Here is a 45464-nt window from a genome sequence, read left to right as displayed (position 1 = left end):
GAAATGGTCAAGATCGATATTGCGAGCAAGGATACCGATTGGGGTGAAGCCCGTCTATAGGGACACCCTCACCACACAGGGGTGATTGCCAGACAGACAGCACGGCTCACTGCGGTGCGCTCCCGAAAACACTCACCGCTCACCGATCGAAGGTATCTTTTAGCTGTAGTGTCCACGCGGGTAAACGGATTGCGACGGTTTTTCGGCGCCATCCGGGAGCTCAAGCAGTCTCCCGGATAGGCTCACCTTAAAAATTTTTCGGCTCGTTGAACGACGTGTGGCGCGGCAGAGACAGCCAAAAGTCCGTCCTTCTCCGCTTCGGCCGCGCATCGGTGCGGTGCAAAGTTATAACGGGGCGCACTCACTTCAACAGATCGGCATCGACAGGTCCCGAAAAGTCTCACCTCATCGAGTTTTCCTCAACCCGATCGCCCCCGTTCAGCCCCGTTCTACGGGCTTCGCGCCGCCTATGGCCTCCCGAAAACTATCACTTTTTGACCTGCTGCATGTCATATCGCCTGTCCCGCAAAGGCTCACCCTGCTGCGTCCTGCAAAGCCTCACCTTTTCCTGTCATCGCTCAAAAATGGTGCTCTCCCAGGCACTTATCTCGCTTTCGTCACAAAACGTGAAGAAGGCGGCTCCCGTAAACCCTCACCGACGGTTTCTTGGCACTGTCCCGCACCGACGCTCGTAGCTCCCGCATTCCCTCACCATACCGTGTTTCCGCTAAACGCAACGACAGACCATCCTGGTCTATCCAGCTGTTTTTAATATGTTTTTTCATGCGCGCGATTTCTCATCTAGTGCAGCGACAGTTCTCGTACAGCGCGCGTGATCCCGGATTGCCTCACCATGCGAGGCGCATGACAGGGAAGATGGACTGAAAAAAGCAGGCGCAGACACTCCTGGAAAGGCTCACCTTAGACGCTCTCACCGGCCCTGCGAGCCCATCCAAGAAGAGACTACGGCTGCACCGAGACGTGCATCTTCCATTTCGCACCCGGAAAAGCTCACCTCAGGCGTCGGCAGATGAAAATTTCAGCGAAAAGCAGCCTTCGCCCCCGAAAACGCTCACCTTTCTCTCGGGAATTACCCTGAAAACCCTCACCGATCGGTAAGCTTTACCCGAATCGACTCCAAAATAGTGCGATTCGCATGCTCCCGAAAATTCTCACCGAACGAAGCCGACAGACCAGGGGGGCGCCCTCGGAAATCAACGCGTTAGCGTGCGCGTGCCCCCGAATAAACTCACCCATCATTTTGGAGCCTCCCCGAACCCGCTCACGATTCTTCCCGAGAGCCCTCACCGATCATCCCGAAGCCCGTCACCGTTCGCTCCCGCAGAGCTTCACCATAGTTCCCGTACAATCTCACCTGACGTCCGGCAAAGCCTTATCCGATAAGGGTTCTGGCTGGCGTTAACGATGTTAACAAGGTTCAAAGGTGTTTACTTCTAATACTCTCTAGCGGTGCAGTGTTTTGCACGCAGTAATTAGAAAAACGAAAAGCTGCGTGAAACAGACACCCATGGCGCGTATGGGACTAAAATCCGCGACAAATCATCGACTTGCAGGGATATCTTCAGGATGTTTCACGACGGCGGACATGTGTACCATGCCAAGTTGTCGAAAACGGCCTAAATGCTCTGTTATCGACGTTGGTGTGAACGATCGAACGAAAAACATAACGATCAACACGTAAAACGTTATGATCATCATGTTGAACTGCTAGATTTTCACCATGGATCAATCTACTCGCGACACGCTGCGCCAAGAAATCGAAGCGATGCGCGCCACCGGCGCACGGCGGCAAGACCTCTCTCAACACGCCTGCAAGCGACTCTTCTTCGACCTGGGCGTTCGGCCCTCGGTTACGACTGTCCGCGAACTGACTCAAACCGGCAGCGCAAGCGACATCCCCAAGGACATCGAGGCGTTCTGGGCCGGTCTGCGTTCGACGTTGCGCGTTCGCATCGACGCTGGGGCGATGCCGGAATCATTGCAGGAACGTGCCGGCGAACTGCTGGCGGCGTTATATGACGAGGCGCAAACGGCCGCGCGTGCCGCCCTTAACGAGGAAAAGGCCCGTCTGGACATGGCCATCCAGGCCGCGCAAGCCCAGGCTCGCGATGCCGATATTCGTCGCGAGGCGATCGAGCGGGCTCAGCAGCGTGCCGAGGCGCGCGCCGAAGCAGGCGCTGCTCAGATCGCGGCGCTGGAAGCCGAATTGAAGACGCTGCGCAGTCAAGGCACAGACGCTCAGGCGGGCTTGCGCGAAGTCATCGCCCGATGGGAGAAGGAGAACGAGACGCTCTCGGCGCGTCTGCAGCACGAGCAGGACGCTGCGGCACGGCTGCGCGACCGCATCGACGAGCTTCAAAACGAGCTGCGCCACAGCACCGAGCACTACGCTCAGCAGATCAAGGACGCGGTCAAGGAGGCCGAACGGCGCGTGCATCCGATGCTCGTCGAACTCGACTCCCTGCGCGGCATGGCCGCCACCTATCAGACCAGCGCACGCGAAGCGAGTCAGAAAGAATTCGATTTCATTCAACAACTTAGCGCAGCCCGAAGCCGCGCCGACCGGCTCGAGTCGCAAGTGCGGGCGCAGTCCGACGAAATCGATGCGCTAGTTCTCGAGCGCGATGCACGGCGGGTTCAATCCGGTGCGAGCGCGGAAGTCGGCGCGTTGATCGCGTCGCTGGCGGCGCAGGGGCGCCTCACTTCCGCCGAGATCGCCCGCCTCGGCACGCAGATTGACGCGCACGTCGCCGCGCCAACTTCCTGTCCGGCGTGCGAGGCTGGCGAACCGGAACTGCAGCGCCACGAAGACGAATACGAGCTTTCCTGCCCGAACTGCGAGCGCACGTCCGGGGCCACGGCATCGAAGCTTGCGGCCGTCGACGAATTTATCCGGTCGGCGCGTGTCAGCACCTCGTAATCGCGCGTCGAGTGAGCGCCGGCGTCAAAGGTGAGGGTTTTCGGGATCGTCGACGGACATGTGCCGTTCCCCGTCGGCGCGCGCGTGAGCAATGTCACGCTCCCGTATTTGCTCACCCATCCATTCTTGCCAGGCACGATGCAGCCGGTGAACCGAGATCGTCTGCTGGAATCCGAGCCACTGGCCGACGCGATCGGGGTCCGTGCCATCCTCGAACAACTCCGCCGCGTACGTGTTGCGCAAGGTCTGCGGACTTGCGCGCGCGACGCGCGATGCCGCTATCCCGGACGCGGCCACGACGGCGTCGATCGCGCGCAGCATCGTCGCCTTGTGCATGGAGCGTCCCGTCGGTGCTGCCGGGAATAGCAATTCGCCTGCAAGGCCAGCCGTCTTGCGCTCGCTGATCCAGTTGTCGAGCAGTTCGACCGCGAACGGAGCGAGCCGCGCCTGCCGGATCAGCAGCGGATTCGACGCGTCGACGGTCACGTAAGGCGCGCCGGCCGCGTAGCAATCGACGGTCAATTGCGCCGCTTCGCCCGTTTTCACGCCTGCGCCGAGAAAGACGGCGACCAACGCCCGGTCGCGCCGCTCGCGCCAGCGCTGCCCGGCCGGCAAGGCGCCGATCGGAGAAAACAGATGCGCGACGAGCAGCGCGCGCTCATCGTGGGTGAGAAAGCCCGTCGGCTCGTTGTCGCGTGCCTTGCGCCATGCCGCGTCGCCGTCCTGAGCGATGAAGCGCGCCGGATTCGTCGCCGCCGATTCCACTTCCCGAACGTGATCCAGCACGCGCTCGATCAGCCGCAGATACCGCATGCGCTGCGGGCGTCGGATGTCCAGTTGCGCGACGAACTGTTCGATGACCGGACGTTGCACCGTATGCAGCGTCGCGCGTTTGGTGGCCAGCCACTCGAGAAAATTTCCCCATTGCGCGCGATACACATCGGCCGATGACGCCCTGAACGATTGCTGGGCGAGCCATGCATCGAACGCGGCGTGCGGGTCCGCCTGCCAGTCGGCGCGCTGTTGGTCGAAGAGATCGGAAGTGTTCGGCATATTGTTCGAAGGCGCGTTGCGCGCTGTATTGCACTGCGCACAGGGTCGGGCTTCGGGCGCGCGACGTCAAGCGCGTGTGTCCGCCAAAGTGTCGATAACTGTCTTGGCGGGCGTGCGTTTCGTCGACTACTGTCGTCTATACGGCTTCCTTCCATCCACGAACACAAGAGCAAAAAGGAGCGAGCGATGCCCCAGCAATCCTGGCAGGAACGTCGCGCGAATGGACGCGCCAGGCGCGAACGCACACCGCGGGCCGCGCAAGAGGCGATCGGCGATGTCGATCGCGATCCCATCGAGCTTTTGCGGACAAGCAGCAAAGGCCGCGTCGATGCGCTGATTCCCTTGCGTTACGGCCGCATGCTCGTTTCGCCGTTCACGTTTTATCGCGGCAGCGCGATCCTTCAGGCGCACGACCTGGCCGGCACACCGGACAGCGGCATCGCCATTCAGATCTGCGGCGACTGTCATCTTTCCAACTTTGGCGGCTTCGCAACGCCGGAGCGCGCGCTCATTTTCGATCTCAACGACTTCGACGAAACCGCGCCCGGTCCGTGGGAATGGGATTTGAAACGGTTGGTCGCGAGCTTCACGATCGCCGGCCGGCATCTCGGCCACGGCGATCTGGCTGCGGACGAGTTCGCGTTTGTCGCCGCGCGCAGTTATCAGACGCATCTGCGCGAGTACGCTGAAATGAGCGTGCTCGATCTCTGGTACGAGCGCATCACCTTCGATCGCATGTACCAGGCCGTGCAGAGCGAAGACGCGCGGCGGCGCATCAAGCGCGGCATCGAACGGGCTTCGCGCCGCACGCACGAAACGATGCTGCCGAAACTCGCCGACCGAACCGGCGACACGTGGCGCATTCGCGATGCGCCGCCTGCCGTGTTTCACATCCACGGCAAGAGCACGCTGATCGATAAGAACGACGGCTGGATGACGCTCAAAGCCAGTCGTGAAGATGCGCTCGCGACGCTCGTGCGCGATTATGTCGCGACGCTTACGCCGGAGCGCGCGAGATTGCTGTCGCAATTCAGCCGGCAGGATGTCGCGTTCAAGGTGGTCGGCGTGGGCAGCGTCGGCACGCGCTGCCTCGTTTTGCTGCTCACGGATCATCACGACAAGCCGCTTTTCCTGCAGATGAAGGAGGCATCGACGTCGGTCGTCGCGAGATTCACGAAACATGCGAAGCACGCCGACGATATCAAACACGACGGGCACCGCGTCGTTCACGGACAACGTCTGATGCAGGCCGCCACGGACCCGTTTCTCGGCTGGGCGACCGGACCGCTCGGGCGCACGCTCTACATCCGCCAGTTACGCGACATGAAAATCTCCGCAGAACTCGATACTTTCAGCGACGACGTCTTTCGCGAATACGCCGTGCTTTGCGGCTGGGCGCTTGCCCGCGCGCACGCGAAGTCCGGCGGATGCGCGCCGGAAATCTCGGGCTACCTGGGCAACAGCGATCGAATGGCCGAAGTTCTAGTGCGCTACGGTCGCGCCTACGCGGATCAGGTGGAAAAGGACTACGAGGTGTTTCGCGTTGCGTGCCGGGACGGCAAGCTCGAATCGCGTTCGGATGCGGACATCGCGGCGGAGTTCGCGCCGTGAAACGATCCGCTGCGCGATGACATGAACCGGGGCACGCGGGTTCAGTCGCGTGCCGCGGGGATGCGTCAATGCGCGGCGCTGACTGCTCGCGGCCGATCCTGTCGCGATGCGCGCTCGTAGGCGTCTACGGCGAAGGCGAAAACGGCGGGCAAGGCATCCGAGGATGCAACGTCGACGACGTCATCGGTTTCGGGGAAATGAAAGTCATCGGGACGCGCGAACAGCTCGCGCAAGGCGGCTTCGTGTCGTCCCGCGAATCCGAGGTCCGCGACGGCCTCCGCCTCGATGGCATGCAACAGCCGCCAAGTCAGCGGCACTCCTTTATCGATGTAACGCCCCGCGATCTGACGCGTGATGCGCTCGAGGTCATGCACCGCGCGGGCGAACTGCCTTCTGCTCAGGTTTTCACCATTCGACTCCATGATCCACCCCTTCCAGCCGGTCTTATTGTACTGTACAAATATACAGTACTTGTTGCAATGAAAATAGCGTCGCGCGAGTCGAACCGGCTGTATGTGCGATTCCGCCTACGTGCGTTTCAGACATGCGCGGCTATGCGCGCCTGCCGACAAAGCGCATCGTTTAACCGTGCTTGGGAAACTCCTGAGCGGAACGCGCAGGCAGTTTCTGCGTTCGTTCGACGGCACCGCGCGGCCAACAGCGCTGCAAACCACGGGAGAACTGACATGAACAAGGATCAAGCCGAAGGCGTTGGCAAGCAGGTCAAGGGAAAGATCAACGAGGGCGTCGGCAAAATGACGGGGGACACGGCTCAGGAAGCCAAGGGCGACATGCAGCAAGCAGCCGGCAAGGTCCAAAAAGGCGTGGGCGATGCACGCGAGGATCTGAAGGACAGCGTGAAAAAGAACCCGTAAGACGGGCCAACCGGCGCCGCGACTCCGGCGCCGCTTTGAGCGGGACGTGCTCGATGCGCGTCCCGTTTTTATTGGCGGGCGCACGGCGGCGCGCCGACTTTATGCGCAAAAAGTTCCGGACGCTCAGCGCATCAGCCGTGGATGACGACGAGCAACGCCTTGGCCTCCGCGCGCCCGACATTCCGGATCGCGTGCGCCTCGTCCGCGGCATACCGCGCGGTTTCCCCCGCCTTCAGACGACGCGTCGCACCCGACGCATCGACCTCAACGGAACCGTTCAGCACTGTGAGATGCTCGCGCGTTCCCGGTTCGTGCGCGTTCGACGTGAGCGCGGCGCCCGATTGCAGCGTAAGTTCGTACCACTCGAACTTGCCGGCGAGTTCAATCGGTCCCCACACGCGCAACTGATAGCCGCCGTTGTCCCCACTCAGGGTCGGTATTTCATGCAGCCCCGAAACGCGGATCGCTTCGGCGGGCCTTTGCTGCGCGAACAATTGGTCGAGGCTGATGCCGAGCGCATTGGTCAGTCGCCACGCGACGGCGATCGTCGGATTTGCCTTGTCGCGCTCGATCTCCGACAGCATCGACTTTGACACGCCGGCCGCGCGCGACAGATCGTCGAGGGTCAGCTTCCGTTCGCTGCGCAAGCGTTGAATGATCTCTCCGACGCGCGGCGGTGTTGCGCCTGCGCCCGCCAGATCGGCTGCTTTTCCCTCTGAACCCGTGCTTGCCATGAATCGACCAATCCCGTAAAGTGTTCGGCATATCGGAAATGCGTTCGAAATATCGAACATGTCCGATGCGATGGATGCACTATAACAGGGCTAAGGACGGCGCGCGCGAGTCACGAGGCGCGGATTGCATTGGCAGGCCCAGAACAAGGATTGCGATGAAAGACCGATATCTCTCCCATTTGCGTTCGACGCTCGACGAAATTCGCGCTGCGGGGTTCTACAAGACGGAGCGCGTCATCGCGAGTCCGCAGTCGTCGGACATTCGGCTCGCGAACGGCGCGGCGGTGCTGAACTTCTGCGCGAACAACTACCTGGGTCTTGCGGACGATCGCCGGCTCATCGAGGCCGCGAAGGACGGACTGGACGCCGATGGTTTCGGCATGGCGTCCGTGCGTTTCATCTGCGGCACGCAGACCGTGCACAAGGAACTTGAACAGGCGATCGCGCGTTTTCTCGAAACGGACGACGCCATTCTTTATTCGAGTTGCTTCGATGCAAACGGCGGCCTCTTCGAAACGCTGCTGACCGAAGAAGACGCGATCATCAGCGACGAACTGAATCACGCCAGCATCATCGACGGCGTGCGGCTCTCGAAGGCCCGGCGTCTGCGCTATAAAAACAACGACCTCGCCGATCTGGAAGCGCGTCTTCAGGAAGCCGATGCAGCCGGCGCACGCTTCAAGCTGATCGCGACCGACGGGGTTTTTTCGATGGACGGCATCATCGCCAACCTTTCCGGCATCTGCGATCTCGCTGACCGTTACGGTGCGCTCGTCATGGTCGACGATTCCCACGCCGTCGGCTTCATCGGCGAGAACGGGCGCGGAACCCCGGAGCACTGCGGCGTGCTCGATCGCGTCGACATCATTACCGGCACGCTCGGCAAGGCGCTTGGCGGCGCGTCAGGCGGCTATGTCGCCGCGCATAAGGAAGTCATCGATTTGCTGCGTCAGCGCAGCCGGCCGTATCTTTTCTCGAACACGTTGGCACCGAACATCGCCGCGGCATCGCTGAAAGTGCTTGAACTGCTCGCGAGCGACGAAGGCGCGACGTTGCGCCGGCGCGTCCGCGAGAACGGGGCGCACTTCCGCAAGGCGATGTCCGCGCTCGGCTTCGATCTTGTCCCCGGTGAACATCCGATCATTCCGGTCATGCTCGGCGACGCTCAACTCGCGTCCAAGATGGCTGATGCGCTGCTCGACGAAGGCGTCTATGTGATTGGCTTTTCCTATCCTGTGGTGCCGAAAGGACGCGCGCGCATCCGGACGCAGATGAGCGCGGCACACACGCCGGAACAGATCGATCGTGCAGTCGATGCGTTCGCTCGCGTCGGCCGATCCCTCGGCGTCATCGGCTGACTTTATGCGCATAAAGGCCCGCGACCTTCGAAGCAGCATCATCAAGACCAAACGCCAGGATCAAACGCCAGGATCAAACGCAATGAAAGCCCTCGCCAAACTCGAACGCGCACCCGGTCTCACCCTGACGCGCGTGAAGCGACCCGAAGTCGGTCACAACGACGTTCTCATCCGCATCCGCAAGACGGCGATCTGCGGCACCGACATCCACATCTGGAAATGGGACGAATGGGCGCAGAAGACGATTCCGGTGCCGATGCATGTCGGTCACGAGTACGTCGGCGAAATCGTGGAGATGGGACAGGAAGTACGCGGCTTCGCCATCGGCGACCGCGTGTCGGGCGAAGGCCATATCACATGCGGTTTTTGTCGTAACTGCCGCGCGGGCCGTCGTCACCTGTGCCGCAACACGGTCGGCGTGGGCGTGAATCGTGAAGGCGCATTTGCGGAGTTTCTCGTGATCCCGGCGTTCAACGCGTTCAAGATTCCGCCTGACATTTCCGACGATCTCGCTGCGATCTTCGATCCGTTCGGCAACGCGACGCACACTGCCCTCTCGTTCAATCTCGTCGGCGAGGATGTGCTGATTACCGGCGCCGGGCCGATCGGCGTGATGGCTGCGGCGATCGCGCGGCACGTCGGCGCGCGCAACGTCGTCATCACCGACGTGAACGACTATCGGCTCGAACTTGCCCGCAAGATGGGCGCGACGCGCGCGGTCAACGTGGCGAACGAAAACCTGCGCGACGTGATGAGCGAACTCGGCATGACCGAAGGATTCGACGTGGGCCTGGAAATGTCCGGCGTGCCGAGCGCATTCACGGCGATGCTCGAATCGATGAATCACGGCGGCAAGGTCGCACTGCTCGGCATTCCGCCGGCGCAGACCGCCATCGACTGGAATCAGGTGATTTTCAAGGGACTCGAAATCAAGGGCATCTACGGACGCGAGATGTTCGAGACCTGGTACAAGATGGTCGCGATGCTGCAAAGCGGCCTCGATCTCTCCCCGATCCTGACGCACACGTTTCCCGTCGACGACTATCAGCGCGCATTCGACACGATGCTTTCCGGCAACAGCGGCAAGGTCGTGCTCGACTGGACCGCCGTCGCGGCCTGAGCGGCACGCATCACGGCGCGTTGTCCGCAGACGCCTTCGAAAATTCGGCCTGAATGGCGACGTGCACATCGTCGCCGACGGCCGGATACCACGTCGTCAGTCCGAACTGAGCGCGGCTGAAATGTCCGTCGGCGGAGAAGCCCAGCGTTTCCTGCTTCGTGAGCGGATTGACCGCGTGACCGTTGAACGTCACGTTGAGCGTGACCGGCTTCGTCGTGCCGCGTATCGTCAGATCGTCCGTCAATATGCCCTTGTCTTCGCCGGTGCGTTGAAACGCCGTGCTGACGAAAACGATGTCCGGATAACGCGCGCCATCGAACATGTCCGGCCCTTTCAGCATGCGATCGAGCAGCGGCACATTGGTGTTGACGCTGGACGCGTCGATTCGCGCGCGTACCGAGCTTCCGGACATTCCGTCCGCGTTCCAGTCGAGTTGCGCCGTGGTCTTATCGAATCGGATGACGAAGCGCGAGTAGTGGAAATGATCGACGTCGAAACTCACGTTCCAGTGATGCGGATCGAGCTGATAACGTCCTGCCGGCACGCTCGATTCACTCGACGAAACGTGATGCGTCACGACCTGAAGCGGCGTGCACGCCGTCAATGCGATCGCCGCGAGAAAAAGAACGAGACGCTTATAAGCCTTCATCGCGCATTGCCTCGAAAACAAAAATAGAACGTCGACAAGTTTCGCCGAGATCATCCGAACGCGCGCAAGCCGTCACGGACTTTTCGTCAGCACACACGAAAATGTCGCGATCGGGTAGAGTTCGCCTCGACCTACATCTCAAAAAAGCGGCGCCACCGTACGCGCGTTGGCGGATAAAACATGTGCACATGGCTGTCCCGATTCCGAACGTTTCGCGCGCACTTGTCGGCGGTTGCCGCGCTCGTCGCGCTGGGCTGGACGCCCGCCGCGCACGCAAGCTGGTGCGGCGACGGTCTCTGGCTCGACGCGATGGTCGCTTCGCATCACTTTCACCCGGACAAGGACTTCGAGCAATTCAATCCGGGCATCGGCGTGGAATGCTGGGTCACGCCGCAATGGGCGGTGACAGGCGGCTACTTTCGCAATTCGCTGTCGAAGCCGTCGTTCTACGGCGGCGGCGTGTGGGGACCGGACTTCCTTCACTGGAATTACATCAGGCTCGCAGTCATGGCCGGGCTCATCTCCGGCTACGACTACGGCAGCTACGGCCTCGGCCATAACCATACGGTCGGTCCGGTTGCCGCGCCGCTCATCATGCTGGAATACAAGCGCGTCGGCGCGAACATCATCCTGATTCCGCCGATCCCTTCGAGCGATCTTCCATTCACGCTTGGGTTCATGCTCAGAATGCGATTCTGAACATCGTGCGGGCTTTGTGGTTTGTGACGTACTCCCGAGCTCCAGACGACTGAACGAGAATCCAGCTAACGCCTTCGCGGCCGAGGCAAACCGGCGACGCTGTCAGGCGCGCCGCGCATGCGTTCATTACACCAGCGTTGGCGGCCCAACGATTGCTGAGGGGTGCGATGTGACGCATCGTGCACAGCAGACAAGAGAAAAGAATCAGCACGTAGACGAAAGAAAACGCCGCACGCATGGCTCAACGTCATAGGCCCGGCTTGGGCTCGCTACGCGATGTCGGCGTCACTCCGTGCCCGAGTCTCTCTGCGACCCCATCCATGAGCAAGCCAACCCAGATTCGCATGAAGCTCGACGAATATCGGCTGCAATGGCGCGTGCTGACCTTCTACGAGCGCTTCGAGCAGATCATCGCCCACATCCTGAGCGTCGTGATCTCGGTGATCATCGTCGTATCGCTGTGGCAGTTGATTCGGGCGGTCATAGCGCTGACGCTGTCGGGGGCGCTCGATCCGCTGGATCATGCGATCTTTCAGGCGGTTTTCGGCATGGTGATGACGTTGTTGATCGCGATGGAATTCAAGCATTCGATCACTCGCGTCATGTTAAGACGCGATCACATCGTGCAGGTCAAGACAGTGCTTCTCGTGGCGATGCTCGCGATAGCGCGCAAGTTCATCATCCTTGATCCAGCCACGGACCCGGGCCGCATTGCCGCACTGGCGGCCGCGCTGATCGCGCTCGGCAGCGTCTACTGGCTAATGCGGCAACGCGACGATCCCGTCGATGCGGCGATTGCAGAGCGCGCCGCGCGGGATCGCGAAAAGCGCGATTGATATTCTGTTGGCGTGCTGCCGATGCTTTCAGCGTCAATCTGGCAGCACGAACTCGGTACGCATGTCTTCGATCACCTTCTCGACGTGATGTACATAGTCCGCACCGAGGTCGTTGAGCGGCACGATGTTCCAGTTGCGGCCGGATGCGTCGGGCGGATGCCGCTCTGGCAGCGGTATGCGCACGCGCAAGGCTCCCGGCGCGTCAGCGGAGATTTTGGCCATGCGGCTTTGCAGTTCGTCGCGAATCTGCTCAGGGGTTCGAACGATTTTCGGCATGGGTCTGCCTCCTTCGCTTGCACGTCTGGATCGTGACTGTTTGGGCGCAGACGTTGGACGCATGCACCGACGCCTCTTTGGAGTTTAGTCGCTAATTCGGATAGGCATCGACTGATGCAATGATCGTCCAGAAAAAGTGAGTGCATTCCTCCTCACAGCCCCGATTCTCGCTGTCTATTCCACGAATCCGGAATCTTCTTGAAGCGCACCTGCCTCACTGTCCCCGCGCCGCGTGCCGCAAGCACTCCAGCATCAACGTCGCAGCGGGCGTCAGCGGACTGTCCCTGCGCGTCACGATTCGCACCGACACGGCAGGCAACGGATCAACGATAGGAAAGATCGCGAGCCCTTCGCCGACCCATGGATGTTCCAGCAACGCGGCGGGCATCGCGGCGAGCGCATCCGAGCCACGCAACAACCCGTGCGCGATGATGAAGCTCGGACATTCGATCACGCGTTTGGGCACCATCAGACCGCGCTCGGCGTACGAATCGAGCAGCGCCTGCGTCGAACTTTCCGGCGACGGATTCAGCAGCCACTCCGCATCCGACAACTCCGCGAGCGACGTGCAGTGCCGCAACGGATGATCCGCGCGCCCGACGATCGCCGAGCGGCTCTCGTACAGCTCGATGTGATCGAACTCCGGCGCGAGATGTTCGGGCACGACGACCGCCACGACGAAGTCCAGCGAACCATCGCGCAGACGCGGCATCGCGACGCCCGGAAAGCCTTCGATGAAACTCACGCGCGCGTCCGGCATCTGCTTGCGAAACGCCCGATACGCCTGCGGCAATATCGATAGCGCGGCAGTCGGCGTGACGGCCGCGCTCACGCTGCCCGCGCCGGCGCCTTTCATCTGCGCGATGTCGTCTTCCGCGCGGCGCATTTCGCTGACGATCAGATGCGCCCGCACGCGCAACTGCTGCCCGAACGCCGTCAGTTGCACGCCGCGCGCGGTGCGCAACACGAGCGGTACGCCCAGATCCTGTTCCAGTTCCTTGATCGCCTTAGTCAGCGCCGCTTGCGACAAATGAAGGCTGCGCGCGGCCGCGCGAATGCTGCCTTGCTCGGCGGTCGTCAGGAAAGCGCGCAACTGATGATATTTCATGCTCATGGCCGACATCCTAGGGTTATCGCCGACAACTAATAGTCATCACGCAATAAATTTACCGTCTTTTGGTTTGCTTATCGGCTTTATATGCTTGGCACACATCGAATCGCATCGAGCAAGGAGCGTCATATGTTGTCAGTCGAGCCCGTCATCCCCGGCATTGCCGCCATCGCATCGGAATTCGTCGATGTGCGCCGGCGCATTCACGCGCATCCGGAACTTGCGTATGAGGAAACGCAAACCAGCGATCTCGTCGCGGGATTGCTCGCGCAATGGGGCTACGAAGTGCATCGCGGGCTGGGCAAGACGGGCGTCGTCGGCGTGTTGACGGAAGGCGAGGGCGGCAAGCGCATCGCACTGCGCGCCGACATGGACGCGTTGCCGATCGAGGAAGCCACCGGCCTGCCGTATTCCAGCAAACACGCGCGCACGATGCACGCATGCGGCCACGACGGCCACACCGCGATGCTTCTGTGCGCCGCGCGCCATCTCGCCGAAAGCCGCCAGTTCTCGGGCACGCTGATCGTGATTTTCCAGCCCGCCGAGGAAGGCGAGGCGGGCGCGCGCGCGATGATCGAAGACGGTCTCTTCGAAAAATTCCCGTGCGACGCCGTGTTCGGCCTGCACAACATGCCCGGCCTGCCCGCGGGCGACATGTTCTTCACGCCGGGTCCGGGCATGGCGTCGTCGGATCGGGTGAACATCACCGTGCGCGGCGTCGGCGGACATGGCGCGATGCCGCACGTCGCATGCGATCCGATGCCCGCGGTCGCATCGATCATGCTCGGTCTCAACAGCATCGTCGCGCGCGAAGTGGATGCGCAGAAATCCGCGGTCGTCACCGTCGGCAGCGTGCAGGCGGGCGAGGCGTGCAACGTGATCCCCGAGACCGCGCTGATGAAGCTCTCCGTGCGCGCGCTCGACGCGGGCGTGCGCAAGCAGCTTCAGGAGCGCATCACCGCGCTCGTGAACGCGCAGGCATTGGCGTTCGGCTGCACGGCCGACATCGACTACGAACTCGGCTATCCGGTGCTCGTGAATCACGCGGAACCGACCGCCTTCGCCACCGATGTCGCGACGAAAATGCTCGGCGCGCAACGCGTCGATCCGGCCGCGCGTCCGCTGATGGGCAGCGAAGACTTCGCCTTCATGCTCGAAGCGTGCCCCGGCACGTATGCGTGGATCGGCAACGGCATCGGCTCGAAGGGCGGCTGCATGGTGCACAACCCCGGCTACGATTTCAACGACGACATCCTCGCGATCGGCGCGAGCTACTGGGTGCGCCTGGCCGAAGCCTGGCTCGCCGACTGATCCTTCGGAATCCATCATGAACGCACCTACCTTTGCCAGCGCGCCCGCGAATCCTTCGATGCAAACCAGCCGCGCGGCGCGCACGCGGCTCGTTCTGGCGGCGGCGGTCGGCAACGCGCTCGAGTTTTACGACTTCATCGTCTATGCGTTCTTCGCGCTGACCATCGGCAAGCTGTTCTTTCCGGTGGACGATCCGGTCGGCCAGTTGCTGCTTGCGGTGGCGAGCTTCGGCGTCGGGTTCTTCACGCGGCCGATCGGCGGCTTGCTGATCGGCATGTACGCCGATCGCGCCGGCCGCAAGAAGGCGATGCTCCTCACGCTCGGGCTGATGGCGCTCGGCACCGCGATGATCGCCGTCGCGCCGACTTACGCGCAAGCGGGCATCGCCGCGCCGATCATTCTCGTGATCGCACGGCTGATTCAAGGCTTCTCGGCGGGCGGCGAAGTCGGCGCATCGACGACGCTGTTGCTCGAACAGGCGCCCGCGAACCGGCGCGGCTTCTATGCATCGTGGCAGTTCTCGAGCCAGGGACTCTCGGCGCTCGCCGGCGCGTTGACCGGCGTCGCGCTCACGGCGACGCTCACGACCGCGCAACTCGAAAGCTGGGGCTGGCGCGTGCCGTTCTTCATCGGCACGGCGATCGTGCCCGTCGGCTGGTGGCTGCGTCGCACGATGGAAGAAGCACCGCCGCAAAACGTCGCCGCCGCGCCCAAGGCACCGAAGATTCCGCTTGTCACCGTGCTGCGCGAACATGGCCGCGCGGTGCTCAACGGACTCGGCCTGACGATCGGCGGCACGTCGGCGCACTTCATCATCGTGTTCTATCTGTCGATCTACGGCGTGAAGACGCTCGGCTGCCGAGCTGGACGTCGATGCTTTCGGGCTGCGTGTCGGGCGCGATTCTCTTTATCGTCGCGCCGATAGGTGGCTATCTGTCGGACCGCATCGGCCGCAACAAGCTCGCGCAGACGACGCGCATCCTGCTGATGCTCGCGATCTGGCCGGCCTTCGCGCTGCTGAACAAATCGCCGAACGCGACGACGCTGCTCGCGGTCGTCACCGTGCTCTCGATCGTGCATTCGCTCAACGTCGGTCCGACCGGCGCGATGCTCGGCGAGCTGTTCCCGCGTTCGGTGCGCGCGACGGGCGCGGCCATCGTCTACAGCATCGGCGTGGCGATCTTCGGCGGCTTCGCGCAGTTCTTCGTGACGTCGCTCATCGTCATTACGAAGAGCGTGATGGCGCCCGCGTGGTACGTGATCGGTTGCGGCGTGCTCTCCGTGATCGCGGTGGCGTGCATGCGCGAAAGGTCGCAGGAAATGCTCGACTGATCGTCAAATCTTGCGCTGCACGCGCGCCGGATGCGTATGCGAGGTGTATAACTCGACGTGTCCGGGTTTCTGAAAAGGCCGCCCGCGCGGCCTTTTTTACTGGATCCCACACTATGAAGAAAGCGCGATAAAGGGGACTTCCATGCGCAAGAAGCTACGCTCGCAAAGCTGGTTCGGCGGCAACGATAAAGACGCGTTCATCCATCGTTCGTGGATGAAGAACCAGGGCATACCTCACGATCAGTTCGATGGCCGGCCGGTCATCGGCATCTGCAATACATGGTCGGAACTCACGCCGTGCAACGCGCATTTTCGCGAGCTCGCGGAATACGTGAAGCGCGGCGTGCGCGAGGCAGGCGGCTTTCCGCTGGAGTTTCCGGTGATGTCGCTCGGCGAATCGAATCTGCGGCCAACAGCCATGTTGTTCCGCAATCTCGCGTCGATGGACGTCGAAGAATCCATACGCGGCAATCCGATCGATGGCGTCATTCTGCTCGTCGGCTGCGACAAGACCACGCCCGCCTTGCTGATGGGCGCGGCGTCGTGCAATCTGCCCGCGCTCGCGGTGTCGGGCGGACCGATGTTGAACGGCCGCTTTCGCGGCGGCACCATCGGCTCGGGCACGGGCGTCTGGCAGATGTCGGAGGAAGTGCGCGCGGGCACGATGACGCAGGAAGAATTCGTCGAAGCCGAATCGTGCATGAACCGGTCGCGCGGCCATTGCATGACGATGGGCACCGCATCCACGATGGCCTCGATGGTCGAATCGCTCGGCATGGGCTTGCCGCACAATGCCGCGATTCCCGCCGTCGATGCGCGCCGTCAGGTGCTCGCGCACATGGCCGGCCGACGCATCGTCGATATGGTCAAGGACGATCTCACGATGGACAAGATCCTCACGCGCGAAGCCTTCGAGAACGCGATCCGCACGAACGCGGCGATCGGCGGATCGACGAATGCGGTCGTGCATCTGATCGCGCTGGCGAAGCGTATCGGCGTGGAGCTCACGCTCGAAGACTGGGAACTCGGCAGCAAGGTGCCTTGCCTCGTGAATCTGCAGCCATCGGGCGAGTATCTGATGGAAGACTTCTATTACGCGGGCGGCTTGCCCGCGGTGTTGCGTCAGCTCGGCGAGCAAGGCTTGCTGCATCGCGATGCGCTCACGGTGAACGGCCGCACGATCTGGGACAACGTCAGCGACGCGCAGAACTACGACGAGAAGGTCATCACGCGGTTCGAGAAGCCATTCAAGCCGCACGCGGGCATCGCCGTGCTGAAGGGCAATCTCGCACCGAACGGCGCGGTCATCAAGCCATCGGCGGCGACGCAATCGTTGCTGAAGCATCGCGGGCGCGCGGTCGTATTCGAAAACGTCGAAGAGTTGCACGCGAAGGTCGACGACGATTCGCTCGATATCGACGAGCACTGCATCATGGTCCTGAAGGGCGCGGGGCCGAAGGGTTATCCCGGCTTCGCGGAAGTCGGGAACATGCCGCTGCCGAAAAAGGTGCTGCAAAAAGGCATCACCGATATGGTCCGCATCTCCGATGGCCGCATGAGCGGCACCGCCTACGGCGCGGTCGTGCTGCATGTGTCGCCGGAAGCGGCGGCGGGCGGTCCGCTCGCGCTCGTGCAGACCGGCGACATGATCGAACTGGACGTCGAAGCGCGGCGTCTGCATCTCGAAGTATCGGACGAAGAACTGGCGAAGCGCCGCGCCGCATGGCAGGCGCCCGAATTGCCGAAGCGCGGTTATTACCGCTTGTATGTCGAGCATGTCTTGCAGGCGGATCAGGGCGCGGACCTGGACTTTCTCGTCGGTTCGAGCGGCGCGCCCGTGCCGCGCGATTCGCATTGAGCGGAGGCAATCGATGACGAACCTGCAAACGCCGCCGCCCGGCATGTGGCCGGTGCTGTACGCCTATTTCGATGCGCTGAACCGCCTCGACCACGACGCCACGCGCAAGCAGATCGACGCGACCCTCGCGGCGGGCGCGCCGGCGATCGTCACGCTCGGTCTCGCGACGGAAGTGCATCGCCTGTCGGAAGACGAGAAGCGCACGATGATCGACGTATGCGCCGCGCATATCGCCGGTCGCGTGCCGCTCGCGGTCACGATCACCGGCGACAGCGTCGATGCACAAGTCGCGCTCGCAAGCCATGCGCTCGAACGCGGCGCGTCGTGGTTGATCCTTCAACCGCCGTCCAAACGCGGCGAGCCGGAAGCGTTCTACTACGACTTCTTCGCGTCGGTGCTCGAACGGACCGGCGCGAATGCGGGCATTCAGAACGCGCCGGAATATCTGGGCGTGGGTTTGTCGGCGGAATCGATTGCCGCGCTCGCTGCCGAGCGGCCGAACTTCCGTTTGCTGAAGGGCGAGGGCCCGGCTGTGACGATCCGCGCGACCATCGAACGATTGCGCGCGCTCGAACAGACGCTCGCGGTGTTCAACGGGCGCGGTGGCCAGGAACTCGTGGACAACTTGCGTGCGGGCTGCGATGGCCTGATCGTCGCGCCCGACGCGTTCGATCGTCAGGCCGCCATTTACGACGCGTTCGCCGAAGGCCGCGAGGACGATGCCGAATCGCTGTATGCGGAGACGCTGCCGGAAATCGTCTTCGTGATGCAGTCCCTGGAAACGCTCACCTGTTACGGCAAGCGCATCGCGGCGTGGCGCATGGGCTTTGACGTGCAGCACGATCGCGGCGCGCGTCCGACGCCGTTCGGCATCGAATGCGCGCGCCGTTTCGCGCAACGACTAGGGCCGACATCGCGCGTCTTGCGCCGATGAATCAGCGCGCCGCGTGCCGCGTGAAGCGCTGCTCGATCACGGATGTGCCCCATTGCGTGCCTTCGGCTTCATCGCTCAACGTGAATCCGAACGATTCGTACAAGTGGCGCGCGGCGTCCAGGCTCTTGAAGGTCCAGAGATACGTTTCGTCGTAGTGCGCGTCGACGAAGCTCATCGCGCGCGCCATCAATTGCCTGCCTATGCCGCTGCCCCGCAACGAATCGTCGACGATGAACCAGCGCAGATGCGCGACGCGCGTGGTGAGATCGCCATCGATCGCGAGCGAGCCGAGCGTGCGCTCGCCTTCCATCACGAGCCACAACGCGCGGCCTTCGACCGGCAGACTTTCCGCGAATGCGGCCAATTCCGTCGCGACCCTGCGCTCGAAGAACACGCCGAAGCCCGCGTGATGAGCGTAGAAACGCGCGTGCAGGCTCGCCACATCGCCGATGCAGCCGGGCCGGTATCCCTCGACGATGCGCGCGCTTTCCGTATGCGCGGCATGCGTCCTGTGATAGATCTTGTGTTCGTGACCGTGGGCGAGCGCATCGGCGTAGAGCGCGAGCGAGCGCACGAGCGTCTGCTGATCTTCGGGCACCATGCGGCGCAGCGCGTCGGAAACCTGATCGGTCGCGAACTTGTCGATCTTTCTGCGCAGCTTCTGTCCGTTCGCCGTGAGATACAGCTCGGACGAACGCGCGTCTTCGCTCGATGTCTGCCGCGTGACAAGCCCCGCCGCTTCGAGCCGCGCGATCTGCCGGCTGGCGTTGGATTTGTCGAGCCGCAGAATTTGCGCGATGTCGCGCGCCTGAATGCCGGGCGTCGCCCCGATCTCGATGATCGCGTGAACCGCCGAAGGCGCGAGTCCGCTGTCGGCCAGCGTGTTGCGCATGAAGCCCAGTTCGCGCACGAGCTTGCGCGAGAATTCGCGCAGTTCGAGAATGGTTTTGTCGCGCGATTGAACGGGTGTGTCGATGAAGTCCATGTCCTCTCCATCGGTTGCGAGGCGCAACCAAATGCCTCTAATTTAGTTGCGATCTGCAACTTTCGCAAGAAAAATCGCGCTCCCGAAAAGCCTCACCTTTAGCCGCGATGGCGCGCCAATTCGCTCGCGCGCCGCGGTTCCGCCACGCGCAGCAACACGATTGCGATGCCGCCCCACGCGAACTCGCGCACGCGCCGCGCACGATACAGACGGGGATGCTTAGGTAAGCGAACGAATGGACATTGAAATGCGAGCGAAAGCAATGTGTAGTGCGAGACGCGGCAAATATTCGCGGACAAAAAAAACCCGGCTCATGAGCCGGGTCGAAGGAGGTCGGGCGCGATTCCGAGGTCACGCCCGACCGCGTGGCACTCTGCTGGACGCCGCTGCGTGGGGACACGCGTGCGCGGCGCTCGACCGTGAGCCGTCGGGATGAAGCTCCACATGGAGCTGCACGAGCCAGGCGCCGGGACACGTTCCGTCGATGACGAATCTGTCGCTGGTCCAGGCGATGCGCCTTGCGGCTCTGGCCGCATCGAATTCGAGCTTGGCGATGCGTCGCACGATGAAGACGATGCCTGCCGCGCTCCCGAGCGTCGCGAGACGCATCGTCGTGGTTTCGAGCGCATGCACATGGCCCGTGCAACCGCAGACCGCGAGCCACGCCGCATCCGATGCCGCGACGCACAATGCGATCAGCACGGCGTTCGCACGCAGGGAAACGATAGTGGACGCTCGCATCGGCATCTCCGGGGCCGCACGGCCGCGAATCGGCGCGCTCGACGTATAGTGCGTGGACAAACCTTATGCGATGCTTAAGCCGCCGGCGCCGCAAGGCGTTATCGGGGACATAATGTGCGGCTGCGCGCAAAGCTTAAGTGGCGCTTAAGCATGCAAGCCGGACAATCGGCGGCGACCTGTTGAGCCTGGAGAAAGTGCATGCGCCTGTTATTGGTGGAGGACGACGAGATGATCGCGGAGACCGTGCTCGCCGCGTTGCGCCGCGCCGGTTACACGGTGGATTGGGCGCAGGACGGACGGGCCGCGGAGCTGTCGCTCGGCAACGGCGTGTACGACCTCGTGCTGCTGGACCTGAACCTGCCCAAGCGCGACGGCCTCGACGTGCTCGCCACGTATCGCAAGAACGGCGGCGACGCGCCCGTGATGATCCTGACCGCGCGCGATGCCGTCGATGACCGCATCCGCGGCCTCGACGCCGGCGCGGACGACTATCTGATGAAGCCCTTCGATCTCGACGAGCTCGCGGCTCGCGTCCGCGCATTGTTGAGACGCCGCACCGGGCACAAGCATCCGGTGTACTCGCATGGCGAGCTGACGCTCAATCCGGCCGCACACGAGGCGACCAAGGGCGGCGTCGCGCTCAATCTCGTGCCGCGCGAGTTCGCGCTGCTGCAGGCGCTGATCGAAGAGCCGTCGCGCGTATTTCGCCGCCCCGAGCTCGAAGAAAAACTGTACGGCTGGGGCGAGGAAGTCGGCAGCAACGCGATCGAAGTCCACGTTCACAGCTTGCGGCGCAAGATCGGCGCGGATGAGATCGTGACGGTGCGCGGCGTCGGTTATCGATTGAAGAGGATCGGATGACAACGATCCGCCGATGGCTGCTCGGCTGGCTCATCTGCAGCCTTGGCATCGCGTGCCTGATTGCGGGCGTCGGCATATTCGACGCCGCGCGCCTCGAAGCCGGCGAACTCTTCGACTACGAACTGCGCACCGTCGCGCTCTCGCTGCCGCATAACATCACCGCCGACGACGTTGCAGAGGGCCGCAATCCCGAACTGCACGGCATCGCGGACGACCGGCTCGTCATCGACATCTGGGATCGGACGGGCCGCCTCATCTATCACTCGCCGCGCGAGCCCGCCTTGCCGCGTTTCGGCGACGGTTTCGAATCGGCGGAGCGGGAAGGGTATCGCTGGCGCGCGTTCGGCGTCGCGCAGCCGGATCGCTTCGTGCAGGTCGCGCAGCCTTATTTCATCCGCGACGATCTCGCCATGGCGCTCGCATTGCGCACGATCTGGCCGCTCGCATTGCTGATTCCGGTGATCGTCGTGATCGTGCTTCTCGTCGTCGCGCGCGGGCTTTCGCCGGTGCGCTGGCTGTCGCAATCGCTCGTCGCGCGCTCGCCGGAATCGCTCGAGCCCGTCGTCTTCCACAAGCCGATGCCCGACGAGCTGCGTCCTCTCGTCGATGCGTTGAATGGCCTGCTCGCGCGTCTCTCGGAGGCATCGCAGGCGCAGCGCACGTTCGTCGCCGATGCCGCGCACGAACTGCGCACGCCGCTCACCGCGCTCAAGCTGCAAATCCAGGGCGCAATCGGCGATGGCTCGCTTCAGGTCGATGCCGCGACGCTCGCGAAGATCGACGGCCGGTTGAATCGCCTCATCCATCTCGCGCAGCAGCTGCTCAGCATGGCGCGCGAAGACGCCGCGCGCGAAGCGGCCATCGCGCCGATGAGCCTGCGCACGCTCTGCGAACTCCGCGTGAGCGATTTCTCGTTGCTGGCCGAAGCACGATCGATCGACCTCGGCCTGGAACTCGAACATGCGCTGGACGATCACGATCCGTTCACGATCATGGGCGACACGCACGCGCTCGCCGTCCTCGTGAACAACCTGCTCGATAACGCGATCCGTCACACGCCGCACGGTGGGCGCGTCGACGTGACCTTGCGGCGCCAAGCGGATGGCATCGCGCTCACCGTGCTGGACTCCGGCCCCGGCATTCCGCCGGACGAGATCGATCGCGTATGCGACCGCTTTTATCGTTGCGTCGGGACGTCGGGACACGGCAGCGGGCTCGGTCTCGCGATCGCGCTGCGCGTCGCGCAACGGCATCACGCGACGCTCGACGTCAGGAACCGCGATGACGCGAGCGGTCTGATCGTCGCGGTGCGCGGCTTGTGTCCGGTTGCGTCGGCGGCGCGCGCGAAGGATGTCGTCAGCGGAATGCATGCCTGAATGAAACCGCAAGAAGCGGGGCGTCGTGCGCTCGCCGCGCGGCGAAGCTGCTCGTTTCATCTTTCATGGCGGTCTGTCATGAAGACACTCGTTCTTCTATGCGCTTGTCTCGCGTGGACCGGCGCCGCGCTTGCAACGGACGCAGCGGAAGCGCCCGTTGCGGCTTCGTCCGCCGCACCGGAACCGAAGACCTTGAAGGAACGTCTCGGCGACAAGGCCAGCGACGATCAACGCGTGGACAATTGCAACGTCCCGGCGGACCGGCGCGGCACGAAAGTTCGTCCCGACAAGTGCATGCCTTGAAGCACGCGATTGTGTTACCTTTGACGTGGTGAACCATTTGGTACAAATTCAGGAGCCCGCCTTGTCATCCACTCAAGCATCGTCCGTCCTGCGCCTCGGCATTCTCGGTGGCGCGAACATCGCCAGACAATTCACGCGTGACGTGAGACCGAGCGAGCGCGTGCGCGTCGTCGCGGTCGCGAGCCGCAGCGACGAGAATGCGCAAGCCTTCGCGCAAGCAAACGGCATCGAAAAATGGTTCGGCAGCTACGACGCGCTGCTTGCGAGCCCGGACATCGACGCGGTTTACATTCCGCTGCCGAACAGCCTGCATGCCGAATGGGCGATCAAGGCCGCGGATCACGGCAAGCACATCCTGTGCGAGAAGCCGCTCGCGCTGGATCGCGACGAAGCCGCGCGCATGTTCGAGGCCGCCGATCGCAATGGCGTGCTGCTGCTCGAAGCGTTCCCATACTATTTCCAGCCGCAGACCGCGACGATGATGGCGCTAATCGGCGAAGGCGCGATCGGCGACGTGCGCGCGATTCAGGCGAACTTCGGCTTCACCGTCGGCAATCCCGGCGCAAACATCCGCATGAAGCCCGAGCTCGGCGGCGGCGCGCTGCTCGATGCGGGGAGTTATCCGCTGAGCCTCATTCGTCTCGTGATGGGCAGCGCGCCGCAACGCGTCGATGCAATCGCGACATGGGCCGACAGCAACGTCGACATCAGCCTCATGGCGACGCTCATCTACGCCGATGGCCGCCGCGCGCAAGTCTCGTGCTCGATGGATGCGGCGAATCATCGGCACGCGACGATCATCGGCACGCAGGGCACGATCGACACCGAATATCTGAATCACACGAGCGCGCAGACGGCGGGCGATCAATACGGCTATCTGCCGAGCCAGATGCGCTTGCGTCGCGGCATTCCGAATTCGGTGCCGTTCGAGACGGTCGAGTCGGACACCGGAAGCGGCTTCTTCTTCGCGGCGGAAAGCTTCGCGCGCATGGTCGCAACGCACGGTGCCGCCGCCATCGAGTACTACGCGCAAGTGAGTCTCGACAATGCCGCGACGCTCGCCGCGATCATCGCAAGCGCGCGCAGCGGCAAGCCCGTCACGCTGTGATTCGCGCGCGAGCGCATCTCGTCAACGCCTGACGATCACCACTTCCATGTATTCGCTCGGCACGACGAGCGAAGACGGTCCCGCAACATTGCAGCGTTCGAGCAGGCCGCCGATCTCGCGTTCGAGATCGGCCTGCTTCGCTGCATCGAGCGCCGCGAACGCGCGATGCACGGGCCCGTAGAAATCGCGGAACACCTGTATCCAGTGCGCCGGCGATTCATAGCGCATGTTGAAGTACTTGCGTACGCAACGAATATCGGCTGCCTCGGCGCCGAAGAGCGCGACGAGATGCGGCTCGGTGCCCCAAAGCGCGGGCGATTGCAGCCCCGCGGGCGGCGGCACGTAAGCGCCGATGATCTTGAACAACTGGCCGATGAAACCCTCGGGCGTCCAGTTCGCCATGCCGATGCGTCCGCCGCTCTTCGCCACGCGCAGCATTTCGCTCGCCGAGCGCCTGTGATCCGGCGTGAACATCGCGCCGAATGTCGACAGCACCACATCGAAGCTGCCGTCGTCGAAGGGCAGGTTCTCGGCATCGGCGACCTCGAAGTCGATCGCGAGTCCTTCGGCTTGCGCGCGCGCACGGCCTTTTTCGAGCAGCGCCGGAACGTAATCGGTCGATGTCACGCGGGCAAAACGTCGCGCGGCGGCGAGCGTCGCATTGCCGTTGCCGGCGGCCATATCGAGCACGCGCTCGCCGGCGCGCACATCGATCGATTCGGCAAGCATCTCGCCGACGATCTGCAATGTCGTGCCGATCACCGCGAAGTCGCCACTCGCCCAGGTGGCTTGCTGGCGGGCCTTGATCGCGGCGAAATCGGGTTGCTGTGATTTGGCCGGCTCGTCGCAGACCGCGGATGTATTCAACGCATGCATGGTTCGTTCTCCAGTTCCGGATGATGTGTCGAGCGTCGCCCTGATAGCGGGCAGATGCAGTATCCCGTTACCATCGCTTCGACGCCTGTCCGCAAGTCGCCGCGAATTGTCCGTTCGTCCGCTTTGCGATGCTTACGATCACCGGGAGACGCCATGAGTCTCGACATCCTGTCCGACGTGCTGCGCACCGTGCGCTTGCGCGGCGCGCTGTTCTTTCACGTGAGCGGCAATCGAAGCTGGGCGGCCGAAGCGCCGCCCGCGCGCGACATCGCGAGCATCGTCATGCCGGATTGCGAGCATGTGATGGAGTATCACGTCGTGACGCACGGCAACTGCTGGGGCGCGCTCGTCGGCGAAGCGCCGGTGCGTCTTGCGAGCGGCGACATCATCGTGTTTCCGCACGGCGACGCGCATGTGATTTCGAGCGCGCCGGGCATTCGCGCCGAAGCGGATATCGATCCGTTCTCGATGAAGATCGATCAGCTGCCCTTCACGCTGACCTACGACGCGGTCGAGGCGCGCAACAATCGACGCCCCGACGACGCGTATGAAACGATGCTCGTATGCGGCTTTCTCGGCTGCGATCTGCGTCCGTTCAATCCGCTGATCGCGACGTTGCCGCGCCTCTTGCATCTGAAGGAATCGGGCGCGCAGGGCTGGATTAATCACTTCATGCAGCAGGCCGTCGTCGAATCGCGTCACAAGCGGCCGGGCGGCGAAGCGATGCTCGAACGCATGAGCGAGATGATGTTCGTCGATGCCGTGCGCCGTTACGTCGATGTACTGCCCGATGAAAGCCGCGGCTGGCTCGCGGGCCTGCGCGACCGATTCGTCGGGCGCGCACTCGCCGTCATGCACGATGCGCCCGCGCACGAGTGGACCGTCGAAGAACTGGGCGAGCGCGTGGGCCTCTCGCGTTCGGCGTTGCACGAGCGCTTCAGCGAGATCATCGGCTTGCCGCCGATGCAGTACCTCGTCAACTGGCGCATGCAGGTCGCGGCCGGACTGCTGCGCAACACGAACGCGACGATCGCAGCGGTCGCGCAGGACGTCGGCTATGCATCCGAAGCGGCGTTCATTCGTGCGTTCAAGCGCCTCGTCGGCAAGCCGCCCGCGACGTGGCGCCGGGAGAAAACGCGCGTGGAAGCCGAGGCGCAAGCACATTGATTGACGCCGGGCGATTCTCTGACTAGAGTCAGAGATATGAACCCGACCGACATCAGCCAGATTCGCAGCTTCAATCGCACCGTTGCCGAGGGCATCGGCGCGCTCAACGAGCATTTTCTCGGGCGCGGCCGTCCGATGGGCGAATCACGGCTCATCTGGGAAATCGGTGCGCAGGGCGTCGATCTTCGCGTGTTGCGCGAGCGTCTCGGTCTCGATTCGGGTTACGTGAGCCGCACGCTCGCCGCGCTGCAGCGACAAGGTCTCGTCGCGGTCGAGTCTCGTCCCGATGACCGCCGCGTGCGCCGCGCGAGCCTCACCGATGCGGGCTGCGCCGAACGTGAAGAACTCGAAAGGTTATCGGACGCGGTCGCGGGGGGCATGCTCGCGCCGTTGAACGATGCGCAGCGCAAGCGGCTGATCGCGGCGATGGCCGAAGTCGAGCGCTTGCTGCAACCTTCGCTGATGCGCTTCGCGATCGAAGACCCGACGAGCGAGGATGCGCAATGGTGCATCGACCAATACTTCGCGGAGTTGAACGCGCGCTTCGAAGCGGGCTTCGATCCGTCCGTCAGCCTGTCCGCCGATTCGCGCGAATTGACGGCGCCGCAGGGCGCGCTGATCGTTGCGAGGCTGCGCGGCGCGGCGATAGGCTGCGTCGCGCTCAAGTTCCACGGCGCGTCGCCGGCCGAGTTGAAGCGCATGTGGGTGAGCGCCGGCGCGCGCGGACTCGGCGTCGGACGTCGGCTGCTCGAAGAGGCCGAACGGCTCGCGTCGAAGAACGGAGCGAAAGCCGTGCGTCTGGAGACGAACAAGGCGCTCGGGGAAGCGATCGGCCTGTATCGGCGATCCGGCTATGTCGAGGTCGCGCCGTTCAGCGACGAGGCTTACGCGCATCACTGGTTCGAGAAGAGTTTGCGTTGACGCCTCCCGTCAGCGCGATGACGAGATCGAGAAACGCGCGCGTCTTCGCCGGCGGATGATGCCGCGACGGATAAAACGCATACAGCGGAAAGCGCTCGTCGGGCCAGTCGGGGAAGAGGTCGATGAGCTTGGCATCGGCGATCAGATGTTCGTGACCCAGCAGCAGAATCTGCGCGACGCCATAGCCTGAGAGCAGCGTGCTCAGCATCGTGCCGGGATCGTTGAGCGTGAGACGGCCGTGCGTTTCCACCGTGATGCGCTTCTTCTTGCGATGAAACTCCCACGCGAACGGCCGTCCCGTTTCGGGATCGCGAAACTCGATGCACGTATGCGTGCCGTCTGCGAGCGCCTGCGGGGTAGCGGGCGTGCCGCATCGCTTGATATACGACGGCGCGGCGACGGTCCGCACCGGCGTATCGAGCAGCTTGCGCGCGACGAGACTCGAATCGCGCGGCTCGCCGAAGCGCACGGCGAGATCGAAACCATCCGCGATCATGTCGCCGAGACGGTCGCTCGTGATGAGTTCGAGTTGCAGATCGGGATGCGCCTTCAGAAACGCGTCGAGCTTCGGGCCGAGCAGAAGCCGCGAGAAGATCGGATCGACGTTCACGCGCAAGCGGCCGCGCACCGCCGTCGCCCCTTCGGATGCCGTGGCCGCCGCTTCCTCCAGTCCCGCGAGATGCGGCATGACGTGCTCGAAGAAGCGCCGGCCATCGTCGGTGAGCGAAACGCTGCGCGTCGTGCGATCGAAAAGACGAATCTTCAGACGCGCTTCGAGACGCGCGATCGCGCGGCTCACGCCGGGTTGCGACATGCCGAGCCGATCGCTCGCCGCGGCGAACGTGCCTGCATCGACGATCGCAGCGAACACGCTGATGCCGTTGAGGATGCGTTCGTTGAAGCCGGCCATTCATGCCTCCGCGTCATGGATGAGAAGGCATTCATGTTATCGCGTCACGCAAAAAAACGGGCCCCGAAGGGCCCGGAAGATCACTCCAACACGGTCAACTCATGCGTGGTGCGCTTTCGCGACCTTGTCCACGGAGATCGAATCGGCGCGCAGGCGCTCGTATTCTTGCTGGCTCATCGGCACGGCGTCCTTCTTGCCGAGATCGCTCAGGCGGATGCGATACGTCTCACGCGCCGAGTAAGCCGCGATCGCCGCGATGATCGTCACGCCGAAGGCAATGGCGCCGACCGTCAGCGGAATGTTGTCCGACCCCGGCGGCGCAACGGCCGCGAAGAGTGCGGGCAACAGCGCGGTGATCGTCGTGCCGATGTTCTGCGAGATCGCCATCGCCGAAACGCGCGAACGGGTCGGGAAGAGTTCCGGATAGAAGCTCGGGAAGATCGCGTTATAGCCTTGATACACGACACCCCACATCAGCAGCGACATCAGGAACGCGAGCGGCACGCTATGGATGCTGATCGCGTAGAGATACGCGAAGGCCAGCAGACCGGAGATGAGCGAGCCGCCGATCATCATCGGGCGACGGCCGATCTTGTCCGACAGATTGCCGACGAACGGAATCACCAGCACCGCGACGATGTTGCCGACGACCGGAATCCACAGATACACGCTCTTGTGGAAGCCGATGCCGTAGGAAGACTGCACCGCATACGCCGCACCGAAGATCGTCGCGACCACGGGAATCACGTTCATCAGCGCCATGCAGACGACGCGGATCATGTCGGGCGTGCTGTTGGCGAACGCTTCCTTGATCGGCGACTTCGGCACACCGCCATGCGATTCCTCGGACGTGAACGCGGGCGTTTCATGCACTTCCTTACGGATGATGTAGCCCGCGACCAGCACGAAGGCCGACAGCAGGAACGGCACACGCCAGCCCCACGAGTTGAACATGTCTTCCGGCATGAACGTGGCGAGCGGCAGGAACACGGCGGCCGCGAGAATCTGGCCGGCCTGCACGCCTTGCAGCGTGAAGCTCGCGTAGTAGCCGCGTCGGCCGAACGGCGCGTGCTCGAGAATCATCGAGCTCGCACCGGAGATTTCACCGGCCACCGCGAAGCCTTGAAGCAGGCGCAACACGACGAGCAGCGCGGGCGCGGCCATGCCGATCTGGTGATACGTCGGCAGCAGGCCGACAGCCATCGTCGAGATACCCATCAGGAACATGCAGACGAGCAGCACGTTCTTGCGGCCGTGCGTATCGCCCAGATGACCGAGCACGAATGCGCCGATGGGACGCGCCACGTAGCCGACGCCGTAGGTCGCGAGCGACGCGATGATCGCCACCTTCGGATTGCCCGACGGGAAGAACAACTGCGGGAAAATGAGTGCAGCAGCCTGGGCGTAAATGAAGAAGTCGTAATACTCCAGCGCCGAGCCGATCCAGCCGCTCGCGGTCGCTTTTTTCGCCTGGCGGCCGCCGTGCGCGTCTTCCTTAGGGCTAGCCATAGAGATGTCTCCGAACAATGGGTTTATGGAGTTGAGCCTGGAATCTGGCCGAGCGGCGGAGCGTTTTGGTTTGTCGCAATACGCGCGCTCTGAAAGTGATTGGAGAATAAAAGCGCAACCCCTTTCGATCAACGATTTATGATAAATTTTGCGCGATTATCGCACGCGCGTGTCCGATAATCGATCACTTTGGGGGTTAGCACTAGCAATTGACTTTGATGGAGCGCCGAAACATCGGCCCATCCATAACTAAACAAGCATACAAGCATGACTAAACCGGAACTCGACAAGCGCGACTGGATCGCCGGACTGGAGAAGGGACTGGCGATCCTCGAAGCCTTCGACGATCAGCACGCGCGCATGACGCCGACGCAAGCCGCGGCGCGCACCGGCCTCACGCGCACGGCGGCGCGGCGTTATCTGCTGACGCTTGCGCATCTCGGTTACGTGCAGACCGACGGCAAGCTCTTCAATCTCACGCCGCGCGTGCTGCGCATGGGCTGGTCGTATTTCGAGTCGGCGCGGCTGCCGCGCATCGTGCAGCCTTATCTGCAGCAATTGAGCGCGCTGATTCACGAGTCGGTGTATGTCAGCGTGCTCGATGACTGGGACCTCGTGATCATCGCGCGCAATGGTTCGACGCGCGTGATGACGACCGGCTTCGTGCTCGGCGCGCGCGTGCCGGCCGCGCTGATGTCGGGCGGCATCGCAATGCTCGCGTATATGGACGAGGCATCGGTGCGCGGCTGGCTCGAAGCGACCGAGTTCAAGCCCTTCACGCCGCTCACGATCACGAACAAGGAAAAGCTATACGAGAAGATCAGGCAGGCGCGCGTGGATGGCTACGTCGCGATCGAGCAGCAATTGCAGATGGGCGTGCGCGGCATCGCGGTGCCGATGAAGAACCGGCACGGCGAAGTGGTCGCGGCGTTGTCGGCGAACATGCCGATCGGAAAGGAAACCGCCGAGGCAGCGCTTGCCCGCGTGCTGCCGCCGTTGCAGGAGACGGCGTTGTCGATGTTGAACGTGATCTGACCGCGGCGAGATCGCGCAAAGGTGAGGGTTTTCGGGAATGCGTGTCGAATGGCGCTCGCAGCCCTTGTTTAAAGGTAATTTCTGAATCGCCTATGACGTAAAGGTGAGCGTTTTCGGGATCAGACCGCATCATCCTCACTTTTACCTAATTCCCCAGCTCCACATTCCCCCCACGGTTGCAGCGACCAGCGTTCGCAACGCCAAGCGGATATCGACACAAGGAAAGGGGAATCGACATGACTCAGTTCGACGCGAAACGGCTTCTCAGTCTGTCGGCAGCAACGGTCGCCACCGCGCTTTCACTCGGAGTCGGCTCAGCGCCGGTTTATGCGCAGACATCGCCGGTCAACATGCGCGTTGCACGACCAACTGAGCTCTGACACGATGACGCTCACGACGCGCCCGTGAAGATCGGGCCTTGCCCGCCCGGCACGAATGCGCGATGCGCGCTATCGCCGTTCGCGCCCGACGCGGGCGCCGGATCGCGCAACGTCACCGCCGTTTCGGGCGTGATCGGCACGCTCGGTTGCGCGAGCAGTTCGGTCTTGCGCATCGAGCCCGCCGACGTCCCGAAGTAATACCCGATGATGCTGATCCACGCGGTCCCGAGCGCGCCGACCACGACGTTCACGAGATCGCGATTCGCCTCGGGCAACGCGCGCAACGCCATCAGCAGCAGAATGCCGAAGAAGCCGCCGGTCACGGCCATCGCGAGGAACTTGGGCACCCAGTCCCTGTTCGCGATGCCCATTGCGCGCGCATCGGCGCGGTCGCCCGCCGAGATGCGCGCCATGTCCGCTTCGAACGACAGACGCGCCTGCGCCGCCGCCACCACGAGTTGTTGCAACTGCAACGAGTTCGCGTTTTCGGCCTGGCTGATCTTGTCGAGCGCGGCGGGATCGTTGAGCGCGGTCGCGACGATATCCGGATCGTTAGGCGTCCCGAGCGCATGGGAGATGATCGCGGCCGCCGTGCTGACGCCAAGCCCGACGGGCCCGCCGATGAGACCCGCGAGAAGAGGCGCCTTCGCGCCGATGGTTGCCGCCACTTTCGACCAGTCCATCATGCTGCTCCCAAAAGAAGATTCGTCGCCATGCGCTCGGTCCAGCCGCGGCTGAACGTCGGCCATGCGTGCAGGCCCTTCAGATAACGCAATCGATACGCAATGAAGCGCAGGACGAAGCGCATCGGATCGGCGGCTTTCACGGCATCGACGGTATCGGGGCCGAACTTGCCGTCTTCCTTTGCGCCCGATGCCTTCTGCATCCACAGCACGACGAGCCCGCCGTTGTAGTTGGCATCGAAGATCTGGAACGCGACGCGCGGATCGAATTCGTCGAGATGCAGCGGGTCCCAGTACTTCTGCTTCGCGATGCGCTTCGCGAGATCGAGCGGCAAGTCCTTCATCGCGCCCGCATAGCCATAGCCGCGTGCGACGCGCGCCGTCACGCCCCACATCGTTTCGCCGCCCGGGTCCGCCGGATGGAATGAGTAGCCGCCTTCGCTGCCGATCAGCGCTTCGAAGGCGTCGTCGAAGCTGTTCATGTCGATCTCCTTGGCGCCTGCGCGTGCCGCCGGAACCATCGTCGCGGCGCCGGAAGAAACGGGCCGGCGCGCGAGGCGTCGGCCCGGTCGCGTCAAACAGTGGCAGGCAGTCATGACGCGACGGCAGGCCTTATGCATCCGCCATGCCAGTCGCTGCATCGCGCGTGCGAAAGCCTTGTGTGGCAAGGCGCACAGAACGGGAGTAGCAGGCGCGCGGAGATGCGAACTGTCGTGCCAAGGCCAACGCTTTTTCGGCGCCGCTGTGCGGCTCGCGCAGACATCGCACGCTCATTCGACGCTCATTGTCCGCGCCTACGATGCAAGGCATCCGGGCGGCGCGGTCCTGATCGAAACCATCGCACTGCCTTTCATTGACGACGTTTCATCGAAGGAGAAATGCCATGCGCCACTATCCATCGGACAGTCCTCGCGCGGCCGCGCGCATCGTCGTGATGTCGCTGATCGCGGACGGGCATATCGGCAGCGCGGAAATCGAAGCGCTCGAACGGCGCGGCTTCTATGCGCGGCTCGGGCTTCATGCGGGCGAGTTGCACGACGTCGTGCGCGAGGTTTGCGAGGATCTCACGCGATGCTCGTATCTCACATGGGACGACGTGTGCCGCGTCGACCCGCATGTCGTGCATCAGCTCGCGCAGGACGTATCCGACGAGCGCGTGCGACGCGATGTGCTCACGCTGTGCGAATCGGCGGTGGTCGCGGATGGCGTCATGAGTTGCACGGAAGCCGCCGTGATCGATGCAGTGAAGCGCGCGTGGCGCATGCACTGAACCGCGCGAAACTCAACCGGAGACGACATCATGCAACAACACGTTCTCGTCGCAGTGGGACCGGATGGCAGCCATGCGGCGCTTGCGCTCGGCATCGCGCGGGCCCGCGAATGCAACGCGCGCCTCACGGCGCTTCATGTCGTGGACCGCGCGCCGTTCTGGGCGATATCGTCCGCGCAATACGACTTCGGCGTGGCGCTCGCGCAGGTCGACGACCTCGCGCGCGAAGTCGAGAAGCGCACGCTTCAGGCGATACGCGCGTCGAGCATCAACGGCATGTGCGTGACGATGGACCTGCCGGGCGGCACGACGCTCGCGCGCACGATCGCGCAGGCGGCGCGCGAGTTCGACGCGGATCTCATCGTGATAGGCCGCACGAAAGCCACGCACTGGCGTTTCTGGGAAGAACGCGTGGCCGATGCCGTGAGCCGCCACAGCAATCGCCGCGTGCTGATCGCATCGAACCGCGCGGGTAATGAAGCGAGCGTTGAAACAAAAGCGACACCGTTACGCTTTACCATCGTCGATTCGACGCAGCGCACAACCCCATCATTCAGTTCGAGAGGAAGCTCGCCATGCCGGATCGCATCATCAAACCGTCCCGACGCACCTTGCTGAAGGGCCTCGTTTCCGGCACGGGCCTCGCCCTGACAGGCGCGGGTCTCGCCGATGCCCTCGCGCAAGGCGTCGCGCCCGCCGTCGTCACCGCCGACAAGTTGCGTCCGCAACTACCCAGCGGCGTGATGAGCGGCGACGTCACCGCGACGAGCGGCATCGTCTGGAGCCGCACGGACCGGCCCGCGCGCATGATCGTCGAGTATTCGACGAGCGAAAGCTTCAGGACGATTCAACGGCGCATCGGACCGGCCGCGCTCGAAAGCAGTGGTTTCACGGCGCGCGTCGATCTGACCGGCCTGCCGCCCGGCGCCGATGTGTTCTATCGCGTGCGCTTCGCCGATCTCGTCGATGGCAAAGCCTACAGCGAGCCGGTGACGGGACGTCTGCGCACGGCATCGATCGAAGCGGAGAAGCCGATCTGCTTCGTATTTTCCGGCGATGAAGCGGGGCAGGGCTGGGGCATCAACGAGCGCTTCGGCGGCTATCGCATCTATGAAGCGATGCGTCGCGAAGCGCCGGATTTCTTCATCCATCAGGGCGATCAGATCTATGCGGACAGCGTGATCGAACCGGAAGTGAAGCTGCCCGACGGCACGATGTGGACGAACATCGTGACCGAAGGGAAGTCGCATGTCGCGCAGACGCTCGACGACTATCGCGCGGCGTTCGCCTATAACCAGCTCGATAAAAACAAGCGCCGCTTCGCAGCCGAAGTGCCGTTCCTCGTGCAATGGGACGATCACGAAGTGCGCAACAACTGGTATCCGGGACAAGTGATCGGCGAAGCGGAGAAGCGTTATCAGACGCGTTCGATCAACCTGCTCGAAGCGCGCGCGAAGCAGGCGATGTTCGAGTACAACCCGTATCGCATCAATCAGCTCGATCCGGAACAGGTGTATCGCGGCTTTCAGTTCGGGCCGCTGCTCGATGTGTTCATGCTCGACGAGCGTTCGTATCGCGGCGCGAACTCGCCGAACACGCAAACGCGTCTCGACGCGGATTCGGCATTTCTCGGCTCGCAGCAGACCGCGTGGCTGAAGGCATCGCTCAAGGCATCGCGCGCGACGTGGAAGGTGATTGCGAGCGACATGCCGATCTCGCTCGTCGTGCCCGATGCGAACCCCGATGTGCCCAAAGGCACCTTCGAGGCATGGGCCAACGCGGACAACGGCGCGCCGTCCGGCCGCGAACTGGAGCTTGCCGACATCCTGCGCTTCATTAAGCAGGAAGACATCAGGAACGTCGTGTGGATTACGGCGGACGTGCACTACGCGCAGGCGACGCACTACGATCCGTCGCGCGCGAAGTTCACGGAGTTCAAGCCGTTCTGGGAATTCGTCGGCGGGCCGATCAACGCGGGCACGTTCGGCCCGAACGATCTCGACATGACGTTCGGTCCCGAACTGCGCTATGTCAGCGTGCCGAAGGACAATCCGCAGAACCGTTCGCCCGCGGCCATGCAGCAGTTCTATGGCCGCGCGAAGATCGATCCCGCGAGCCGCGCGCTGACGGTCTCGCTGCACGACCTCAACGGCAAGTCGCTGTACGAAGTGAAGCTCGACGTCGAGGCGTGAGCGTCGCTTAAGCGGCGAGCTTCGCGGCCAGCTCGGCGACGTGCTTGCCCTGATAACGCGCGATATCGAGTTCGTTCTGCGATGGCTGACGGCTGCCGTCGGACGAAGCGAGCGTCGTCGCGCCGTAGGGCGTGCCGCCGGACACCTCGCTCATGTTCGTGAGTCCCGCGCACGCATACGGCACGCCGACGATCACCATGCCGTGATGCAGCAGCGTCGTATGGAACGATGTGATCGTGGTTTCCTGTCCGCCGTGTTGCGAAGCCGTCGATGAAAACACGCTGCCGATCTTGCCGACGAGCGCGCCTTTCACCCAGAGCCCGCCCGTCTGATCGAGAAACGTGCGCATCTGGCCGGCCATGTTGCCGAAGCGCGTCGGCGTGCCGAAGATGATCGCGTCGTAGTCGGCGAGTTCGTCGACGGTCGCGACCGGCGCCTGCTGATCGAGCTTCACGCCGATCTTCGCGGCCTGATCGGCGGGAATCGTTTCGGGCACGCGTTTGAGCGTGACTTCCGTGCCCGCGACGCCGCGCGCGCCTTCGGCTATCGCTTGCGCCATCGTTTCCACGTGGCCGTACATCGAATAATAGAGAACCAGTACTTTCGCCATGATGTGTCCTTGTGAGAGGGGCTTGTGCGCATTCAAAGATAGCACCGGCGAGTGCGTGCGCAAGGAACTGGCCTGCCCGCAAAAATGCGAAGCGTTCATGGACGCGCGCGTCTGCCTTCGACGACACTGCCCGAAACCCGAACCGGAGACGCACACGCCATGAACGGCCACGCCTTGCTCAGCGCGAATCTGCTCATCGCTTATTCGGCGTATTTCGTCGGCACCGCGAGTCCCGGGCCGAGCAATCTCGCGATCATGTCGATCGCGAGCACGTCCGGGCGGCGCGCGGCCTTCGCGTTCGCGGCGGGCGTGATGTCCGGCTCCTTCTTCTGGGCGATGCTCGCCGCGCTCGGCCTCTCCGCCGCGCTGACGGCGTACTCGGGCTTTCTCGTCGGCGTGAAGATCTGCGGCGGGCTGTATCTGTTGTGGCTCGCGTTCAAGTCGGGACGCGCGGCGTTGAAGCCGCCGCTGCGCGCTTCGTCGGCGGATGCGCAAGGGCAGAGCGCGCGCAGGCTCTACGCGCGCGGCGCACTTCTGCATCTCACGAATCCGAAAGCGATTCTCGTGTGGATGTCCGTGGCGGCGCTCGGATCGTCGGCGGGGGAAGGGCCGGGACACATGCTCGTCGTCGTCGCGGGGTGCCTCTGCATCGGCGTATGCGTGTTCGGCGGCTATGCCGCGCTCTTCTCGATGGCCTCCGCGCGGCGCATGCACAAACGCATCCAGCGCGGCCTCGATGCATGTCTCGCGCTCGTGTTCGGCGCGGCGGGCCTGCGTCTGCTCACTTCGCGCGTGTAGCGGATTTGCCGCACTTTCGCGGTTCGGCTTTGCATCCGGACGATCGGCGGCTACGCTCAAGCCAGACGTCCGAACAATCGCGAGAACGATGCCGACCGACGATTCTTCCCGAAGCGCCCGCCCGATCCCGCACGAAACCGCCGCAGCCGCGTTCGTCCACATCGTCCGCGACGCCTTCGCCGCGCTCGGGCGCGAACTCGTCGCGATCAGGCCGACGCCCGCCCGTGCGCTCTTCGCCACGCAGGCGATGCTTTCCGTCGGACTTGCCGTCGCGCTCGCCTACGCTTTCCATTTGAGCAACATCTGGTGGGCCGCGATCAGCGGCTTCGCGGTGATGCAGTCGAAATTCTCGGCGTGCGCGCAACGCGGCGTGCATCGCGTGGTCGGGACGATCGCCGGCGCGCTGATCGGCGCGGTCGCCGGGCCGATCATCGGCGACGTGCCGTGGCTCTTCGTGCCGCTGCTCGGGGCGATCGTCGGCATGTCGGTGTATCGGGCGCTCGTTTCCGATGCGGGCTACGCGTGGGTGCTCGGCGGCGTGACCTCGCTCATGGTCACGTTCGAGGCGCATCGGCTCGAATCCGCGGCGGCGACGGCGTCGTTTGCGCTCTTGCGCGTCGCCGAAGTGATGGTCGGGACGGCCGCGTGCGTGGCCGTGTCGGCGCTTGTGCATGCGGGCGTGCAGCACTATCGCAAGTCGCGCGGCGCGCCGCCGGTGCCGCGCGCGCAGGCGGCATCCACCGTGGATCGCGTCGATGGCGTCAACGCGCAAACCGTCACCGTCATTCCTTCCGATGCCGCCCGCGCCGTGCAGGCGCTCGACGCGACGCACCTCGCGCGCGCCGAGCAGACCGCGCTCGCGATGCGCAAGCGGCTCGCGTGGCAAGGCGCATGGTCGGTGATGATCCTCGCGGCGATCGCATATGCGTGGAATCTGCCCGGCTTCGCGCAGGCGATGGTGACGGCGGTTGCCGTGCTGATCTTGCCGACATCGGCGCTCGGCAAGCCGACGCGAAAGCCGATCGCCGAGCGCATGATTCAGCGTTTCATCGGCTGTCTGCTGGCGGGCGCGGCGAGTCTCGCGCTGTTGCCGCTACTCGGCGACAACGCGTTCGCCTGCATGATCGCGCTATGCGTGGGCGTGTGGATCGGCTGTCATGTGCAGACGGGCACGCAGGGCGCGAGCTATGTCGGACGGCAGTTCAGCATCGCGTTCATCATGGTGTTCGTGCAGGACCACCATTGGTCGTCGGACCCGATGCCCGCGCTGATGCGGCTCGAAGGCATTCTCGCGGGCATCGTGGTGTTGTCCGCGGTGATGGCCGTGGGCGCGGCGTGGGCCTCGAAACGGGGGCCGCACGCCGCGATGCGGTGAATCAGGCTTCTTCCGCCCAGGCGAGATTCTCGCGCGCCATCAACGCGCTCGAAGCGGCCGGGCCGAACGTTCCCGCCGTATAACCGCGCGGACGGTCGCCGAGTTCCTTCCAGCCGTTGAGAATCGGCTCCACCCACGTCCATGCCGCTTCCAGTTCGTCGCGCCGCATGAAGTGCGTGAGGCGGCCGCGAATCACGTCGATGAGCAAGCGCTCGTACGCTTCCGCGCGCCGCTGCGTCATGGCCTGCTGCAGGTCGAGATTGAGCGTGACGGGCTGCATGTGCATGCCGCTGCCGGGTTCCTTCGCCATCATCTGAAGTTGGATCGATTCTTCCGGCTGCAGCGTGATCGTCAGGCGGTTGCCGTAATGGCGCGGGCCTTCGGGGATGATCGAGAACGGCAGGTCCGCGAAGTCGATGACGATCTCCGAGCGGCGATTCTGCATGCGCTTGCCCGTGCGCAGGAAGAACGGCACGTTGGCCCAGCGCCAGTTGTTGATATGCGCGCGCAGCGCCACGAAGGTTTCCGCGCGGCTGTCGGCGGGCACGTTCTGCTCTTCGAGATAACCCTTCACCGCCTCGCCGCCGACCGCGCCCGCCGTGTACTGGCCGCGCACGGTGTCGCGTGCGATATCGGCGACGGTCATCGGCCGCAGCGACTTCAGCACCTTCAGCTTTTCGTCGCGCACGGCGTCCGGATCGAGCGAGACGGGCGGCTCCATCGCGACAATGCAAAGCAGTTGCAGCAAGTGGTTCTGCACCATGTCGCGCAATGCGCCGGTGTGATCGTAGAAGCCCGCGCGGCTGCCGACGCCCACCGTCTCCGACACCGTGATCTGCACGCTCTTGATGTACGGCGCCTGCCACAGCGGGCCGAAGATCGCGTTGCCGAAGCGCAGCACCATCAGGTTCTGCACGGTTTCCTTGCCGAGATAATGGTCGATGCGATAGATCTGCTCTTCCTTGAAGTGCTTGCCGACCGCATCGTTGATCGCGCGCGCCGATGCGAGATCGTGGCCGAGCGGCTTTTCAAGCACGACGCGGGCGTTTTCGTCGAGAATGCCGGCGTTATCGAGGTTGGTGCAGATCGTCACGAACAGTTCCGGCGACGTCGACAGATACAGCACGCGCTGCGAGCCAGGACGCACGGCCTGTGCGAGACGCTCGAAATCGCCAGGATTCTCGACGTCGATGCGCACGTAATCGAAGAGCGCGAGAAATTTGTCCCACGACTGGGCATCGAAAACCTTGGAATCGATGAAAGGGCGCGCCTGCTCTTCCATGAAATTCTTGAGGTAATCCTCGCGCGTCCAGTCCTTGCGGCCGATGGCGAGAATGCGCGTGTCCGCGGGCAGGTTGCAGTGCGTGTGCGCCATGTAGAGCGCCGGCAGCAGCTTGCGCGCCGCCAGGTCTCCGCCGCCGCCGAAGATGATCATGTCGAGCGGGCGTTCATTCACGGGAGAAGTTGGATTCGTCATGGTGCGTGAGCCGGTAAGGGTTCAGATAAGCCGAAAGCGCGGCGATCGAAGCGATCGTTCGAGACAGCTATGTTGCATGTTTTGCCGGCATTTTGCACGGCAGTCGTGCTAACGGCCGTTCGATTCGGCGAGCGATGGACGATTTGTCACCGAAGACGTGTTTGTTTAACGCGCTCAGCGCAACGATTCGTTCGCGCGCAGCGTCGTCACGGCGAGGTCGAGAAATGCGCGGACCTTCTGCGTGACGTGACGCCCTTCGCGATGCACGAGATGGATCGGCAGGGGCGGCGTCTCGAACTCCGGCAGCACGATTGCGAGACGCCCGTCGGCAACGTGTTGCGCGATCTGATACGACAGGAGCCGCGCGATGCCGAAATCCGCGAGCGCGGCGGCGATGGCCGAGTCGTTGGTGGTCGTCGTCAGGCGAGGATGCGAGCGCACGAGAAACTGCCGCTCGCCGTCGGAGAGACGCCATTCCGGGGGCGTCGACGAACCCGTCGACGCAATCACGACATGCTCCGCGAGATCGTCCGGATGACGTGGCGTGCCGTGCTTCGCGAGATAAGCGGGCGAGGCGCACAGCACGCGCCGCACGCGCCCGACGTTGATCGCCTGCAACGACGAGTCCGGCAATTGCGCGATCCGCACCGCCACGTCGATGCCTTCATCGACGAGATTCACCACGCGATCGACGAACCAGCAGCTTGCGTCCGCTTCGGGATAACGGCCCAGATAATCGAGGACGATCGGCGTGACGTGCAGGCGGCCGAACATCACCGGCGCGGTGATCGAAAGCAGTCCGCGCGGCGAGGAATGCGTGCCGGTCGCGGAAAGTTCGGCGTTATCGATTTCGCCGAGAATGCGGCGGCAGTCCTCGAAATAGCCGCTGCCGGCGTCGGTGAGACGCACGACGCGTGTGGTGCGCGTGAGCAGGCGCACGCCGAGATGTTCTTCGAGTTCCGTCACGACGCGGCTCACGACCGACGGCGACACGTCGAGCTTGCGCGCCGCCGATGCGAAGCCGCCGGTTTCGACCACCGTGACGAAGGTCGTCATTGCCTGTAAACGGTCCATGGGAAAGCACGAGACATGCAGGCTTGAGATGCCGTGCATTCTCACGGATATGCGCGCGGGGCACAATCGTTACAGATCGAGTTCGAGCGTGTCTCCTTCGGCGGCGGGCATCGCGCAGCAGATCAGCGCTTCGTCATCGCCGACATGAAACGCCGGCTCGCTTTCATACGACACCGCGCCTTTCGCGATGCGCGTCCGGCATGTGCCGCAAGTGCCGCCGCGGCAGTTGAACTCGGGCGACAGACCGCTCGCTTCGGCGAGTTCCAGCAAGGTGCCGCTGCCCGGCTGCCATTGCGCGCTCGCGCCCGACTTCAGGAATTCGATCTTCACGGACTCGGTCGCGGCGGGACGCATCGGCTTGACGTCGGCGCCGCGATCCGCCGTGCGCTTGAGCGCCGATGGACCGAACGCTTCCGCATGCACGCGCGCATCGGCGACATTGAGCGCGCGCAGGCCATCGTAGATCGACTGCATGAACGCGCCCGGCCCGCACAGATAGAAGTCGTAGTCGTTGAAGGGCAGACGGCTCGTCAGCAGATCGATGTCGATGCGCCCGGACACGTCGTAATCGCGGTCCATTTGCGCGCCGTTCGTGTCGCTGAGCACGCGGATCACGGTCACCGCGCCGCCCGCGCTCTGCGCGAGCGCATCGATTTCGCGCGAGAACGCGCGGCTCGCGAGCGAATGCGCCGACACGATCATCCACACCGGCCGCACGCGGCGCTTCCTCAAGCCTTCGTAGACGATGTGCCGCAACATCGCGAGCATCGGCGTGATGCCGACGCCCGCCGCCATCAGCACGGCGGGACGCTGCTCGAACGGATCGATCGTGAAGTCTCCGGCGGGCGCGCGCGCCTCGATGACGTCGCCCGCTTTCAGCGTGTCGTGCAGATGCGCCGACACGCGCCCGTCGCGCTTCACGCTGATGCGATACACGCCGTCCGACGGCGCGACCGACAGCGTGTACGTGCGAATCTGCGGTTTCGCCTCGCCCGGCAGCGTCACGCGCATCGGCAGATGCTGACCGGCCTTGTGCGGAACGATGCCCGCGCCATCGGCGGGTTCGAGATGGAACGAGCGGATCGCATCGCTTTCATCGACGATTCTGCTCACGCGAAACGCGCGCCACACGTTCGCGAGCGTGGCCGCCTTCAGGCGCTCGGCCACTTGCGTCCAGTCGCCGGTCATCAGCGAATTGGGCGATGCGCCGTCGCTGCGCGCTTTCCATCGCAAGGGCAGCGCCTCGGCGCGATACACGATGCGGCGCGGCGTGAAGCGCCACAGCCGTTCCGCGCCCTGAAATGCGGCGGTTTCGGGCGAGTCGAGCAGCACTTCCGCGTCGCCCGCGAGCTGCAGCATGTCGCCGGTTTCGAAGTCCGCGAACACGAGTCCCGCGCGAGCGTTCACGAGAATGTTGCCGAGCGTGTTGAAGAAGAGATTGCCGGCGAAATCGGGAATCGTGAGCGAGCCGTCGTCCGACAGACGCACGAAACCCGGTTTGCCGCCGCGATGCGACACGTCCACTTGCCGATGCCCGTCCTCGCGATCGAAATACGACGCGACGAAGAACGTATCCGCGTTCGCGATCATCGCTTTTGCGCGCGGCGAAAGGGCGTCGGATTCGAGCGGCTCGACCGGCGACGGCAAGGAAGGATCGCGCACGAACTCGAAATCGCGCAACTGGATGTACTGCGGGCAATTGCCGAAGCTCTGTTCGACGGCCACGTCGAACGCGAGGTTCGCGCCATCGCGATGAATCACGCCGTTCATGCGATTGCGGCGGCGCGTGTGCATTTCGATGCCGAGCAGGCCGATCGACGCGCCATCGCGCATGCCGGCGTCGGCGGGATCGAGCGGATCGCGGGCGGGGCTCATCGACAGCGTTTTGGCATCGGTCGCGTGCATGAAGCCGGGATGCCCGGCGAGCAGCGTCGCCCATGGATCGCCGCGTTCATCGACGGAACCGGCCACGATGAACGGCAGTTGCCCGAAGAACTGGCGATGCTGATCCGGCATGTAATCGCGCACGACGCGCCGGCCGACGCCGTCCATGCGCTCGTCGACGCCGAAAGCCTTCTGAATGGCGAGTTCGCCGCGATGCCACGGCGAGGGCGTGGCGACCTGTTTGACATTGCCAAGCGCGGAAGCGGACATGATCGTATGCCTCTTCGATTCGGGCGCGGCGGCACGGCGCGAGCCGGCCGCCGCGCTCACTTTACGCCGCGAGACCCGCGGCCGTCTTTTGGAACGGAACGAAACCCTTCAGCGCTTCGACGCGCTTCAGCCACGCGTTCACGTTCGCGTAGGCGGAAAGGTCGACGTTGCCTTCGGGCGCGCTCGAGATATAGCTGTAGAGCGCGACATCCGCGATGGTCGGGTGCGCGGCGGCGGTCTCGTCGATATCGGCGATCCAGTCGCGATTCGCCAGTTCCGCGTCGAGCACCTTGAGGACGTTGTGCGCGCGGGCGATGACTTCGTTCGCGTCGAACTTCGCGCCGAACACGGTGATGAGACGCGCGGCGGCGGGACCGAACGCGATCTGCCCGGCCGCGACGGAGAGCCAGCGCTGCACGGCGGCGGCTTCGGCGGGCGTTTCGGGCAGCCACTTCGTGTTGCCGGCTTTTTTCGCGAGATAGACGAGGATCGCGTTCGAATCGGCGATGACCGTGTCGCCATCGACGAGCACGGGAATCTGGCCGAAGCGGTTCAGCTTCAGATAGTCGGGCGTCTTGTGCGCGGCGGCGGCGAGATCGACGAACGCTTCTTCGTGTTCGACGCCCAGCAGATTCAGGAAGAGACGCGCGCGGTGCGAGTGCCCGGACAGCGGATGGTGATAGATCTTCACGGCAGATTCCCTGATTCGGTTGATGGCCGGGAGACGTCCCGTCCTGTGAATCGAGTATCGGTTCTTGCCGTGATGAGGAGAATCCCGTCGATTTTCAAATCACCATTCTCGAAACGAGAATGGTGAGCGCGCTATCGGTGCGCGGACCCACGTCATTTATTCGCCGCGCGGCACGTTCGCCTTGTTGCCGGCGAGCGGCGAACCGTATCCGCCGCTGTTGGCGTTGTTCGGCAGGCCGTTGACGAGCTGCGCGCGCGGATCGCTCGGATTGAGATTGAGCTCGCCGGCCTGCGCGTTGCCGTGCGTCGGGTATTGACTGCCGAGCGGCGCGTTCGGCATGAGCTTGGTGCTGTTTTGCGGCGCGTACATGTCGGTTTCGGCGCTCGGATGAAGCTGCGCGAACGCCGATGTGACGGCGAATGCCGATATGACTACGACTGAAGCGCGGATCGCGTTCATGGCGGACTCCAATGCAGAGCGTGATTCAGTGTAGTCCGCGCGCCGGTGCATTGGCCGATCACCCTTCTTACAACCAGACCAGCGTTTGTTCCGGCGCGCTCGCTCCCGTATTGCCTCACCATTGAACCGATCGCAGCCGAATTTGAATCCCGGAGGCGCTCACCTTATTCGCGGCGAACGGCTTATCGACGGCACGCGTCTTGCATAATGCAACGTTGCTCCGGCCTGCGCACTGGCCGTTCCACGCCGACCACACACTAAAAGCGAGCCGTTTCCATGCCGCAAGCACCCGGGCCGCGCCGGCCACCCGCGAAGATCCTGCCGCCGGAAGCGCCCGGCGTGCGCGCGCTGGCGTCGCTCGTGACAGGCGTCATCGTCATTTGCGCGCTGTACTTCGGCCGCGCGGTGATGATCCCGATCATCCTCGCGATTCTGCTGAGCTTTCTGCTCGCGCCGTTCGTCGATTTCCTGCGGCGGCTGCGCTTCGGGCAAGTGCCTTCCGTGATCGTCGCCGTAGTGGTCGCGCTGTCGGTGCTGACGGCGGTCGGCGCGCTGATCGGCGCTCAGGTCGCGCAGCTCGCGGGCGATCTGCCGAAGTATCAGGTCGCCGTCGAGCGCAAAATCGATTCCGTGCAGAAGATGACTGTCGGCCGCGCCGATGAGTTTCTCGGCCGCGCATCGCGCGCGCTGAAGCGGATTTCGCCCGCGCGCGAGCAGGAGCCGAAGAACGAGGACAATCCGGCCGCTTCGCCGATCGACCAGCCGATGCCCGTCGAAGTGCACGAGCCCACGCCGACGCCGCTGGAACTCGCGCAGCGCTTTCTGTCGCCGATCATCAGTCCGCTGGAAACCACCGGCATCGTGCTCGTGGTCGCGGTGTTCATCCTGCTTCAGCGCGAAGATCTGCGCGACCGGCTGATACGGCTTTTCGGCTCGCGCGACCTGCATCGGGCGACCACCGCGATGGACGAAGCCGCGCGGCGCCTGTCGCGCTACTTCCTCGCGCAGCTCGGCATCAACGTGGGCGTGGGCATCGTCATTTCGATCGGGCTTGCGATCATCGGCGTGCCGGGCGCGCTGCTCTTCGGCGTGATGACCGCGCTTCTGCGCTTTGTGCCGTATGTCGGAACGTGGATCGCGGCGATCGTCGCGGTCGTGTTCGCGGCGGCCGTCGGTCCCGGCTGGGCGATGCTCGTGTGGACCATCGTGCTCTTCGGCGTGACGGACATCGTCGCGGGTCAAGTCGTCGAGCCGCTGCTGTACGGGCATAGCACGGGCCTGTCGCCGTTCGCGGTGATCGTCGCGGCGATTTTCTGGAGCTGGATCTGGGGGCCGATCGGCCTCGTGCTCTCGACGCCGCTCACGCTCTGCCTCGTGATTCTCGGCCGCCATGTCGATCGCCTCGAATTTCTCGACGTGCTGTTCGGCGACCGGCCCGCGCTCACGCCCGCCGAGAACTTCTATCAGCGCCTGCTCGCGAACGATCCCGACGAGGCGCTCGTGCAGGCCGAGACGTTGCTCAAGGAACGCTCTCTGATCGCGTATTACGACGATGTCGCGCTCGAAGGCTTGCGCTACGCGCATAACGACGTGCTGCGCGGCGTCGTCACGGCGGATCAGTTGCGGCGCATCAACGAGTCGGCGCTCGACATCATCGAAGGGCTGGAGGATGCGGAGGACACGGCCGTCACCGTCGCGCCGAAAGAGGACTTGCCCGCGAGTTTCGAATCGCCCGACGACGGGCCGCGCATCGCGCCCGAGACGCCGCCCGCGCGCTTCGATGCGCAGAAGGAAGGCCACACGGCGTCGGT

Annotated in this window: 43 protein-coding genes and 1 pseudogene (1 of these 44 running past the window's edge); 25 read left to right on the top strand and 19 right to left on the bottom strand. The window is 63.7% G+C overall.

The window, feature by feature from the left end:
• Positions 1 to 1741 precede the first annotated feature (1741 nt).
• Complete coding sequence (locus LDZ23_RS21050) at positions 1742 to 2941, top strand: DNA-binding protein (RefSeq protein WP_008354206.1); 1200 nt, start codon at positions 1742 to 1744, stop codon at positions 2939 to 2941.
• A gap of 24 nt (positions 2942 to 2965) precedes the next feature.
• On the opposite strand, the gene LDZ23_RS21045 is transcribed toward LDZ23_RS21050, so the two are convergent.
• Positions 2966 to 3994 carry a tyrosine-type recombinase/integrase gene (locus LDZ23_RS21045; protein ID WP_008354208.1) on the bottom strand — a complete coding sequence of 343 codons (1029 nt, stop codon included), beginning with the start codon at positions 3992 to 3994 and terminating at the stop codon, positions 2966 to 2968.
• A gap of 186 nt (positions 3995 to 4180) precedes the next feature.
• Between LDZ23_RS21045 and LDZ23_RS21040 the strand changes: the two genes are divergently transcribed.
• The gene (locus LDZ23_RS21040) at positions 4181 to 5605 is read left to right on the top strand and encodes a DUF2252 domain-containing protein (RefSeq protein ID WP_244808175.1); all 1425 of its coding nucleotides are present in this window, start codon (positions 4181 to 4183) and stop codon (positions 5603 to 5605) included.
• Between the two features lie 65 nt (positions 5606 to 5670).
• On the opposite strand, the gene LDZ23_RS21035 is transcribed toward LDZ23_RS21040, so the two are convergent.
• Positions 5671 to 6027, bottom strand: coding sequence for a DUF2471 family protein (locus tag LDZ23_RS21035; RefSeq protein ID WP_008354210.1), 357 nt, complete (start codon positions 6025 to 6027; stop codon positions 5671 to 5673).
• Between the two features lie 264 nt (positions 6028 to 6291).
• Between LDZ23_RS21035 and LDZ23_RS21030 the strand changes: the two genes are divergently transcribed.
• Positions 6292 to 6480 carry a CsbD family protein gene (locus tag LDZ23_RS21030; protein ID WP_008354211.1) on the top strand — a complete coding sequence of 63 codons (189 nt, stop codon included), beginning with the start codon at positions 6292 to 6294 and terminating at the stop codon, positions 6478 to 6480.
• A gap of 131 nt (positions 6481 to 6611) precedes the next feature.
• On the opposite strand, the gene LDZ23_RS21025 is transcribed toward LDZ23_RS21030, so the two are convergent.
• A complete protein-coding gene (locus LDZ23_RS21025) occupies positions 6612 to 7214 on the bottom strand; it encodes a helix-turn-helix domain-containing protein (RefSeq protein ID WP_008354212.1) in 603 nt (200 codons plus the stop codon).
• Positions 7215 to 7369: 155 nt separating this feature from the next.
• Between LDZ23_RS21025 and LDZ23_RS21020 the strand changes: the two genes are divergently transcribed.
• Together LDZ23_RS21020 and tdh are read left to right on the top strand one after the other, a co-directional pair.
• Positions 7370 to 8572: a glycine C-acetyltransferase gene (locus LDZ23_RS21020; RefSeq protein WP_008354213.1), complete on the top strand. Its 1203-nt coding sequence runs from the start codon at positions 7370 to 7372 to the stop codon at positions 8570 to 8572.
• Between the two features lie 82 nt (positions 8573 to 8654).
• A complete protein-coding gene (tdh, locus tag LDZ23_RS21015) occupies positions 8655 to 9692 on the top strand; it encodes an L-threonine 3-dehydrogenase (RefSeq protein WP_008354214.1) in 1038 nt (345 codons plus the stop codon).
• 10 nt (positions 9693 to 9702) lie between these two features.
• Here tdh and LDZ23_RS21010 read toward each other — a convergent pair whose 3' ends face one another.
• Entirely contained in the window at positions 9703 to 10341 is a 639-nt protein-coding gene (locus LDZ23_RS21010; RefSeq protein WP_244808174.1) for a YceI family protein, read from the bottom strand.
• A gap of 180 nt (positions 10342 to 10521) precedes the next feature.
• Between LDZ23_RS21010 and LDZ23_RS21005 the strand changes: the two genes are divergently transcribed.
• The gene (locus LDZ23_RS21005) at positions 10522 to 11040 is read left to right on the top strand and encodes a hypothetical protein (RefSeq protein WP_008354217.1); all 519 of its coding nucleotides are present in this window, start codon (positions 10522 to 10524) and stop codon (positions 11038 to 11040) included.
• A 344-nt stretch (positions 11041 to 11384) separates the two neighbouring features.
• Complete coding sequence (locus tag LDZ23_RS21000; protein ID WP_008354218.1) at positions 11385 to 11876, top strand: phosphate-starvation-inducible PsiE family protein; 492 nt, start codon at positions 11385 to 11387, stop codon at positions 11874 to 11876.
• A 33-nt stretch (positions 11877 to 11909) separates the two neighbouring features.
• Here LDZ23_RS21000 and LDZ23_RS20995 read toward each other — a convergent pair whose 3' ends face one another.
• Together LDZ23_RS20995 and LDZ23_RS20990 are read right to left on the bottom strand one after the other, a co-directional pair.
• Complete coding sequence (locus LDZ23_RS20995; protein WP_244808173.1) at positions 11910 to 12152, bottom strand: hypothetical protein; 243 nt, start codon at positions 12150 to 12152, stop codon at positions 11910 to 11912.
• A 214-nt stretch (positions 12153 to 12366) separates the two neighbouring features.
• Positions 12367 to 13260, bottom strand: a complete 894-nt coding sequence (locus tag LDZ23_RS20990) for a LysR substrate-binding domain-containing protein (protein ID WP_033535848.1) — start codon at positions 13258 to 13260, stop codon at positions 12367 to 12369.
• Between the two features lie 132 nt (positions 13261 to 13392).
• On the opposite strand from LDZ23_RS20990, the gene LDZ23_RS20985 reads away from it, so the two are divergent.
• The 4 genes and pseudogenes from LDZ23_RS20985 (at position 13393) to LDZ23_RS20970 (ending at position 18698) form a co-directional block, all read left to right on the top strand.
• Complete coding sequence (locus tag LDZ23_RS20985) at positions 13393 to 14574, top strand: M20 aminoacylase family protein (RefSeq protein ID WP_008354221.1); 1182 nt, start codon at positions 13393 to 13395, stop codon at positions 14572 to 14574.
• 16 nt (positions 14575 to 14590) lie between these two features.
• Positions 14591 to 15906: pseudogene (locus LDZ23_RS20980) on the top strand (MFS transporter).
• A gap of 142 nt (positions 15907 to 16048) precedes the next feature.
• Positions 16049 to 17764: an IlvD/Edd family dehydratase gene (locus LDZ23_RS20975; protein WP_008354222.1), complete on the top strand. Its 1716-nt coding sequence runs from the start codon at positions 16049 to 16051 to the stop codon at positions 17762 to 17764.
• Between the two features lie 13 nt (positions 17765 to 17777).
• Positions 17778 to 18698: a dihydrodipicolinate synthase family protein gene (locus tag LDZ23_RS20970; RefSeq protein WP_008354223.1), complete on the top strand. Its 921-nt coding sequence runs from the start codon at positions 17778 to 17780 to the stop codon at positions 18696 to 18698.
• A 1-nt stretch (position 18699) separates the two neighbouring features.
• Here the strand turns inward: LDZ23_RS20970 and LDZ23_RS20965 are convergent, their stop codons facing one another.
• Both LDZ23_RS20965 and LDZ23_RS20960 read right to left on the bottom strand, forming a co-directional pair.
• A complete protein-coding gene (locus LDZ23_RS20965) occupies positions 18700 to 19683 on the bottom strand; it encodes a bifunctional helix-turn-helix transcriptional regulator/GNAT family N-acetyltransferase (protein ID WP_008354224.1) in 984 nt (327 codons plus the stop codon).
• A gap of 351 nt (positions 19684 to 20034) precedes the next feature.
• Entirely contained in the window at positions 20035 to 20424 is a 390-nt protein-coding gene (locus tag LDZ23_RS20960) for a hypothetical protein (RefSeq protein WP_144403588.1), read from the bottom strand.
• A gap of 198 nt (positions 20425 to 20622) precedes the next feature.
• Between LDZ23_RS20960 and LDZ23_RS20955 the strand changes: the two genes are divergently transcribed.
• The 4 genes from LDZ23_RS20955 to LDZ23_RS20940 all read left to right on the top strand — a co-directional run bounded on the left by LDZ23_RS20955 (position 20623) and on the right by LDZ23_RS20940 (position 24072).
• Entirely contained in the window at positions 20623 to 21285 is a 663-nt protein-coding gene (locus tag LDZ23_RS20955) for a response regulator (RefSeq protein ID WP_008354227.1), read from the top strand.
• A complete protein-coding gene (locus LDZ23_RS20950) occupies positions 21282 to 22661 on the top strand; it encodes an ATP-binding protein (RefSeq protein ID WP_008354229.1) in 1380 nt (459 codons plus the stop codon). The genes LDZ23_RS20955 and LDZ23_RS20950 overlap by 4 nt, the downstream gene beginning before the upstream one ends.
• A gap of 78 nt (positions 22662 to 22739) precedes the next feature.
• Positions 22740 to 22964 (top strand): hypothetical protein, encoded by a 225-nt coding sequence (locus LDZ23_RS20945; RefSeq protein ID WP_235366157.1) that lies wholly within the window; start codon positions 22740 to 22742, stop codon positions 22962 to 22964.
• A 61-nt stretch (positions 22965 to 23025) separates the two neighbouring features.
• The gene (locus tag LDZ23_RS20940) at positions 23026 to 24072 is read left to right on the top strand and encodes a Gfo/Idh/MocA family protein (protein WP_008354231.1); all 1047 of its coding nucleotides are present in this window, start codon (positions 23026 to 23028) and stop codon (positions 24070 to 24072) included.
• A gap of 21 nt (positions 24073 to 24093) precedes the next feature.
• Here LDZ23_RS20940 and LDZ23_RS20935 read toward each other — a convergent pair whose 3' ends face one another.
• Entirely contained in the window at positions 24094 to 24948 is an 855-nt protein-coding gene (locus tag LDZ23_RS20935; RefSeq protein ID WP_034472261.1) for a class I SAM-dependent methyltransferase, read from the bottom strand.
• Positions 24949 to 25101: 153 nt separating this feature from the next.
• On the opposite strand from LDZ23_RS20935, the gene LDZ23_RS20930 reads away from it, so the two are divergent.
• Both LDZ23_RS20930 and LDZ23_RS20925 read left to right on the top strand, forming a co-directional pair.
• On the top strand, positions 25102 to 26115 hold the full coding sequence (locus LDZ23_RS20930) for an AraC family transcriptional regulator (protein ID WP_008354233.1): 1014 nt from the start codon (positions 25102 to 25104) through the stop codon (positions 26113 to 26115).
• 36 nt (positions 26116 to 26151) lie between these two features.
• The gene (locus tag LDZ23_RS20925) at positions 26152 to 27036 is read left to right on the top strand and encodes a bifunctional helix-turn-helix transcriptional regulator/GNAT family N-acetyltransferase (protein ID WP_008354234.1); all 885 of its coding nucleotides are present in this window, start codon (positions 26152 to 26154) and stop codon (positions 27034 to 27036) included.
• On the opposite strand, the gene LDZ23_RS20920 is transcribed toward LDZ23_RS20925, so the two are convergent.
• Positions 26987 to 27946 (bottom strand): LysR family transcriptional regulator, encoded by a 960-nt coding sequence (locus LDZ23_RS20920; protein ID WP_008354235.1) that lies wholly within the window; start codon positions 27944 to 27946, stop codon positions 26987 to 26989. The genes LDZ23_RS20925 and LDZ23_RS20920 overlap by 50 nt on opposite strands.
• A gap of 99 nt (positions 27947 to 28045) precedes the next feature.
• Entirely contained in the window at positions 28046 to 29455 is a 1410-nt protein-coding gene (locus tag LDZ23_RS20915; protein WP_008354237.1) for an MFS transporter, read from the bottom strand.
• A 267-nt stretch (positions 29456 to 29722) separates the two neighbouring features.
• Here LDZ23_RS20915 and LDZ23_RS20910 point away from each other — a divergent pair, with 267 nt between their 5' ends.
• Positions 29723 to 30490 (top strand): IclR family transcriptional regulator domain-containing protein, encoded by a 768-nt coding sequence (locus tag LDZ23_RS20910; RefSeq protein ID WP_008354238.1) that lies wholly within the window; start codon positions 29723 to 29725, stop codon positions 30488 to 30490.
• A 236-nt stretch (positions 30491 to 30726) separates the two neighbouring features.
• Complete coding sequence (locus LDZ23_RS20905) at positions 30727 to 30870, top strand: hypothetical protein (protein ID WP_160172899.1); 144 nt, start codon at positions 30727 to 30729, stop codon at positions 30868 to 30870.
• Between the two features lie 11 nt (positions 30871 to 30881).
• Here the strand turns inward: LDZ23_RS20905 and LDZ23_RS20900 are convergent, their stop codons facing one another.
• Positions 30882 to 31553, bottom strand: a complete 672-nt coding sequence (locus LDZ23_RS20900; RefSeq protein ID WP_008354239.1) for a hypothetical protein — start codon at positions 31551 to 31553, stop codon at positions 30882 to 30884.
• Complete coding sequence (locus tag LDZ23_RS20895) at positions 31553 to 32035, bottom strand: glycoside hydrolase family 108 protein (RefSeq protein ID WP_008354240.1); 483 nt, start codon at positions 32033 to 32035, stop codon at positions 31553 to 31555. Before LDZ23_RS20895 ends, LDZ23_RS20900 begins: the two co-directional genes overlap by 1 nt.
• 401 nt (positions 32036 to 32436) lie before the next feature.
• On the opposite strand from LDZ23_RS20895, the gene LDZ23_RS20890 reads away from it, so the two are divergent.
• The 3 genes from LDZ23_RS20890 to LDZ23_RS20880 are packed head-to-tail and all read left to right on the top strand — an operon-like array spanning position 32437 to position 35015.
• The gene (locus LDZ23_RS20890; protein ID WP_008354241.1) at positions 32437 to 32823 is read left to right on the top strand and encodes a tellurite resistance TerB family protein; all 387 of its coding nucleotides are present in this window, start codon (positions 32437 to 32439) and stop codon (positions 32821 to 32823) included.
• A gap of 30 nt (positions 32824 to 32853) precedes the next feature.
• The gene (locus LDZ23_RS20885; protein WP_008354242.1) at positions 32854 to 33441 is read left to right on the top strand and encodes a universal stress protein; all 588 of its coding nucleotides are present in this window, start codon (positions 32854 to 32856) and stop codon (positions 33439 to 33441) included.
• Entirely contained in the window at positions 33399 to 35015 is a 1617-nt protein-coding gene (locus tag LDZ23_RS20880; protein WP_008354243.1) for an alkaline phosphatase D family protein, read from the top strand. Before LDZ23_RS20885 ends, LDZ23_RS20880 begins: the two co-directional genes overlap by 43 nt.
• 7 nt (positions 35016 to 35022) lie before the next feature.
• Here the strand turns inward: LDZ23_RS20880 and wrbA are convergent, their stop codons facing one another.
• A complete protein-coding gene (gene wrbA, locus LDZ23_RS20875; RefSeq protein ID WP_008354244.1) occupies positions 35023 to 35625 on the bottom strand; it encodes an NAD(P)H:quinone oxidoreductase in 603 nt (200 codons plus the stop codon).
• Positions 35626 to 35784: 159 nt separating this feature from the next.
• Between wrbA and LDZ23_RS20870 the strand changes: the two genes are divergently transcribed.
• Positions 35785 to 36423, top strand: coding sequence for a LysE family translocator (locus LDZ23_RS20870; RefSeq protein WP_008354245.1), 639 nt, complete (start codon positions 35785 to 35787; stop codon positions 36421 to 36423).
• Positions 36424 to 36511: 88 nt separating this feature from the next.
• Positions 36512 to 37798, top strand: a complete 1287-nt coding sequence (locus tag LDZ23_RS20865) for an FUSC family protein (RefSeq protein WP_008354246.1) — start codon at positions 36512 to 36514, stop codon at positions 37796 to 37798.
• Position 37799: 1 nt separating this feature from the next.
• On the opposite strand, the gene zwf is transcribed toward LDZ23_RS20865, so the two are convergent.
• The 5 genes from zwf to LDZ23_RS20840 all read right to left on the bottom strand — a co-directional run bounded on the left by zwf (position 37800) and on the right by LDZ23_RS20840 (position 43653).
• Complete coding sequence (gene zwf, locus LDZ23_RS20860) at positions 37800 to 39275, bottom strand: glucose-6-phosphate dehydrogenase (RefSeq protein WP_033535836.1); 1476 nt, start codon at positions 39273 to 39275, stop codon at positions 37800 to 37802.
• A 174-nt stretch (positions 39276 to 39449) separates the two neighbouring features.
• On the bottom strand, positions 39450 to 40349 hold the full coding sequence (locus LDZ23_RS20855; protein WP_008354248.1) for a LysR family transcriptional regulator: 900 nt from the start codon (positions 40347 to 40349) through the stop codon (positions 39450 to 39452).
• Positions 40350 to 40418: 69 nt separating this feature from the next.
• Positions 40419 to 42503 (bottom strand): 2Fe-2S iron-sulfur cluster-binding protein, encoded by a 2085-nt coding sequence (locus tag LDZ23_RS20850; protein WP_244808172.1) that lies wholly within the window; start codon positions 42501 to 42503, stop codon positions 40419 to 40421.
• A 61-nt stretch (positions 42504 to 42564) separates the two neighbouring features.
• Entirely contained in the window at positions 42565 to 43194 is a 630-nt protein-coding gene (locus LDZ23_RS20845) for a glutathione S-transferase family protein (protein WP_008354250.1), read from the bottom strand.
• 156 nt (positions 43195 to 43350) lie between these two features.
• Entirely contained in the window at positions 43351 to 43653 is a 303-nt protein-coding gene (locus tag LDZ23_RS20840; RefSeq protein ID WP_008354251.1) for a hypothetical protein, read from the bottom strand.
• 276 nt (positions 43654 to 43929) lie between these two features.
• Between LDZ23_RS20840 and LDZ23_RS20835 the strand changes: the two genes are divergently transcribed.
• Positions 43930 to 45464, top strand: partial view of an AI-2E family transporter gene (locus tag LDZ23_RS20835; RefSeq protein WP_008354253.1) — the 5' portion only. The gene runs 454 nt beyond the window's last position; the window shows 1535 of its 1989 coding nt (coding positions 1-1535); its start codon is at positions 43930 to 43932; the stop codon falls past the right edge of the window.

Origin of the sequence: Caballeronia zhejiangensis (genome assembly GCF_022879815.1) — a bacterium.
GTDB lineage: Bacteria > Pseudomonadota > Gammaproteobacteria > Burkholderiales > Burkholderiaceae > Caballeronia > Caballeronia zhejiangensis.
This window is presented reverse-complemented; position numbering and strand designations above follow the sequence as displayed.

Coding starts and splice junctions, on each gene's coding strand:
- tdh (WP_008354214.1), top strand. CDS start 8,655: ATGAAAGCCCTCGCCAAACTCGAACGCGCACCCGGTCTCACCCTGACG.
- LDZ23_RS21045 (WP_008354208.1), bottom strand. CDS start 3,994: ATGCCGAACACTTCCGATCTCTTCGACCAACAGCGCGCCGACTGGCAG.
- LDZ23_RS21010 (WP_244808174.1), bottom strand. CDS start 10,341: ATGAAGGCTTATAAGCGTCTCGTTCTTTTTCTCGCGGCGATCGCATTG.
- LDZ23_RS20870 (WP_008354245.1), top strand. CDS start 35,785: ATGAACGGCCACGCCTTGCTCAGCGCGAATCTGCTCATCGCTTATTCG.
- LDZ23_RS20950 (WP_008354229.1), top strand. CDS start 21,282: ATGACAACGATCCGCCGATGGCTGCTCGGCTGGCTCATCTGCAGCCTT.
- LDZ23_RS20850 (WP_244808172.1), bottom strand. CDS start 42,503: ATGTCCGCTTCCGCGCTTGGCAATGTCAAACAGGTCGCCACGCCCTCG.
- LDZ23_RS21040 (WP_244808175.1), top strand. CDS start 4,181: ATGCCCCAGCAATCCTGGCAGGAACGTCGCGCGAATGGACGCGCCAGG.
- LDZ23_RS20905 (WP_160172899.1), top strand. CDS start 30,727: ATGACTCAGTTCGACGCGAAACGGCTTCTCAGTCTGTCGGCAGCAACG.
- LDZ23_RS20900 (WP_008354239.1), bottom strand. CDS start 31,553: ATGGACTGGTCGAAAGTGGCGGCAACCATCGGCGCGAAGGCGCCTCTT.
- zwf (WP_033535836.1), bottom strand. CDS start 39,275: ATGACGAATCCAACTTCTCCCGTGAATGAACGCCCGCTCGACATGATC.
- LDZ23_RS20990 (WP_033535848.1), bottom strand. CDS start 13,260: ATGAAATATCATCAGTTGCGCGCTTTCCTGACGACCGCCGAGCAAGGC.
- LDZ23_RS20960 (WP_144403588.1), bottom strand. CDS start 20,424: ATGCGAGCGTCCACTATCGTTTCCCTGCGTGCGAACGCCGTGCTGATC.
- LDZ23_RS20840 (WP_008354251.1), bottom strand. CDS start 43,653: ATGAACGCGATCCGCGCTTCAGTCGTAGTCATATCGGCATTCGCCGTC.
- LDZ23_RS20885 (WP_008354242.1), top strand. CDS start 32,854: ATGCAACAACACGTTCTCGTCGCAGTGGGACCGGATGGCAGCCATGCG.
- LDZ23_RS20965 (WP_008354224.1), bottom strand. CDS start 19,683: ATGGACTTCATCGACACACCCGTTCAATCGCGCGACAAAACCATTCTC.
- LDZ23_RS21030 (WP_008354211.1), top strand. CDS start 6,292: ATGAACAAGGATCAAGCCGAAGGCGTTGGCAAGCAGGTCAAGGGAAAG.
- LDZ23_RS20995 (WP_244808173.1), bottom strand. CDS start 12,152: ATGCCGAAAATCGTTCGAACCCCTGAGCAGATTCGCGACGAACTGCAA.
- LDZ23_RS20945 (WP_235366157.1), top strand. CDS start 22,740: ATGAAGACACTCGTTCTTCTATGCGCTTGTCTCGCGTGGACCGGCGCC.
- LDZ23_RS20895 (WP_008354240.1), bottom strand. CDS start 32,035: ATGAACAGCTTCGACGACGCCTTCGAAGCGCTGATCGGCAGCGAAGGC.
- wrbA (WP_008354244.1), bottom strand. CDS start 35,625: ATGGCGAAAGTACTGGTTCTCTATTATTCGATGTACGGCCACGTGGAA.
- LDZ23_RS20930 (WP_008354233.1), top strand. CDS start 25,102: ATGAGTCTCGACATCCTGTCCGACGTGCTGCGCACCGTGCGCTTGCGC.
- LDZ23_RS20915 (WP_008354237.1), bottom strand. CDS start 29,455: ATGGCTAGCCCTAAGGAAGACGCGCACGGCGGCCGCCAGGCGAAAAAA.
- LDZ23_RS20955 (WP_008354227.1), top strand. CDS start 20,623: ATGCGCCTGTTATTGGTGGAGGACGACGAGATGATCGCGGAGACCGTG.
- LDZ23_RS20935 (WP_034472261.1), bottom strand. CDS start 24,948: ATGCATGCGTTGAATACATCCGCGGTCTGCGACGAGCCGGCCAAATCA.
- LDZ23_RS20880 (WP_008354243.1), top strand. CDS start 33,399: ATGCCGGATCGCATCATCAAACCGTCCCGACGCACCTTGCTGAAGGGC.
- LDZ23_RS20925 (WP_008354234.1), top strand. CDS start 26,152: ATGAACCCGACCGACATCAGCCAGATTCGCAGCTTCAATCGCACCGTT.
- LDZ23_RS20910 (WP_008354238.1), top strand. CDS start 29,723: ATGACTAAACCGGAACTCGACAAGCGCGACTGGATCGCCGGACTGGAG.
- LDZ23_RS20985 (WP_008354221.1), top strand. CDS start 13,393: ATGTTGTCAGTCGAGCCCGTCATCCCCGGCATTGCCGCCATCGCATCG.
- LDZ23_RS21025 (WP_008354212.1), bottom strand. CDS start 7,214: ATGGCAAGCACGGGTTCAGAGGGAAAAGCAGCCGATCTGGCGGGCGCA.
- LDZ23_RS21035 (WP_008354210.1), bottom strand. CDS start 6,027: ATGGAGTCGAATGGTGAAAACCTGAGCAGAAGGCAGTTCGCCCGCGCG.
- LDZ23_RS20890 (WP_008354241.1), top strand. CDS start 32,437: ATGCGCCACTATCCATCGGACAGTCCTCGCGCGGCCGCGCGCATCGTC.
- LDZ23_RS20865 (WP_008354246.1), top strand. CDS start 36,512: ATGCCGACCGACGATTCTTCCCGAAGCGCCCGCCCGATCCCGCACGAA.
- LDZ23_RS20855 (WP_008354248.1), bottom strand. CDS start 40,349: ATGGACCGTTTACAGGCAATGACGACCTTCGTCACGGTGGTCGAAACC.
- LDZ23_RS21000 (WP_008354218.1), top strand. CDS start 11,385: ATGAAGCTCGACGAATATCGGCTGCAATGGCGCGTGCTGACCTTCTAC.
- LDZ23_RS21020 (WP_008354213.1), top strand. CDS start 7,370: ATGAAAGACCGATATCTCTCCCATTTGCGTTCGACGCTCGACGAAATT.
- LDZ23_RS21050 (WP_008354206.1), top strand. CDS start 1,742: ATGGATCAATCTACTCGCGACACGCTGCGCCAAGAAATCGAAGCGATG.
- LDZ23_RS20920 (WP_008354235.1), bottom strand. CDS start 27,946: ATGGCCGGCTTCAACGAACGCATCCTCAACGGCATCAGCGTGTTCGCT.
- LDZ23_RS20975 (WP_008354222.1), top strand. CDS start 16,049: ATGCGCAAGAAGCTACGCTCGCAAAGCTGGTTCGGCGGCAACGATAAA.
- LDZ23_RS20970 (WP_008354223.1), top strand. CDS start 17,778: ATGACGAACCTGCAAACGCCGCCGCCCGGCATGTGGCCGGTGCTGTAC.
- LDZ23_RS21005 (WP_008354217.1), top strand. CDS start 10,522: ATGTGCACATGGCTGTCCCGATTCCGAACGTTTCGCGCGCACTTGTCG.